The 55,153-nt window shown below is 61.9% G+C and carries 56 protein-coding genes and 1 tRNA gene (2 of these 57 only partly in view); 34 read left to right on the top strand and 23 right to left on the bottom strand.

From position 1 onward, the window contains the following. Positions 1 to 667, top strand: the 3' portion of a protein-coding gene (locus tag NKJ04_RS20655; protein ID WP_352677250.1) for a DsbA family oxidoreductase. The gene continues 14 nt to the left of window position 1, outside the view; the window shows 667 of its 681 coding nt (coding positions 15-681); the start codon falls outside the window, past its left edge; it ends in the stop codon at positions 665 to 667. Positions 668 to 704: 37 nt separating this feature from the next. Here the strand turns inward: NKJ04_RS20655 and NKJ04_RS20650 are convergent, their stop codons facing one another. After that, the gene (locus NKJ04_RS20650) at positions 705 to 1,142 is read right to left on the bottom strand and encodes a hypothetical protein (protein ID WP_352612226.1); all 438 of its coding nucleotides are present in this window, start codon (positions 1,140 to 1,142) and stop codon (positions 705 to 707) included. 598 nt (positions 1,143 to 1,740) lie between these two features. Here NKJ04_RS20650 and NKJ04_RS20645 point away from each other — a divergent pair. Next, positions 1,741 to 3,639 (top strand): ABC transporter ATP-binding protein/permease, encoded by a 1,899-nt coding sequence (locus NKJ04_RS20645; protein ID WP_352677249.1) that lies wholly within the window; start codon positions 1,741 to 1,743, stop codon positions 3,637 to 3,639. Between the two features lie 273 nt (positions 3,640 to 3,912). Next, complete coding sequence (gene mgtE, locus NKJ04_RS20640; RefSeq protein WP_352677248.1) at positions 3,913 to 5,277, top strand: magnesium transporter; 1,365 nt, start codon at positions 3,913 to 3,915, stop codon at positions 5,275 to 5,277. A 60-nt stretch (positions 5,278 to 5,337) separates the two neighbouring features. On the opposite strand, the gene gor is transcribed toward mgtE, so the two are convergent. The 3 genes from gor to rpiA form a co-directional block, all read right to left on the bottom strand. Beyond that, positions 5,338 to 6,729 (bottom strand): glutathione-disulfide reductase, encoded by a 1,392-nt coding sequence (gene gor / locus NKJ04_RS20635; RefSeq protein ID WP_352677247.1) that lies wholly within the window; start codon positions 6,727 to 6,729, stop codon positions 5,338 to 5,340. A 116-nt stretch (positions 6,730 to 6,845) separates the two neighbouring features. Further along, positions 6,846 to 7,448: a DUF2059 domain-containing protein gene (locus tag NKJ04_RS20630; RefSeq protein ID WP_127297192.1), complete on the bottom strand. Its 603-nt coding sequence runs from the start codon at positions 7,446 to 7,448 to the stop codon at positions 6,846 to 6,848. Continuing rightward, positions 7,435 to 8,166 carry a ribose-5-phosphate isomerase RpiA gene (gene rpiA / locus NKJ04_RS20625; protein WP_352677246.1) on the bottom strand — a complete coding sequence of 244 codons (732 nt, stop codon included), beginning with the start codon at positions 8,164 to 8,166 and terminating at the stop codon, positions 7,435 to 7,437. The genes NKJ04_RS20630 and rpiA overlap by 14 nt, the downstream gene beginning before the upstream one ends. 320 nt (positions 8,167 to 8,486) lie before the next feature. Here rpiA and NKJ04_RS20620 point away from each other — a divergent pair, with 320 nt between their 5' ends. Continuing rightward, positions 8,487 to 9,167, top strand: coding sequence for a phosphoglycolate phosphatase (locus NKJ04_RS20620; protein ID WP_023813969.1), 681 nt, complete (start codon positions 8,487 to 8,489; stop codon positions 9,165 to 9,167). A 366-nt stretch (positions 9,168 to 9,533) separates the two neighbouring features. Beyond that, positions 9,534 to 9,608, top strand: a tRNA-Val gene (locus NKJ04_RS20615). 49 nt (positions 9,609 to 9,657) lie between these two features. Here the strand turns inward: NKJ04_RS20615 and NKJ04_RS20610 are convergent. Beyond that, positions 9,658 to 10,011, bottom strand: coding sequence for a hypothetical protein (locus NKJ04_RS20610; RefSeq protein ID WP_128303663.1), 354 nt, complete (start codon positions 10,009 to 10,011; stop codon positions 9,658 to 9,660). Positions 10,012 to 10,682: 671 nt separating this feature from the next. On the opposite strand from NKJ04_RS20610, the gene NKJ04_RS20600 reads away from it, so the two are divergent. Continuing rightward, positions 10,683 to 10,940 (top strand): PepSY domain-containing protein, encoded by a 258-nt coding sequence (locus NKJ04_RS20600; protein ID WP_352442433.1) that lies wholly within the window; start codon positions 10,683 to 10,685, stop codon positions 10,938 to 10,940. A gap of 220 nt (positions 10,941 to 11,160) precedes the next feature. Further along, a complete protein-coding gene (locus tag NKJ04_RS20595) occupies positions 11,161 to 11,646 on the top strand; it encodes a hypothetical protein (RefSeq protein WP_352677244.1) in 486 nt (161 codons plus the stop codon). 153 nt (positions 11,647 to 11,799) lie between these two features. Here the strand turns inward: NKJ04_RS20595 and NKJ04_RS20590 are convergent, their stop codons facing one another. The 3 genes from NKJ04_RS20590 to NKJ04_RS20580 form a co-directional block, all read right to left on the bottom strand. Continuing rightward, positions 11,800 to 12,690, bottom strand: a complete 891-nt coding sequence (locus NKJ04_RS20590) for an arginase family protein (protein ID WP_352677266.1) — start codon at positions 12,688 to 12,690, stop codon at positions 11,800 to 11,802. Between the two features lie 392 nt (positions 12,691 to 13,082). Next, on the bottom strand, positions 13,083 to 14,975 hold the full coding sequence (locus NKJ04_RS20585) for a L,D-transpeptidase family protein (RefSeq protein ID WP_352677243.1): 1,893 nt from the start codon (positions 14,973 to 14,975) through the stop codon (positions 13,083 to 13,085). Positions 14,976 to 15,184: 209 nt separating this feature from the next. Next, the gene (locus NKJ04_RS20580; RefSeq protein ID WP_352442429.1) at positions 15,185 to 15,931 is read right to left on the bottom strand and encodes a 3-oxoacyl-ACP reductase family protein; all 747 of its coding nucleotides are present in this window, start codon (positions 15,929 to 15,931) and stop codon (positions 15,185 to 15,187) included. A 98-nt stretch (positions 15,932 to 16,029) separates the two neighbouring features. Here NKJ04_RS20580 and NKJ04_RS20575 point away from each other — a divergent pair, with 98 nt between their 5' ends. Further along, positions 16,030 to 16,644, top strand: coding sequence for a TetR/AcrR family transcriptional regulator (locus NKJ04_RS20575; RefSeq protein WP_352677242.1), 615 nt, complete (start codon positions 16,030 to 16,032; stop codon positions 16,642 to 16,644). Positions 16,645 to 16,720: 76 nt separating this feature from the next. After that, positions 16,721 to 17,116 carry a rhodanese-like domain-containing protein gene (locus tag NKJ04_RS20570; RefSeq protein ID WP_352677241.1) on the top strand — a complete coding sequence of 132 codons (396 nt, stop codon included), beginning with the start codon at positions 16,721 to 16,723 and terminating at the stop codon, positions 17,114 to 17,116. 13 nt (positions 17,117 to 17,129) lie between these two features. On the opposite strand, the gene NKJ04_RS20565 is transcribed toward NKJ04_RS20570, so the two are convergent. Further along, positions 17,130 to 18,038, bottom strand: coding sequence for an alpha/beta hydrolase (locus NKJ04_RS20565; RefSeq protein WP_352677240.1), 909 nt, complete (start codon positions 18,036 to 18,038; stop codon positions 17,130 to 17,132). A gap of 47 nt (positions 18,039 to 18,085) precedes the next feature. Between NKJ04_RS20565 and NKJ04_RS20560 the strand changes: the two genes are divergently transcribed. Then, positions 18,086 to 18,538: a MarR family winged helix-turn-helix transcriptional regulator gene (locus NKJ04_RS20560; RefSeq protein ID WP_352677239.1), complete on the top strand. Its 453-nt coding sequence runs from the start codon at positions 18,086 to 18,088 to the stop codon at positions 18,536 to 18,538. Between the two features lie 18 nt (positions 18,539 to 18,556). On the opposite strand, the gene NKJ04_RS20555 is transcribed toward NKJ04_RS20560, so the two are convergent. Together NKJ04_RS20555 and NKJ04_RS20550 are read right to left on the bottom strand one after the other, a co-directional pair. Continuing rightward, positions 18,557 to 19,168 (bottom strand): pyridoxamine 5'-phosphate oxidase family protein, encoded by a 612-nt coding sequence (locus NKJ04_RS20555; RefSeq protein WP_352677238.1) that lies wholly within the window; start codon positions 19,166 to 19,168, stop codon positions 18,557 to 18,559. 73 nt (positions 19,169 to 19,241) lie between these two features. Continuing rightward, positions 19,242 to 19,595 carry a gamma-butyrobetaine hydroxylase family protein gene (locus NKJ04_RS20550; protein WP_023813958.1) on the bottom strand — a complete coding sequence of 118 codons (354 nt, stop codon included), beginning with the start codon at positions 19,593 to 19,595 and terminating at the stop codon, positions 19,242 to 19,244. A gap of 196 nt (positions 19,596 to 19,791) precedes the next feature. On the opposite strand from NKJ04_RS20550, the gene moaA reads away from it, so the two are divergent. The 12 genes from moaA (at position 19,792) to NKJ04_RS20490 (ending at position 28,999) form a co-directional block, all read left to right on the top strand. Continuing rightward, positions 19,792 to 20,787 carry a GTP 3',8-cyclase MoaA gene (moaA, locus tag NKJ04_RS20545; protein WP_031213805.1) on the top strand — a complete coding sequence of 332 codons (996 nt, stop codon included), beginning with the start codon at positions 19,792 to 19,794 and terminating at the stop codon, positions 20,785 to 20,787. Between the two features lie 56 nt (positions 20,788 to 20,843). Next, the gene (locus NKJ04_RS20540; RefSeq protein ID WP_352677237.1) at positions 20,844 to 21,317 is read left to right on the top strand and encodes a hypothetical protein; all 474 of its coding nucleotides are present in this window, start codon (positions 20,844 to 20,846) and stop codon (positions 21,315 to 21,317) included. Between the two features lie 120 nt (positions 21,318 to 21,437). Further along, entirely contained in the window at positions 21,438 to 21,797 is a 360-nt protein-coding gene (locus NKJ04_RS20535; RefSeq protein WP_352677236.1) for a hypothetical protein, read from the top strand. Positions 21,798 to 21,918: 121 nt separating this feature from the next. Next, entirely contained in the window at positions 21,919 to 22,839 is a 921-nt protein-coding gene (locus tag NKJ04_RS20530) for a DMT family transporter (protein ID WP_352677235.1), read from the top strand. Between the two features lie 55 nt (positions 22,840 to 22,894). Further along, on the top strand, positions 22,895 to 23,521 hold the full coding sequence (gene mobA, locus NKJ04_RS20525; protein WP_352677234.1) for a molybdenum cofactor guanylyltransferase MobA: 627 nt from the start codon (positions 22,895 to 22,897) through the stop codon (positions 23,519 to 23,521). Next, entirely contained in the window at positions 23,518 to 24,027 is a 510-nt protein-coding gene (gene mobB, locus NKJ04_RS20520) for a molybdopterin-guanine dinucleotide biosynthesis protein B (protein ID WP_023813952.1), read from the top strand. Before mobA ends, mobB begins: the two co-directional genes overlap by 4 nt. Before the next feature lie 157 nt (positions 24,028 to 24,184). After that, complete coding sequence (locus tag NKJ04_RS20515) at positions 24,185 to 24,970, top strand: ABC transporter substrate-binding protein (RefSeq protein ID WP_023813951.1); 786 nt, start codon at positions 24,185 to 24,187, stop codon at positions 24,968 to 24,970. 80 nt (positions 24,971 to 25,050) lie between these two features. Continuing rightward, complete coding sequence (locus tag NKJ04_RS20510) at positions 25,051 to 25,770, top strand: ABC transporter permease (protein ID WP_352552218.1); 720 nt, start codon at positions 25,051 to 25,053, stop codon at positions 25,768 to 25,770. Beyond that, entirely contained in the window at positions 25,767 to 26,588 is an 822-nt protein-coding gene (locus NKJ04_RS20505; protein ID WP_352552220.1) for an ABC transporter permease, read from the top strand. The genes NKJ04_RS20510 and NKJ04_RS20505 overlap by 4 nt, the downstream gene beginning before the upstream one ends. Positions 26,589 to 26,694: 106 nt before the next feature. Further along, entirely contained in the window at positions 26,695 to 27,564 is an 870-nt protein-coding gene (locus NKJ04_RS20500; protein WP_352677233.1) for an NAD(P)-dependent oxidoreductase, read from the top strand. Between the two features lie 9 nt (positions 27,565 to 27,573). Next, positions 27,574 to 28,326: a DNA alkylation repair protein gene (locus NKJ04_RS20495; RefSeq protein WP_352677232.1), complete on the top strand. Its 753-nt coding sequence runs from the start codon at positions 27,574 to 27,576 to the stop codon at positions 28,324 to 28,326. Between the two features lie 103 nt (positions 28,327 to 28,429). Continuing rightward, positions 28,430 to 28,999 carry a DUF3299 domain-containing protein gene (locus NKJ04_RS20490; RefSeq protein WP_352677231.1) on the top strand — a complete coding sequence of 190 codons (570 nt, stop codon included), beginning with the start codon at positions 28,430 to 28,432 and terminating at the stop codon, positions 28,997 to 28,999. Between the two features lie 20 nt (positions 29,000 to 29,019). On the opposite strand, the gene NKJ04_RS20485 is transcribed toward NKJ04_RS20490, so the two are convergent. The 4 genes from NKJ04_RS20485 to NKJ04_RS20470 form a co-directional block, all read right to left on the bottom strand. Beyond that, positions 29,020 to 29,511 carry an Lrp/AsnC family transcriptional regulator gene (locus NKJ04_RS20485; protein ID WP_006205209.1) on the bottom strand — a complete coding sequence of 164 codons (492 nt, stop codon included), beginning with the start codon at positions 29,509 to 29,511 and terminating at the stop codon, positions 29,020 to 29,022. Between the two features lie 109 nt (positions 29,512 to 29,620). Further along, positions 29,621 to 30,301, bottom strand: a complete 681-nt coding sequence (locus tag NKJ04_RS20480) for a uracil-DNA glycosylase family protein (RefSeq protein ID WP_128303649.1) — start codon at positions 30,299 to 30,301, stop codon at positions 29,621 to 29,623. Then, positions 30,241 to 30,852 (bottom strand): glutathione S-transferase, encoded by a 612-nt coding sequence (locus tag NKJ04_RS20475; protein ID WP_352442421.1) that lies wholly within the window; start codon positions 30,850 to 30,852, stop codon positions 30,241 to 30,243. Before NKJ04_RS20475 ends, NKJ04_RS20480 begins: the two co-directional genes overlap by 61 nt. A 43-nt stretch (positions 30,853 to 30,895) precedes the next feature. After that, positions 30,896 to 31,516 (bottom strand): thermonuclease family protein, encoded by a 621-nt coding sequence (locus NKJ04_RS20470; RefSeq protein ID WP_352552225.1) that lies wholly within the window; start codon positions 31,514 to 31,516, stop codon positions 30,896 to 30,898. A 75-nt stretch (positions 31,517 to 31,591) separates the two neighbouring features. Between NKJ04_RS20470 and NKJ04_RS20465 the strand changes: the two genes are divergently transcribed. Further along, on the top strand, positions 31,592 to 33,112 hold the full coding sequence (locus NKJ04_RS20465; RefSeq protein ID WP_352442420.1) for a sensor histidine kinase: 1,521 nt from the start codon (positions 31,592 to 31,594) through the stop codon (positions 33,110 to 33,112). Positions 33,113 to 33,124: 12 nt separating this feature from the next. Here NKJ04_RS20465 and NKJ04_RS20460 read toward each other — a convergent pair whose 3' ends face one another. Beyond that, positions 33,125 to 34,123, bottom strand: coding sequence for a nicotinate-nucleotide--dimethylbenzimidazole phosphoribosyltransferase (locus NKJ04_RS20460; RefSeq protein ID WP_352677230.1), 999 nt, complete (start codon positions 34,121 to 34,123; stop codon positions 33,125 to 33,127). Positions 34,124 to 34,320: 197 nt separating this feature from the next. Between NKJ04_RS20460 and NKJ04_RS20455 the strand changes: the two genes are divergently transcribed. Then, positions 34,321 to 34,554: a DUF1289 domain-containing protein gene (locus NKJ04_RS20455; protein ID WP_164892906.1), complete on the top strand. Its 234-nt coding sequence runs from the start codon at positions 34,321 to 34,323 to the stop codon at positions 34,552 to 34,554. Between the two features lie 7 nt (positions 34,555 to 34,561). After that, on the top strand, positions 34,562 to 35,266 hold the full coding sequence (locus tag NKJ04_RS20450; protein ID WP_128303645.1) for a TIGR02281 family clan AA aspartic protease: 705 nt from the start codon (positions 34,562 to 34,564) through the stop codon (positions 35,264 to 35,266). A gap of 10 nt (positions 35,267 to 35,276) precedes the next feature. Here NKJ04_RS20450 and dusA read toward each other — a convergent pair whose 3' ends face one another. Next, positions 35,277 to 36,272: a tRNA dihydrouridine(20/20a) synthase DusA gene (gene dusA / locus NKJ04_RS20445; protein ID WP_352677229.1), complete on the bottom strand. Its 996-nt coding sequence runs from the start codon at positions 36,270 to 36,272 to the stop codon at positions 35,277 to 35,279. A 128-nt stretch (positions 36,273 to 36,400) separates the two neighbouring features. Here dusA and NKJ04_RS20440 point away from each other — a divergent pair, with 128 nt between their 5' ends. Further along, entirely contained in the window at positions 36,401 to 37,495 is a 1,095-nt protein-coding gene (locus NKJ04_RS20440) for a site-specific integrase (RefSeq protein WP_127259349.1), read from the top strand. 157 nt (positions 37,496 to 37,652) lie between these two features. Here NKJ04_RS20440 and NKJ04_RS20435 read toward each other — a convergent pair whose 3' ends face one another. Then, positions 37,653 to 38,600 (bottom strand): LysR family transcriptional regulator, encoded by a 948-nt coding sequence (locus NKJ04_RS20435; protein WP_352677228.1) that lies wholly within the window; start codon positions 38,598 to 38,600, stop codon positions 37,653 to 37,655. 270 nt (positions 38,601 to 38,870) lie between these two features. Here NKJ04_RS20435 and NKJ04_RS20430 point away from each other — a divergent pair, with 270 nt between their 5' ends. The 4 genes from NKJ04_RS20430 (at position 38,871) to NKJ04_RS20415 (ending at position 42,521) form a co-directional block, all read left to right on the top strand. After that, positions 38,871 to 39,530: an ABC transporter permease gene (locus tag NKJ04_RS20430; protein WP_352677227.1), complete on the top strand. Its 660-nt coding sequence runs from the start codon at positions 38,871 to 38,873 to the stop codon at positions 39,528 to 39,530. 13 nt (positions 39,531 to 39,543) lie between these two features. Next, complete coding sequence (locus NKJ04_RS20425) at positions 39,544 to 40,293, top strand: ABC transporter permease (RefSeq protein ID WP_352677226.1); 750 nt, start codon at positions 39,544 to 39,546, stop codon at positions 40,291 to 40,293. 51 nt (positions 40,294 to 40,344) lie between these two features. After that, on the top strand, positions 40,345 to 41,193 hold the full coding sequence (locus NKJ04_RS20420; RefSeq protein ID WP_352677225.1) for a transporter substrate-binding domain-containing protein: 849 nt from the start codon (positions 40,345 to 40,347) through the stop codon (positions 41,191 to 41,193). Between the two features lie 74 nt (positions 41,194 to 41,267). Continuing rightward, entirely contained in the window at positions 41,268 to 42,521 is a 1,254-nt protein-coding gene (locus NKJ04_RS20415; protein WP_352677224.1) for a CapA family protein, read from the top strand. A gap of 21 nt (positions 42,522 to 42,542) precedes the next feature. Here the strand turns inward: NKJ04_RS20415 and NKJ04_RS20410 are convergent, their stop codons facing one another. Then, the gene (locus tag NKJ04_RS20410) at positions 42,543 to 43,055 is read right to left on the bottom strand and encodes a helix-turn-helix domain-containing protein (RefSeq protein WP_352677223.1); all 513 of its coding nucleotides are present in this window, start codon (positions 43,053 to 43,055) and stop codon (positions 42,543 to 42,545) included. 166 nt (positions 43,056 to 43,221) lie between these two features. Here NKJ04_RS20410 and NKJ04_RS20405 point away from each other — a divergent pair, with 166 nt between their 5' ends. The 4 genes from NKJ04_RS20405 to NKJ04_RS20390 all read left to right on the top strand — a co-directional run bounded on the left by NKJ04_RS20405 (position 43,222) and on the right by NKJ04_RS20390 (position 45,405). Then, positions 43,222 to 43,458, top strand: a complete 237-nt coding sequence (locus tag NKJ04_RS20405) for a helix-turn-helix domain-containing protein (protein WP_352504313.1) — start codon at positions 43,222 to 43,224, stop codon at positions 43,456 to 43,458. A gap of 247 nt (positions 43,459 to 43,705) precedes the next feature. After that, positions 43,706 to 43,945 (top strand): helix-turn-helix transcriptional regulator, encoded by a 240-nt coding sequence (locus NKJ04_RS20400; protein ID WP_352677222.1) that lies wholly within the window; start codon positions 43,706 to 43,708, stop codon positions 43,943 to 43,945. A gap of 35 nt (positions 43,946 to 43,980) precedes the next feature. Beyond that, the gene (locus tag NKJ04_RS20395; protein ID WP_352677221.1) at positions 43,981 to 44,298 is read left to right on the top strand and encodes a hypothetical protein; all 318 of its coding nucleotides are present in this window, start codon (positions 43,981 to 43,983) and stop codon (positions 44,296 to 44,298) included. Positions 44,299 to 44,319: 21 nt separating this feature from the next. Then, positions 44,320 to 45,405: a hypothetical protein gene (locus tag NKJ04_RS20390; protein WP_352677220.1), complete on the top strand. Its 1,086-nt coding sequence runs from the start codon at positions 44,320 to 44,322 to the stop codon at positions 45,403 to 45,405. A gap of 227 nt (positions 45,406 to 45,632) precedes the next feature. Here the strand turns inward: NKJ04_RS20390 and NKJ04_RS20385 are convergent, their stop codons facing one another. The 4 genes in view from NKJ04_RS20385 to NKJ04_RS20370 are tightly spaced (at most 7 nt apart) and all read right to left on the bottom strand, a layout consistent with a single transcriptional unit that may run on beyond the window. Next, positions 45,633 to 51,161 carry a DEAD/DEAH box helicase gene (locus NKJ04_RS20385; protein ID WP_352677219.1) on the bottom strand — a complete coding sequence of 1,843 codons (5,529 nt, stop codon included), beginning with the start codon at positions 51,159 to 51,161 and terminating at the stop codon, positions 45,633 to 45,635. Next, complete coding sequence (druD, locus tag NKJ04_RS20380; protein WP_352677218.1) at positions 51,158 to 52,177, bottom strand: Druantia-type antiviral defence protein DruD; 1,020 nt, start codon at positions 52,175 to 52,177, stop codon at positions 51,158 to 51,160. The genes NKJ04_RS20385 and druD overlap by 4 nt, the downstream gene beginning before the upstream one ends. Positions 52,178 to 52,184: 7 nt before the next feature. Continuing rightward, entirely contained in the window at positions 52,185 to 54,086 is a 1,902-nt protein-coding gene (locus NKJ04_RS20375; RefSeq protein WP_352677217.1) for a hypothetical protein, read from the bottom strand. Beyond that, positions 54,083 to 55,153 carry the 3' portion of a hypothetical protein gene (locus NKJ04_RS20370; RefSeq protein WP_352677216.1) on the bottom strand. It continues 192 nt past the right edge of the window, so the window shows 1,071 of its 1,263 coding nt (coding positions 193-1,263); its start codon lies beyond the right edge, outside the window; the stop codon is at positions 54,083 to 54,085. Before NKJ04_RS20370 ends, NKJ04_RS20375 begins: the two co-directional genes overlap by 4 nt.

Raw genomic sequence — 55,153 nt, 5'->3', positions numbered from 1 at the left:
CGCCATCACCGTCGATGTGGTATCCGATGTCGTCTGCCCCTGGTGCTTCATCGGCCAGAAGCGGCTCGACAGGGCAATCGCCGCCGTCAGCGATGTCGACGTGCATGTCCGCTGGCGGCCGTTCCAGCTCGATCCGACCATTCCGCCTGAAGGCAAGGACCGCCGCGAATACATGCTGGCAAAATTCGGCAGCGACGAGCGCATCCGCGAGATTCACGCCCGCATCGAGCCGCTGGGCGAAGTCGAAGGCATCTCGTTCGCCTTCGACGCCATCAAGGTGGCGCCGAACACGCTGGATGCGCACCGGCTGATCCGCTGGGCAGGTGCCGCCGGCGAAGCCATTCAGAACAGGCTTGTACGCCGGCTGTTCCAACTGAATTTCGAGGAAGGCGCCAACATTGGCGATCATGCCGTCCTGGTCGAGGCGGCACGCGAGGCCGGCATGGATGCATCCGTGGTCGCCACGCTTTTGCCGACCGAGGCCGATGTCGAGGCGGTGCGCACCGAGATCGCCACCGCGTCGCGCATGGGCATTTCTGGCGTACCGTGCTTCCTGCTCGAGGAAAAATACGCGGTCATGGGCGCACAGGATGCCGATACGCTGGCCGATGCCATTCGCCAGGTGGCGGCCGCCAAGGCGCGTGGCGAACTGGAAAAGGCCGGCTGAGGCCGACGCCCTCTCCTCTCCACGACAACAGCAAGCGTTACTTCACCGTCGCCTTGGCCTTGCTGATGAAAAATCCATGGCCGTTCGTGGCCGTGCAGGTCAGTCCCTTGCTTGACGACTGGCACGAGAACGGCCCGGCGCTCCAGCTGTTGCCGTAGCCAAGCTTGTCGACATCGCTGCAGCAGCCCTGCTCGCCTGGGTTCTTGATCAGCGTGGCTGGCCCCTTCGGACCCAGGATAATCGTGACGTAGCTTGGCTCGACGCGCGAGCAGCTCAGCTCCGGGCCACCATCCCTTGGTTCATAGGTGCCGGTGCCGCCTTTGGGCGTGTAGATGCAGCCGATGTTGCCGGACGGCGTGTTGAACTCGATCTGGCCTTCGGCGCTGGCCGGGATGCTCTGCTCGCCGGCATGCGCCAAAGGTACGAGGGGCAGCCAGGCGAAGAGGGACAGGATTGCGGCCGCGCGTGCAAGCATTGGGAGCTTCCTTGTTGGAGAACCGACATGCATGAGTGTCGACGATGCCAGGCAAGGTTCAATCCCAAGCGGATGAATTGTCAAACGCAGTCCCTCAGCCGATCCGACAAGGAAGCGCCGCTCGGCCGATTCTCCGGTCACCTCCTGCCTCCGGCAAGGACGACAACGGCACGCCCGGCGAGGTCGCGAACGGCGAATTTTCGGGTGTTCGGGTCAACCTGCTTCGAGAAAAGCGCTCGGTCCGGACGATTTTGAGTTCACAAAACCGTGTGAAAACCTTCCCTAAGGGAAGCCGCGTTAACGTCACACCCCTATGTATCAGGCATTTGAAATCAAAAGCAATATTCGGATTTTTGCCTATCGTTATCGCTATATTTCAGCATGTAATCTGTTGCCTCACGGCCACGGCTGCCGGCGCAATCCGGTCGGCCCGGTTTTAAATTAATGGAAAATGATCAATTGGTGTTACCATCCGTAACAAAAGAAAAAAGGTTTGGGCGGGATCGTGATTCGGGTCGGTAGACCATCGCAAGAGTCAGTACCGGAAAAGACACCTCGCGATGCCGCAGGGCGATCGCTTCTGACGCCGGTGTCGTCGATGCGCAGCTTCTGGGGCCTGATGCGGGCCTACTGGGTTTCCGACCGCTGGAAGGAAGCCTGGACGCTGACGCTGGTGATCGCACTGCTCACGGCGCTGTCCAGCAAGGCCGGTGTTTGGTTCGCCGAAGCCTCCGGCGAACTGGTCAACTCGATCGCCTTCTTCCATGACGCCGCCAACACCACGCCGCTTCGCTCGCTGCTGGTCAATGCCGGCGTCCTGGTGTTGCTGGTCGTGCTCAAGGACGCCGGCTTCACCGGCATCCGCAGCCTCGTGTCAGCGACATTGCACCGCAAATGGCGCGGCTGGCTGGACAGCCGCTTCAACGAAGCGCTGCTCGACACCAATCATACGCATTTCCACGCCCAGCATGGTTCGTCCGGCAATGCCGCTCCCGACAACATCGATCAGCGCGTCCAGGAATCCATCAAGGACATGACCGGCGGAGCCATCGGCCTCGCCATGGGCGTCCTGGGTGTTGCCACATCGCTTTATTTCGTCGGCCAGAAATTGCTTGAAAACTCGGCGGAAGTGAAAGGGCTGGAATTTCTCGGCAGCTACGGCAGCGCGGTTTTGGCTTTCCTGGCGGTCGCCACCTACGTGCCGCTGAACACTTGGATCGCGGTCAAACTGGGTCGTCTGCTGGAACGGCTCAACGTCAGGATGCAGCAATCCGAAGGCAGCTATCGCGGCGAGTTGACCACTTTTCTGCGTCGCAGCTTCCATGTCGCGGCCTCGCAAGGCGAGGATGTGCAGAAGACGATGCACAATCGACTTTATGTCGACATCGACCGCACTTGGGCGCGGCTGAATATCGTCAACACAGGCTACAATTCGTTCGAGCTGATCTACAATTTCATTGGCGCCCGCATTGTCGCCTATGGACCTGGCCTGGTGCCGTTCATCCACAACGGTTTCGATCTCAAGGGCTACATAACCGGCTCCGAGCTGGTCAATTCGCTGATCAGTCAATGCTCCTGGTTCATCCACGTCATGCCGAACATCGCAACGTTGCGCGCCAACAGCCAGCGCGTCATCGAATTGGCGCAGGCGATCGAGAATGTCCAGCATCCGCAGGAATTCTACAGCCAGACCGGCCGCTCCGATTTCCACTACACCAGCCAGAACCCGGTTTTTGGCCTGACCATCCAGAAGCTCGAACTGGCGCATCAAGGCGAGGATGCGACGCCCTTCCTCAGCGCCGCCAATCTGCGCTTCCGGCGCGGCGAATGGACTTTCCTGAAGGGCGAGTCCGGCTGCGGCAAGACTTCGCTGATCAAGGCGATCAACGGCCTGTGGCCCTATGGCCGCGGCACCATCGTCTTCCCCGAGGGCGTCAAGAGTTTCTATGCCGCCCAGGAGGTCAAGCTGCAGCAGGTGACGCTGAAGCAACTGGTCTGCCTTCCGGGCTCCGAGCGCGACCATGGCGACGCGCAGGTCGCGTCGGCGCTGCACAAGGCGGGGCTCGGCGACTTTATCGAGCATATGGCCGACGAAAGCCGCGAAGGCAAAAGCTGGGACCAGGTGCTGTCGGGCGGCCAGAAACAGAAGCTGGTGGTGGCCCGCATCGTGCTGCAGCAGCCGGGGCTGCTGTTCCTCGACGAGGCGACCGGGGCGCTCGACCCCGACGGCAAGGTCGCCTTCCACCAGGCCATCAAGGACAACTGCCCCGATGTCACGGTGATCAGCGTCATGCACGAGGCGGTTGCGCCAAGATCGATGACGGGCAGCGAATTCTATCACAGCATCGTCGCGATCGCCGACGGCGTCGCCACCAAGAAGCCGCTGGTTCCGACCTTGCCCGTCGAGCTCACCACCATTCTCGTGCAGCCAAGGCCGGCCCCAAGGCCGGTCGAGGACAAGTGGCTGCGCTTCTCGCGCCGGCTGAAGCAGAAATAACGGTTATTCCACCCCGGTCTGCGTAGTCGCACGGCGGCCGGCGATCACAGTCTCGCGATCTCGGCCGCTCGTCGGCATTTTCCCTCCTCACCGCGATTGACACGGCAAGGCGCGCTCCTATGTTGCGCCCGCTTGCAGATAGTAAAAACGCGAACCCGCAAGCGGAAAGGTCACCGCGCCATGCCTGGCGACAGTCACAGTCGAACGCAACAGCCGTCCGCCCTGACGTGACCTCACATGGTTCATGTCCTGCCGGACGGCAAGGAGTGAGCCATGAACGAATTTACCGCCGTAGCCAGCGACGAGGCCGTCGCGATTGCCCGTATCCTAGCCAACGATCACGTCGCCGACATTGTCGAGGCCCTGAACAGGGAGCCTCGAGAGACCGCGACGGAACTGCTCTGTGAAGTGACGTTCGAACGTCTGGTCGAGATCTTCGATCAGCCGGAACTCGACGGCGCGTCCGAACTCATGGAGGCGCTGCCGCGCGCCAAGGCGGGCAAGCTGCTCACCGCGATGTCGGTCGACCGTGCCGCCGACATCCTGCGCGAGCTGGAAGAGCCGGCCCGTTCCGAGCTGCTTGGCGGGCTTGCACCGCCGCTGCGCGCAACGCTGCTCTCCATCCTCGGCTATCCCGAAGGCAGCGCCGCATCGATCATGACGACGGAGTTCGTCAGCGTGCCCTCGGACTGGACCGTCGAGCAAACGCTAGACTACATCCGCAAGGTGGAGCGGACACGCGAGACCGTGTATGCGATCTATATCGTCGATCCGCAAACGCACCTGCTTGTGCGCTCGACGGGCCTGCGCCGGCTGATCACCGGTGAGCCCGGCGATTCGATCATGACGGTGGCGCCGGATCATCTTCCGGTGACGGTCGGACCGCTGACCGATCGCGAAACCCTGGCGCAGACGATCTCCAAATACGATCTGCTCGCCGTTCCGGTCGTCGACCATGGCAAGATCCTCGGCATCGTCACCATCGACGACATCATCGACACGATGATCGCGGAGACGACCGAGGATGTGCACCGTTTCGGCGGCATGGAGGCGCTGGACGAGCCGTACATGAAGATGAGCTTCCTCGCCATGATCAAGAAACGTGGCGGCTGGCTGTGCGCGCTGTTCATCTCGGAGATGCTGACGGCCAACGCGATGCAGAGCTATGAGGGCGAGCTGGAGAAGGCGATCGTGCTGACGCTGTTCATCCCGCTGATCATGAGCTCGGGCGGCAATTCCGGCTCGCAGGCGACCTCGCTGGTCATCCGTGCGCTGGCGCTGCGCGAGATCGGTCTTGGCGACTGGTGGCGGGTGGCGCTGCGCGAGCTGCCCACCGGTCTCGTGCTGGGCGCCATGCTCGGCGTGGTCGGCGTCTGCCGCATTGCGCTGTGGCAATATATGGGCTTCTACGATTATGGCCCGCACTGGCCGCTGATCGCCACGACGGTGGGCGCGGCCCTCGTCGGCATCGTCACCTTCGGTTCGCTGTCGGGCTCGATGCTGCCGTTCGCCTTGAAACGCATCGGCTTCGATCCGGCCAGCGCATCGGCGCCGTTCGTCGCCACGCTGGTCGATGTCACTGGGCTGGTGATCTACTTCTCGGTGGCGCTGGTGATCCTGCGCGGCACGCTGCTGTAGCTACTATCTCCGCCGTGGCATGACCTTGCCGCGGCGGAGTTCCTCAACCCGGCTTTGCCGTCAATCCACCCGCGCGCCGTCCTTCACGCGATAGGTCGGCTTGTACATGGTGACCAGTTCTTCCGCCGCTGTCGGATGCACGGCCATCGTGCGGTCGAAATCGTCCTTGGTCAGGCCTGCCTTCAGCGGGATGCCGAGAAGCTGCGCCATCTCGCCGGCGTCCGGCCCCAATATGTGGGCGCCAAGCACTTTCTTCGACGCGCCGTCGACCACCAGCTTTATCAGCATCTTCTCATCCCGCCCGGACAGGGTGTGCCGCATCGGCCGGAATGTCGCGCGGTAGATCTCGATGTCGGGAAAGCGTTTGACGGCATCGTCCTCAGATAGGCCGACAGTGCCGATCTCCGGCTGTGAAAACACGGCGGTCGCGATCGTCTCGTGATCGGGCGCGGTTGGATTTCCCTTGAAGGCGGTTTCGATGAAACACATCGCCTCGTGGATCGCCACCGGCGTCAACTGCACGCGGTTGGTGACGTCGCCGATTGCCCAGATGCTGTCGATGTTGGTGCGGGAATATTGGTCGACGGCGATGGCGCCGGTCTTGGTCATCTCCAGTCCGATGCCTTCCAGGCCCATATTCTCGGTGTTGGGAATGCGGCCGATGGCCAGCATCACCTGGTCGACGGTCAGCACCTCGCCGCCGCTGACGAGCGCGTCGAGCCGGCCGTCCGGCCGCTTGCGGATCCATTCGGACACGGAATGGCAGAGGATTCTTATCCCCTTCTTTTCCATCGTTTCGTGCAGCATGCGCCGCAGGTCCATGTCGAACCGGCTGAGGATCTCCTTGCCGCGATAGACCAGCGTGGTGTCGACGCCGAGACCGTGAAAAATGTTGGCGAACTCGACAGCAATGTAACCGCCGCCCTCGATCATGATCGCCTTGGGCAGTTTCTCGAGGTCGAAAGCCTCGTTGGAAAAGATGCAATGTTCATGGCCGGGCAGCGCCGGATGCGCTGCGGGTCGGCCGCCGGTGGCAATCAGGATCTGGTCTGCTGTGACGGTGCGATCCTCACCCAGGAGATGCACGACATGCGGGTCGACGATCATGGCGCGCGAGTGGAAGGTCTCGCCGCCGGCGCCCTCGACGTTCCTGACGTAGATCGCCTCCAGCCGGCTGATCTCGCGATCCTTGTTGGCGACCAGCGTCTGCCAGTCGAAACTGGCTTCCGGCACCGTCCAGCCATAGCCGGCGGCGTCGGCAAAGTGCTCGGGAAATTGCGAGGCATAGACATAGAGCTTTTTCGGCACGCAGCCGCGGATGACGCAGGTGCCCCCATAGCGGTATTCCTCGGCGATGCCGACACGCTTGCCGAGAGCCGCGGCGACACGCGCCGCCCTGACCCCGCCCGAACCGCCGCCGATGACGAAAAGATCGTAGTCGTAACCGGCCATGACGCGGCTCCCAAGCTTCAGAAATGTGTCAGACAGGTAGGCCGCAAACCGTCAAAAGAAAAGCCCGGACAGGCCGGGCTTTCGCGGGAGGCCGCAAGGCCATTTGAAATGCGGGATCAGTTGTTGTCCGCGGGGGCCGCGCCATCGGCGGGCGCTGCGCCATCGGCCGGAGCGGCGGCTCCGTCGGCGGGCGCGGCAGGTGCTGCCTGCGCCTTTGCCTTGGCGGCGGCGGCCAGCGTTTCGCCAACCTGCTGGGCGAGATCGCGGCCGAGGCCGTTCTGCCAGATGTCGGCTGCCTTGACCAGTTCGCGGGTCACCGTCGGGCCGCTATCGAGCAGCTTCTTGCCCGAATCGGAATTGTAGAAGGCGGCGATGTCGGCCAGTTCCTTTTCGGAGAACACTTTCGCGTAGGCGAGTGCTGCTTCCTTCTCGAGGTCGGCGCGGCGCGAGGCCAGCGCCAGCGCCTTCTCGCTGATCGTCTTGCCGATCAGTTCCTGCATGTCCGGGTTCTTCTGGATCAGCTGCGATTCGAGCGCCGCGGCTGCCTGCGGCAGGATGTTGTCGAACGGGTCGGTCGCGTGGATCGCAGCGACCGCCGCGCGGGCGGCCTTCAGGTGCGATTCCGTGACATCCTGCGAAAACGCCGGCGAAGAGAAGGCAAAAACGGCCGAGGCCGCCAGAAGGACGGAAAGGCTGCGAACCCGGTTATGCAACGTCATGATCGGTAGAACTCCCTGGTTTTCGGGCGGCATGGACGGTTTGGATACCGTCGCCGCCGGCGATGATGGCCGCTGAAGCCAGCCCGATGAAAAGACCATGCTCGACCACGCCCGGAATGGCGTGGAGAGCATTCGAAAGCGCTCTTGTATCCGGAATGCGGCCAAAAGATGCATCGAGGATAAAATGGCCGCCGTCTGTAACAAAAGCCTGCCCCCCCGTCATCCTCAATGTGACCGGCCCGGAAAGACCGAGCTTTTCAGCCGCTGCGGCAACCGCGATTTCAGTGGCGCGCAGGCCGAACGGATTGACCTCGATCGGCAGCGGAAAACGGCCGAGCGTCTCGACCATCTTGGAGCGGTCGGCGATGACGATCATGCGCTGGGACGCCGCGGCGACGATCTTCTCGCGCAGCAGCGCGCCGCCGCCGCCCTTGACCAAGGTCAGTTCCGGGTCGACTTCGTCGGCGCCGTCGACGGTGAGATCGAGCTCTGGCGTTTCCTCCAGCGTCGACAGCGGCACGCCAAGCTCGCGGCACAGCGAAGCGGTGCGCTCCGAGGTCGGCACGCCGATGACGGTCATGCCGGTGGCAACCTTTTCGGCAAGCAGCCGCACGAACTCTTCGGCCGTGGTGCCGGTGCCGATGCCGAGCCGCATGCCGTCGCTCACATGGGCGAGTGCCGCCCGCGCGGCTTCGACCTTCAACTGCCTTGCATTCATGTCGGTTGTTGCCCCGGAAATTCGCTGCCGGGCTCGTAGCATTTTTGCCGGTTCGATCAAAGCCCTGGACGGCGCTTCTCCAGGTCATGCCTGTATAGGAATTATTTCCTTGACCGGTGAGGGCAGCTATGCTACATTTTTGTCCATGGTGCTGATTTGCGCCACAACCCGCCGTCGAGGCGGGTTTTTTCATATAGGATGGCCCGCCGCGAATGTCCGGCCTGATGGGCAGGCCCCGCCTGAACGAACTGGCCCCGCGCTTGCCTTGACGCGCCGCAGCCGCTATCGCCTGCCCATTGCACACCTGCCCAGGACAGACCATGACCCGACCGATCATCGTGTTCGACCTCGACGGTACGCTGATCGACACAGCGCCGGACCTGCTCGACAGCCTGAACCACAGCCTGGCCGCCAGCGAGATCGCGGCGGTCGACGAAGCCGGCTTCAGGCGTTTTGTCGGTCACGGCGGCCGGGTGATGATCGAGCGGGCGCACGCCGCCCATCAGCGATCGCTCGATGTCGCGGAGCACGACCGGCTGCTGAAACTGTTCCTCGACCACTACACAATCAACATCCCCGGCAAATCGCGCCCCTACCCCGGTGTCGTCGAGGCGATCGCGCGCTTCGAAAAGGCCGGCTATCTCCTGGCCATCTGCACCAACAAATACGAAGCCAACTCGCTGGCGCTGATCGAGGCGCTCGGCCTGTCCAGGCATTTCGCGGCCATCGCCGGACAGGACACGTTCGCCTTCCGCAAGCCCGACCCGCGCCATCTGATCGAGACCATCAAGCTGGCCGGTGGCGACCCGCACTGCGCGCTGATGGTCGGCGATTCGCAAACCGACATCGACACGGCGAAAGCCGCTGGCATCCCGGTGGTGGCGGTCGATTTCGGCTACACCGACCGCCATGTCAGCGAATTCGAGCCCTCGGCGGTGATCTCGCATTTCGACGCCCTGACGCTCGGTCTGGCGCAGAAGCTGATTGCCGCCGCCGGGTAGTGACGGGGAGTGGCGCAGGCAATCGCATATGGGCAAAGGCTTGCGTCCTACGAATACCTCCACCCCTAACCCCTCCCCACAAAGGGGGAGGGAGATTCCGTCGGCGCTGATATCAGCAAATTTCCAACGTTCTCGACGCAAAAGGCGAGAGCGCGGCAGCTTCCCTCTCCCTTGTGGAGAGGGTTAGGGTGGAGGTCCTCTTCGCAAGAATCTATATTCGATAGCCTTGGGAAGCGGCCTGCCCCGCCTCGGCGACAACGCGGAAAGGACAGCAAATCCGATCCTTAGCGGAACGCCAGACAGCGCCTTGACTTCCCGCACCCGCCTCCCTTATATCGCGGCTCGCTTGGCCTTCGGGCAACGAGCGGGCGATTAGCTCAGCGGGAGAGCACACCCTTCACACGGGTGGGGTCGCAGGTTCAATCCCTGCATCGCCCACCAAAGTCCTTACGGCAGTCGGCGATGTCTGGTGGAGATGCACCAGACGCGATCAGCGCTTCATCGAGTGCAGGATGGCCTGCATGTGCTCTTCCAGGTCGAGTTCACCGCGAGCCTCAGCGGTCAACAGGTAATCGGCCTTGGCCCGGCGGTCGCCTCGGCTGATCGCCGGATAGGAGCAGATGGCCAGCAATGCTTCCTGTTCAATCCGGTCTGCCGTCTTGCGTTCGTTGCTGGTGCTGCCCGCTTGATGAACAACCCTGTGAAGCCCGACATAGCTGGCTTCATGGGCTCCGATCAGCGCCCGCAATTCGGGTGAGGCACCTTCCTCTTCGGCAAACGTCGGTTCAATGGCCGAGGCCACGGCGGTGAACGCAAGAAGTGTACGGCGGGTGATTTCGGGCATGCCTCATATCCTGCTCTCTGATCATGCAGGCACACCATAGCACCGGCGCAACGGTTCGAAGAGATGCTCAGGGACGCGACCGCACTGTCTGCTGACAGATGTATTCGCTTCCGTAGCCCGCCCGCCCAGCAGCCGGTGTGGCCTTAAGTCGCAATGATTGACTTCCGAAAAGCAGGGTTTCGGGCTTCATTGACGCTGCGATCAACACCATATGGTGATCCACAGCCCTCCAAAACGAGAGAAGCTCGCTTTGACGCGGTCGCACAGCGGTCGTCAGCCGGCAATGGCTATGAACCAGGAACTTGAAAAACCATGCCTGAAAACATCAGACCGATTTCGAAAGACGTCCCCCTCATTCAGCTAGGCCTCTATCAGTGCCGCTTCCCGGTGAGCGAAGACCGGTCGGTACCCGGCGGCTATCGTTTTTGTGCCGGGCCAACTTCGGCGGATCGCGTCTATTGCGATCACCACCACGGCATCGTGACCGCCGTCGACCCTCGTCGAACCCGTTCAGGTCTCCACCCCGCTCAACGACGCGCTGCGTAAGTTAAGCGGGCGGCGGCCCCATTCGGGCAGCTGCAAACCGGCGGACTGAATCGGCACGCATTCCAGCCGCGGAACAAACCGGCACGCCAGCGAGTTTCTCTCCGACGAAAACTTGAGGGAAAGCCATGTCCAGATTTCTGCTGGCGACCAGCGTCGCCGTTCTTCTCGCCGGCGCGCCGGCCTTGGCCGCGGACGACAAGCCGCTGCCGCCACCCAATGCCAAGAAGCTGTCCGAGATCATCGCCAAGGTCGAGCAGCGCGACGGCTTTCGCTATGTGGACGAGGTCGACTGGGACAGCGGGGCCTACACCGTCACCTATTACACGGGAGACAAGGCGAAGGTTGAAATCACCTATGATCCTGTGACGGCGGAGCCGAAATAGGGTTCGCTCGCAGACATTTCGTTCCCGGCCGTGTCAGCGACCATTCCCGGCGCGGGCGCCTCCCCTTGCGTCAGTCTCACTTTGATGGCTGACTGTGCGCCAGAGCACTTCACCGTTTCACAGAAACGGCGAACCGCTCTAACTCTCTGTTTTGACGCGATTCCGGGCGGAAAACCGTTTCACACTTTTCCTGGAATAGCTCTGGGCGCCGCATTGGGGGATGGGCATGGCGACGGCGAAGCACGTGATGAAGCGCATATTGATGATGTTGGCCGGCTACTTCGTGTCGGTGCTGGTCGGCCTGATCGCCATCGCGGTGATCTATGGCGTGCTCAGTTCCTTGCCCAACGCGCCCAACTATTTCGACGTCATGGGCGTTTCGCCGATTGCGGTGCTGCTGGTGCCGCCGCTCGGCATGTTCGTCTATTTCCTGACCATCGTGGTGACCGCGCTGCAGACGCTGATCTTCGCGTTGATCGCCGAGTTCTTCTCGTTGCGCAATGTCCTGCTGCACATGGTTTTCGGCGCCGGCGCCGCGGTCGGCGGCTTCGCCCTGATCTGGCCGAGCGCACCGGAGGATATGGACCCGGAGCGTTGGGTCGACATCGGCATCATTGCCGCTGCCGGCCTTGTCGCCGGGTTGCTCTATTGGCTGATCGCCGGGCGCGACGCCGGCTTCCGGCGGCCATTGTTCCAGCGCTACTAGCTTGCAGGCTCACAATCGCGAGCCGGGCATATCGGCTCATGCCGAGCCTGAAAGAAACAGATTCCGCCGCATTATGAAAGCCGCCAGTCGGAAAACGATCTCAAATCGGTCGCTCAGTGCGCCTTGCTGCCTGAGAGCAGCCATAGCTCGTCGTCATGGCGCTGCTGTTCCGAGCGCAGCGGCCAGTACGTCGGCGAGGCCGCGTCCGGCGCTGCCGTCCTCATCAAGGCGCGGATTGTAGATGGTGATCTCGAGGCCGACTGCCTTGCCGCTCGCCAAGGCAAGCCGGAGCGCGGCCGTCAGCTCGTCCCACGACAACCCGCCTGGCACGCGAAAATCGACAGCTGGCATGATGACGTCGTCGAGACAGTCGGCGTCGAGATGGATGAAGAAGCCGTCCAATTCCGCTCTCGTCAGGTGATCGACCGCTTCGCGTGCGGCGGCCTCGATGCCCGTGGCGCGAACAGCGGGAAGGTCAAGCACCTTGAGCTCTTCGGGGAGCGGCTGGCTTCCGTACTCCTCCTGATCCTTGTGATCGCGATACGCGAAGGCGACAGCGTCTTCAGGGCGGACCAGAGGACCGCGACCTTCGATGTCGGTCAGGAGCGACGGACCGTAGCCGGTGACGAAGGCGAGGTCCATCGAGGCGCCCTCACCATTGGGTTCCGCCTCTGGCTGGAAGAAATCGGCATTGCCGTCAATGAAGAGCAAGCCGTAGCGGCCGCGTCGTCGAAACGCGAGCGCCGAGCCCAGCACGATCGTGCAATCGCCGCCCAGCACCACTGGAAACTCGCCTGCGTCAAGCACCGCTTCCACGGCGTCGGCGAGCTTGGGCGACCACTGCGCAATTGCCCTGGCGTTCAGGGTGCCGGTCTCGGGATCGGGCGTCGGGTCCTTCGCAGGCACAGCCAGCCGCCCGGCCCGGCGCGCCTGGATGCGCTCCGCAAGGCCAAGGTCCAGGAGCCGGTCAGGCAAGCGCTCCACACCGTCGGTCGCCAGGCCCAGCGTGGAGGGGGCTTCGAGAATCGCATAATGGCTCGACATCGGCGCCTCCGTTAGTGACCATTTCGCGGAGTAGGTCAGGGCCTCTGTTTTGTGGCCGTGTGATCGCGAATGAAGGCCCGAAGTCGTTGGCATCGTATGGTGTCGTGCCAACGGTTGCGCGTCTTCCATCTGAACGCTGAAGCGAAACGTGCCCACTTCCGTAGCCTGGTCCATCTTCGTCGTCAGCCAACGGCAGAATGCCGACGATGGCAAAACAGCGTCGCAGAATCGCTTCGAGCGCTCAACATCGTTCGTCCCTACCGAATCAGGATCACAGTTGCGTTTTGAGCTTGTTCGATAACGGTAGCCGCCGCTCCTCGTTCCCTCTCAGCCGCCTTTCCGCTTTCGGTCATGCCGTATTTATGAGTTAACGGCCTACCGGAAGTCCTGGATCAACTCGAAGGCGAGCGAACCGCCTCCGTAGCGTCCAGAGCCTGCTTCAGGCGCGAATCGCGGTCGTAGACGTCGCCGAAATACTCGACCTTGCCGGACAGATCGGGCCATGCGGTGAAATAGGCGACATAGACCGGGATCGTGCGCGTCACATTCTCGGTCGCATGGCCGTGCTTCAGCTTCTCGGTGATATAGTCCACGGAGGTGCCAAGCACCGCCGCTGCCATGCCGCGCGGGTCCTGCAGCCGCACGCAGCCATGGCTGAGCGCGCGCATATCCCGCTGGAAGAATGATTTCTGCGGGGTGTCGTGCATGTAGATCGCGTGCTTGTTGGGGAACAGGATCTTCAACTCGCCCAGCGCGTTGGCCTCGCTCGGCTGCTGGCGAACGCTGTAGGGGATGTTGGAGCCATAGGCGCCCCAATTGACCGCCGACGAAGGAATGCGCTTGCCGCGCGAATCCGTCACCTCGTAGCCGGCCCGGTCGAGATAGCCCGGATCGTTGCGCAATCTCGGCAGCATCTCGTTGACGATGATCGACTGCGGCACGCCCCAATAGGGATGGAAATCGACCTGCTTGATCTGGTCGTAGAAGAAAGAGGTCTGGTTGGTGGTCCGGCCAACGACGACACGCGTCTTGAGCTTTTCCTCGCCATTGTCGATGTAGCTTGCGGTGAAGGCTGGCTGGTTGATGAAGACGCGCGGACTGCCAAGATCGGAGGGCAGCCAGCGCAGTTCCTCCAGCGCCACTTCCACCTTCAGCAGCTTGTCGGCCTTGGATGTTCCGGCCAGCGTCGCGACGGTGCGCGGGCCGATGACGCCGTCGCCCTTCATGCCTGCCTTCTGCTGCACCGCCTTGATGACCGGGACCAGTTCCGGATCATAGACCTCGCCGGTGGCCAGCCTGGACAGGATCTCGCCATAGGCGCCGCCCATCTCGTCATCGAGATTGCGCGCGATCAGGGTCAGCAGCTTCGGCAGTTCCGGGCTGGTTTCGCCCGGCTTCAACAACAGCTTGGGGTCGACGACGACTTCGTTTTCAGCGCTGGCCTGCAGCGATTCGAGTTCGACGCGCAGCGCCTGGTATTCCGCATTCTGCGGATGCCGCGACTCGAGATAGGTGCGCACTTGCTGGGTATGCGCCAGCGTCCTCAGCACGCCTTGCAAGTCGAGCGGCTTGGCCGGGAAATCATAGTAGCCGGTCATGCGGTTGGGATCGACGCGGCCGTTCTGGGCGTCGTGGGCATAGCGCAGCACACGCGCGGAAAGCGCCATCTCGAAACGGACGAGCTCTTTCAGTTGCGTATTGGCATCGGACGACGATGCGCCGGCAGCGGGCACTTCGACCGTATAGTCGGCGGGCGTGAGACCATAGCTTGAAGCCTCGCCAAGCACCCGCACCGCATCCTGCGCGCGGCTGTTGAGGCTGGTTCCGCTTATCCAGATGAAATCCGGATTGGCCGAGTAATACGCGATCAGCGCCTTGGCGATGTCGGGCTCGGCTAAGAGTTCGTAGTCACCCAAGCTGGCAACCGCATCACGAAACGCGGCGCCCGTTGCCGACGGCACGAAAGCCGCATCCTGTGGCGTCGCCGGCTCTGGCGTCGGGGCCAGCGCCGAGAAGTCGACGCGAACCAGCCGGTCGGCCTTGTAGGTGTAGTAGGATGGGCTGCTGATTCTCGCACCGCCACCGCCACCGCTGGCCGGAGCCTTCGGCTTTGGCTTGTGCTTCGGTGGCGGAGGCGGAAACTCGCCTTTCGGCGCATGCTTGACGCCGCCGCCGAACAGCATGTCGAACAGCCCCTGCGCGCCTGCCTGGGGTACACCGAAAGCCAGCGTTGCCGTGATCGCCATCAGCGGCATCACGGTTGCTTTGTTTCCGAGGAATTTCATGAATCACCCGCTCCGGCCGCAACCGGTTCCCGTTCCGCACGCTAGATCGTCCCGCTCACCGCATGGCGGATGTAAGGCGCGACTATACTGATTCATACCGATTTCGTTAAGCTTTCATAAATTTTGGAAAGCCTGTTGCAGAACGGTTTCACAAGATCGTGACGGCTGGAGCGGAGGGTTGTTCCGCCCCAGCCGGAAATCTCTCGGGATCAGGCGTTGGCGCCGCCATCGATGGTCAGGGCAGCGCCGGTGACGAAGCGGCCTTCAGGGCCTGCAAGCCAGGCGACCATGCCGGCAATGTCATCGGCCTTGCCGAAACGCGGTGTTGCCATCTTCCGGCGCTGATGCTCGGCATGCGGGCCGTCGGCCGGGTTCATGTCGGTGTCGGTCGAACCGGGGTGGACGACGTTGGCGGTGATGCCGCGCGGGCCGAGGTCGCGCGCCAGCGCCTTGGTCAGGCCGACCAGCGCCGCCTTGCTGGCTGAATAGGCCGTGAGGCTGCCGTCGGTCGCCCTCTCGGCAAGGTTGCTGCCGATCGAGATGATCCTGCCGCCCTCACCCATATGCACGGCCGCCGCCTTCGAGGCGATGAATGGAGCCCGGAGATTGACCTCCATGGTCTCGTCGAAATCTGCGAGCGACAGCGTGTCGATGGGGGCGGCCCGCCAGATGCCGGCGCTGTTGACCAGAATGTCAAGCCGGCCAAAAGCGGTCACTGCGTCGTCGACGGCCTTGTCTATGGCCACCGCATCGCGGTTGTCGGCCCTGATCGCGATGGCGCGGCCGCCCTTGGCCTCGATTTCGGCGACAACCGAGCGAGCCTGCTCCTCGCCATGCACATAAGTCAGAGCGACACTGGCGCCGTCGGCCGCGAGCCGTCGCGCAATCGCCGCACCGATGCCGCGACTGCCGCCGGTGACGAGCGCGGCCTTGCCGCCCAGTTGGTTGGATGACATCGATTTCTCCTTTTGTAACGATCGATACATAAATGTCTGCCAGCCTTGCCCGTCGGCGTCAACTTAATTATGTATCGATCAACACAGAAAAGAGCATCATGTCGGAACGAGGCCGTCCCCGCACCTTCGATCGAACCGCAGCCCTGCGCCGCGCTATGCAGGTGTTCTGGGCGCGTGGTTACGAAGGCGCATCGATGAGCGAGCTGACCGCCGCCATGGGCATCAACTCGCCCAGCCTCTATGCCGCCTTCGGCAGCAAGGAGGCGCTGTTCCTGGAGGCGACGGATTTCTATTCGCATACCGAGGGTGCCGACATCTGGCTGGCGCTGGACGAGGCTCCGACCGCGCGGCAGGCGATCGAACAATTCCTGTGCCTGACGGCGAAGGCCTATGCGCAGAGCGATCGCCCGCAGGGCTGCCTGATCACGCTGGGCGCGCTGCATCAGGATTCGAGCCGCGGCGCCATCTGCGCCGATCTGCGCCGTCGGCGCGCCGAAAACCACACCGCCCTGCAAAAACGTCTCGATCGCGGCGTTGCCGAAGGCGAATTGCCGGCGAATTTCGATGCGAGCGCCGCCGCGACTTTCTTCGCCACGGTCCAGCACGGCATGTCGATCCAGGCACGCGACGGTGCCTCGCACGATGCCCTGCTGGCGACGGTTGCCGGGGCCATGGCGGCCTGGAGGACGCTGGCCGGCGGCAACGCGGCGTGACAAACGCCGGCTGGTGTGCTCGAAATTCTGACTTGCCAGCAATGCTAGGGCCGGCAAGGCCGGGAGGGATGAGAGCGTGAAAAAGGGTTATCGCGAGCTGCTGGACGAGGCGAACGCCGTGATCGAGGTGGTTTCGCCGGAGGAAGCGGCCGGGCTGCTCGACGATGAGGACACGATCTTCGTCGATCTGCGCGATCTACGCGAGGTGGAACGCGACGGCAGGATTCCCGGCGCCAAGCATGTCACGCGCGGCATGCTGGAGTTCTGGATCGACCCCGAAAGCCCTTACCACAAGCCGTTCTTCGCCTCAGGAAAGAGCTTCGTGTTCTTCTGCGCCGGCGGCTGGCGCTCGGCCCTGGCCACAAAAACGGCGCAGGACATGGTGCTTTCGCCGGTCAAGCACATCCTTGGCGGCTACACCGCCTGGAAGGCGGCTGGACTGCCGGTCGAACCCGGCGAGAAGAAGAAATAATCTTGATCGCCGCTCAGTGCAGCAGCAATGGCTCGCGATGCGTCACGAAGCCGACCGCGCGTTCGACCACGCCCTTGTCGGCGAGAATACGGCGGTGGCCGAGCCCGTCGGCCCAGTAGAGCCGCACATGGCCGCCGGCGCCGGCATAGCGCCTTGCATGATCGGCCGAGACTTCGCGGTCGTCTTGCGCGTGGATGACCAGGGTCGGCACCGGGGCCTGGGCAAGCTGGCGGTCACCGGTGAATTCATGCAGCGGCCGGCCGGAAAGATGCTTGACCCGGTCCGCCATGGCGGCTTGCGAGCGCGGGCCGACATTCAACATATGACTGAAGTCGGCAAAGATCGCCGGCAGTGAACTTGGCGCCGCGATCAGCACCAGGCGTCCGGCGGTCAGCGGCGGGATGTTCTTGACCGAACCGGCGATGGCATTGGCGGCGACGGCGCCGCCGAAGGAATGGCCGACGGCTGCCACGAAGGGGCCAAACCACTCGCCGGCAACTCGCACCGCATCCACGGCATTGACCATGTTCAGGCGCCGGCCCTGCGACTGGCCGTGGCCGGGCAGGTCAAGCGAAACGACCCTGTAGCCGGCGGCGCGATAGCCTTCGATCAAGGCGCGCATATATTCGGTGCGCGAGCGCCAGCCATGGACGACGAGCACCGTGCCGGCGGCCGCCCTGCCCGGCTCGGGCCGGAACTCGTGCACCATGACGCAGCCGGTCGCGGTCTTCAGCCGGTGATGACGCGCCTCGGTCATGAACTCGGCCGCACGCTCGACAGCGCGGCGCTCGCCATCGCTGAGCGCCTTGACATTCGGGGTGCGGCAGAACAATTCGAACGCCGCGCGTCCGCTAAGCCGCGGCGCGACACGCTCTGCCGCACCGAACACGCCCCGGATGACCTTCAGCCCGAATGATGCCATAGTGAAAATCCATCCATACGTTCAAGCATGAACATAATAGTTCAAAGATGAACAATAAACAAGAGCTGCCTTGGGACAACCCGCGTTTCCGCAACTGGGTCGCGGTGGCGCGCGCATGCCATGTGCTGGAGCGCACGCTCGCGGTGAAGCTTGCACCGCTCGATTTGAAACCGGCGCAGCTCGACGTGCTGATGAACCTCTATCGCCACCCCGGCATGTCGCAGCACGATCTTGCCCGCAAGCTGCTCGTCGGCCGCTCCAACATCACCATGCTTTTGCCGCAGCTGGGAGCGCGTGGCCTGCTGCGCCGCGAAGGCGACGAGAAGGACAAGCGCATCCTGCGGCTCGCGCTCACCGAGGCCGGCGAGGCGCTGCTGATGCAGGCGCTGAAAGTGCATATGGCGCTGATCGAGAAGGCGATGAGCCAGTCGACACCGGAACAGTGCGACATGATCGGCGATCAGATGCGCAAGATCTATGATGTGCTGAAGGAAGCGTGACGGCCTTTCAGCCTGGACCTACCACATCGTCTTCTTCGCCCGTTCCGGCCATTCCTTGTCGTAGGTTTCGCCGTCGATGTTCCTGCGGCTGGTGGTTTCCAGGATCTGTCCGGCCGTCGGCAGCGACTTCGGGTCGACGTGCCTTGCCGCGTTCCAGAGCTCGGAGCGGACGATGGCCCGGGCGCATTGGAAATAGACCGAATCGATGTCGACGACGGTCACCGATCGCGCCGCCTTGCCGTCCACCGTGAATGATGCGCACAGCGCCGTATCCGTGGTGATATGAGCGCGGCCGTTGACACGCAGCGTCGTGCCGGAGCCCGGTACCAGGAACAGCAGGCCGACGCGTGGGTCGCGGATGATGTTTTTCAGCGAATCGGCGCGGTTGTTGCCGCGACGATCCGGCATCATCAGGGTTTTCGGATCATGGATGCGCACAAAGCCGGCGAGATCGCCGCGCGGCGAACAGTCCAGCCCCTCCGGGCCACTGGTCGCCAGCGCGACGAACGGCGAGGCTTCGATGAAGGCGGCATATTCGGGAATGACGTGGTCGAGTTCCTTGACCAGCGAGGCCTCGCCTGGAACGCCATAGAGCGCCTCGAGCTGCTCCACCGTGGTGATGACGGACATGTTTTCGCCTCCAAACTTTTGCCGGCGCTACGCCATATCGATGACGTTTTGACGACAGCGAGGGGAATCAATTTTAGCGGTCCCGGCTCAGGCCCTTTTCCGCAAGCTCCGCGAGATAGGCTTCCCAGCGCGCATCCTTCTCGTGGCCGAGCGTATGCAGGTAATTCCAGGTGAAGATGCCGGTGTCGTGGAAATCGTCGAAGGTGATGCGCACGGCGTAGTTGCCGACTGGCTCGATCTTGAGGATTGCGACATTGCGCTTGCCGGGGACCGTCACCCGCTGATCCGGCGAATGGCCCTGCACTTCGGCCGATGGCGAGGCGACGCGCAGCAGTTCCGCCGGCAGTTCGAACGGCCGATGGTCGGGAAAGGTGACGGACAAAAGTTTGCGGTCCTTGGAGACCCTGAGCTCTTTCGGTGCGGTCATGCTGTTCGATCCCGTCTCATCCGCCCTTCCCTACGCCGCTTCGCCAAACGGGAAAAGACCTGATGAGACCGACCGACATGCGATGTCGGCTGAGGGATGTTACCAAAGATCGAGAGGCGGTATCTTGAATGAATGGCCGGATCGTATCACATAGCGGTATATAACGAAGCCGTTCACGGCCACGGGAAGCGCTTGCATGGACATGATTGATCCTTTCGGCCGCACGATCAGCTATCTCCGCGTGTCGGTCACCGACCGCTGCGATTTCCGCTGCACCTATTGCATGGCCGAGGACATGGCCTTCCTGCCGAAGAAGGACCTGCTGTCGCTGGAAGAGCTCGATCGGCTGTGCACGGTTTTCATCGAAAAGGGCGTCAGGCGGTTGCGCCTGACTGGCGGCGAGCCGCTGGTGCGCAAGAACATCATGCATCTGGTGCGCCAGCTGTCGCGGCATCTCGCCAGCGGCGCGCTGGAAGAACTGACGCTGACCACCAACGGCTCGCAGCTGTCGCGCTTTGCCGCCGAACTCGCCGATTGCGGCGTGAAGCGCATCAACGTGTCGCTCGATACGCTCGATGCCGACAAGTTCCACAAGATCACCCGCTGGGGCCATCTCGACAAGGTCATGCAAGGCATCGATGCCGCGCAGGCGGCGGGGCTGAAGGTCAAGCTCAACGCGGTGGCGCTGAAGGATTTCAACGACGCCGAGCTGCCCGAGATGATGCGCTGGGCGCATGGCCGCGGCATGGACCTGACGGTCATCGAAACCATGCCGATGGGCGAGATCGATGCCGACCGCACCGACCAGTATTTGCCGCTGTCGCTGCTGCGCGCGTCGCTGGAACGCCAGTTCACGCTGACCGACATTCCCTTCAAGACCGGCGGCCCGGCCCGCTACGTCCAGGTCGCCGAGACCGGCGGACGGCTCGGCTTCATCACGCCGATGACGCATAATTTCTGCGAAAGCTGCAACCGCGTCCGGCTGACCTGCACCGGCACCCTCTATATGTGCCTGGGCCAGGAAGATGCCGCTGACCTGCGCGCGCCCTTGCGCGCCTCCGAAGGCAACGAGCTGGTCGCCGAAGCGATAGACGAAGCGATCGGCCGCAAGCCGAAAGGCCATGACTTCATCATCGACCGCCGCACCAGCCGCCCATCGGTATCGCGCCATATGAGCGTCACCGGCGGCTGATCTTCCCGCCGATCTGTGCAAGAATTGCCGTGCGGTCATCGACTTCGGGGCAAGACATGCGGCGGTTCTTTTCATTCGGGACGTTTTTCGCTGCGATCGCGGCGAGCACGGCAATTGCCGCGCCGTTCACCTATGTGAACGAGCGCTTCGGCACCGTCTGCACCTTTCCCGAGGAAATCTTCACCGAGCACCAGCCCGAGCCCGACAATGGCGACGGGCAGCAATGGCTGAGTGCCGATGGTGCCAGCCTGATCTGCTCGGGCATCCTCAACATCGACGACGATACGCCGAAAGGCTTTGTCGCGGCGGAGAAGGCGAGCAACGAGCCGGGCTACAAGGTGACCTACAGCAGGGCCGGAAAGGACTGGGCCGTGCTGTCGGGCTTGAAGGAAGGAAAGATCTTTTACGAGCGGCGCCTGTTTGGTGGAGATGGCGTCATCCGCACGGTATGGGTCGATTACCCTCCGGCCCTGAAGTCGAAATACGACCCGCTGGTCGGCGCCATTGCCGGCAGTCTCAAGGGACCATGAACGTTTCGGACCACACCCCAGAAAAAGTCTTGTTCGCGAACCGCAGCCGGATTTACGGCCAGTCTGTTCCAGCCTAGCCTTTCTCTGGAAGCGGCTCTTCGCTCACAGGGGGAATACATCATGCGCAAACTCATTCTTACTCTGGCCTTGCTCGGTCTCGCGGCCGCGCCCGCCGCGGCGCAGTCGATCGGCGGCACCTATACGGTCGCCGGCACCAACTTCGACGGTTCGGCCTATGGCGGCGAAGCCACCATCACGCTGACCAGCGGGACGACCTGCGCGATCCATTGGGAAACCGGTGGCTCATCTTCCGACGGCATCTGCATGCGCAACGATGACGCCTTCTCCGCCGGCTATGTCATGGGCAAGGATATCGGCCTCGTCGTCTACAAGATGACGGATGACGGCTCGCTGCATGGTCTGTGGACCATCGCCGGCAAGGAAGGCAATGGCACCGAGGTGCTGACGCCGAAGAAGTAAGTTCTGCCGCCATTGCAGGTGATCTTCTGGGCCACAAACAAGGCTGTGGCCCAGCCCTTTGCTGTTGCTGTTTCCTATCCGGCTGTTACAGGCTTGCTGCAAAGTACAACCGGTAGTCGTCTTGCCCCTGTCTCCAAATCTTCGCGGCGCGTTGTTCATGATGGTGGCGATGGCCGGCTTCACCCTCAACGACGCCATCACCAAATACTCGTCACAATCGATGAACATGGCGCAGGTCATGTTGATCCGTGGGGCGTTCGCTTCGCTTTTCGTTGGCTTGCTCGCCTGGCAGCGCGGCGCGCTCGCCCGCCCGGGCTCGATGCTGCAGCCTCTGGTGGCCCTGCGCGTGATCAGCGAGGCCGGTGCCACGGTGAGTTTTCTCGTCGCCCTCGCCCATTTGCCGATCGCCAATGTTTCGGCGGTGCTGCAGGCGCTGCCACTGGCGGTGACGATGGGGGCCGCGCTCGTCTTTGGCGAGGCTGTCGGCTGGCGGCGCTGGCTGGCCATCGCCATCGGATTTGCCGGCGTGCTGATCATCGTGCGGCCTGGCTTCGAAGGGTTCAGCATCTACTCGCTGGCGGCGCTGGCCAGCGTTGCCTGTTGTGCGGTGCGCGATCTCGCCACCAAGCAGATTCCCAAGGCCATTCCGACATTGCTGGTGTCGACGGCAACCGCGCTTGCCATGACCATCGTCGGTGCGGCGCTGTTGCCGGCAATGGGCGGCTGGACGCCGATGACGGGGGACAGCACAGCCCTGCTGGCCCTGGCGGCGGTGCTGGTGCTGATCGGCTACCAGTTCATCATCATGGCGATGCGGGCGGGCGACATCTCCTTCATCGCGCCGTTCCGCTATACGGCCCTGATCTGGTCGATCCTGCTTGGCCTGTTCATCTTCGCCGATATCCCCGATCCGCCGATGATCGTCGGCGCCACCATCATCATCGGCTCGGGCCTCTATGCGCTCTACCGCGAGCGGGTCGCCGGCCGGCGCAAGATCGTCGCCGAAAGCACGGGGCCGAGCATGGTTCCGGACGGAATCTAGCCAGATCATTGAAGGTTCTTGTGATTTCCGACGGCTGGCGTACAGGCTTCGTGGCATGAAGCGAGACATTGCGGGGATCATCCTGGCCGGTGGCCAGTCGAGACGGATGGGCGGCGGCGACAAGAGCCTGTTGCCGCTTGGCGATGGCTGCCTGCTTGACCAGGTCGTGTCGCGCTTCACCCCGCAAATAGAATCGCTGGCGCTCAGCGCCAATGGCGATCCTGCACGATTCCTGCGCTTTGGACTGCCGGTGCTTGCCGACAGCGTGCCCGGCTTTGCCGGGCCGCTCGCCGGAATCCTGACCGGCCTCGAATGGGCCGCGGCCAACCCGGGCTGCAAAGCGATCGTCAGTGCTGCCGGCGACACGCCTTTCCTGCCGTTGAACCTTGTCGAGCGTCTGGCAGCGGCCGCCGATCAAAGTCCCGGTTCGATTGCCGTTGCCTGCTCGGCCGGCAAGCGGCACCCGACCTTCGCGCTCTGGCCGCTCGGCTGCCGCGATGCCTTGCGGCACTTTCTGGTCGACGAGGATATCAGGCGGGTTTCGGCTTTCATCGACCGGCACGGTTTTGTCGAGGTGGAATTCCCTGTTCTGCAATCGGCGGGGGTCGACCCTTTCTTCAACATCAACGATCCGGACGATCTTGTGTCTGCCGAGCGTCTGTTGCAGAGCATCAAGCCATGAACAGACGCGTCTTCGGCATCACCGGCTGGAAGAATTCCGGCAAGACGACTTTGACCGAAAGGCTGGTCACCGAACTTGTCCGGCGCGGCTGGAAAGTCTCGACGGTGAAACACGCCCATCATGATTTCGACATCGACAAACCGGGCGCCGACAGTTTCCGCCACCGGCAGGCTGGCGCCACCGAAGTCGCGATCGTCTCCGGCGTTCGCTGGGCACTGATGCACGAGCTGCGCGGCGAGGACGAGCCGACATTGGAGACTGTCCTGTCGCGGCTTGCCCCTTGCGACCTTGTGCTGGTCGAGGGCTACAAGCGCGAAGCCCATGACAAGATCGAAACCCGCCGGCTGGATGCGAAGGACCGTACGCCGCTTTCGGCGGAGGATCCCAACATCGTCGCTGTCGCCGCCGATTTTGCGATTGAAGGCGAGCTGCTGCCGGTATTCGATCTCGACGATGCAAAATCGATAGCCGACTTCATCGAGCGCACCACTGGGCTCGTTGCTTGAGCGCTGACGCAACGGCAGAATAGCCTTGCCCATTTTTGTGGTTTTGCAGTTGCTTTTTTCTTGGAAAGAATGGGAGTATCGCGCCAGCGGGCGGTCAAAAGCACCGCCCCACAGAGCCGTTCGGAACGACGGCCGGGACCATAAAGAGAGGACTATCATGCGTATTGCACTGCGTATCGCGCTCGCCGCTTCGGCCGCGCTGCTGACGCTCGGCGTAGCTCAGGCCCAGGAAAAGACCCTGAAGATCGGCACCGAAGGCGCCTACCCGCCATTCAACAACCTCACCGCCGATGGCCAGCTCGTCGGCTTCGACATCGACATCGCCAAGGCGCTTTGCGATGAGATGAAGGTCAAGTGCACCTTCGTCGCCCAGGATTGGGACGGCATCATTCCAGCCCTCCAGGCCGGCAAGTTTGACGCCATCGTCGCCTCGATGTCGATCACGCCCGAGCGCAAGGAAAAGGTCGACTTCTCGAACAAATACTACAACACGCCGTCGGCGCTCGCCGTGCCGAAAGACTCGACGTTGAAAGGCGTGACCAAGGAAGATCTCGCCGGCAAGACCATCGGCGTCGCCACCACCACCACGCATTTCAACTATGCCTCGAAGACCTACACCGACAGCACCGTCAAGGGTTATCCGAGCAGCCCCGAGGAGCAGGCCGATCTTGCCAATGGTCGTCTCGACGCCATCCAGGACGATATCGTCGTGCTGCAGCAGTTTCTGGATTCGCCTGATGGCGCCTGCTGCAAGATTCTCGGCCAGCCTTCGCCGCAGCCGGTCGAGATCTTCGGGCCGGGCGCCGGCATTGCCGTGCGCAAGGGCGAGACCGACCTGGTCAACAAGCTCAATTCGGCCATCGACGCCATCCGCGCCAATGGAAAATACAAGGAAATCAACGACAAGTACTTCAAGTTCGACGTCTACGGCGCCGAGTCCTGATAAATACGGTCAAGACGGCGGGGAATTTCCCCGCCGTCTTTCTATTCGTCTTGGGAATGCCGTGGAGATAAGACCGGTCGATGCCAGCCCAGAGCATATGGACACTTCTCAGTTGGGGACCCGAAGGCTGGCTTGACGATATTGCCTATGGCGCACTGATCACCATTGCGCTTGCGCTTGCCACGCTGCCCATCGGCCTGGCGATCGGCTTTTTCATTGCACTCGCCAAGCAGTCCGAAGAACCCTCGTTGCGCCTTGCCGCCAACATTTACACCACCGTCTTTCGCGGCCTGCCGGAGCTGGTGACGCTTTTCCTGTTCTTCTTCGGCATGCCGATCCTGCTGCAGCATCTCGTCAGGTACTTCCGGCCGGACACCACCATCGACGTCAACAGCTTTGTCGCCGGTATGATCGTGCTTGCGCTGATCTTCTCGTCCTATGCCAGCGAGGTTTTCCTGTCGGCCTTCCGGGCCATTCCGAAAGGCCAGTATGAGGGTGGCTATGCCATCGGTCTTTCGAACTGGCTGACCATGCGCAAGGTGATCGTGCCGCAACTGCTGCGCATCGCGTTCCCCGGACTGGAAAACTGCTGGCTCAGCCTGCTCAAGGACACGTCCCTGGTATCGGTCGTCGGCCTGGCCGAGACGCTGCGCAATGCCAGCATTGCCGCCCGCGTCACCAAGCACGCTTTCCTGTTCTTCGGCGTCGCCTCCCTGGTCTTTCTTGCCCTGGCCGTCCTGTCGTCCTTCGCCACCAGCGCGATTCTGCGCTCGCTTGGCCGGCGGGAGGCGCAACGATGAACGCCACGGCCACCATCGTCGAACGGCCCCCGCCCCGGGCGCGCGGCTGGCCGCGCAGGCGTATTGCCGGTTATGCGCTGGTCTGCCTGTGGATTTTGTTCGGCATTGGCATCGTCAGCTATCTCTTCCTTGCCTGGAACCCTGAGTTCTTCGCCAAATATGCGCCAGCCTATTTGCGAGGGCTTGGGGTAACGCTCTCGCTGGTTTCCATATCGATGGTGCTCGGCGCGATCCTGTCGGTGCCCGTCGCTTACGGGCGCATGTCCAAGAACCGGATCCTGTCCGGCCTCGCCTATTGCTACGTCTATTTCTTCCGCGGCACGCCGCTGCTGGTCCAGACTTATCTCGTCTATTACGGATTGGGCTCGTTCAGGGTCGAGCTCCAGTCGATCGGCCTCTGGGACTTTTTCAAGGACGCGTTCAATTGCGGCGTCTTTGCCTTTGCGCTCAACACCGCCGCCTATCAGGCCGAGATTCTGCGCGGCGCCATCGAGAGCGTGCCAAGAGGGCAATGGGAAGGGGCGGCATCGCTTGGTCTGCACAAGTTGCAGACCTTGCGCAAGATCATCCTGCCGCAAGCCTTGATCGTCGCCTTGCGGCCCTATGGCAACGAACTGATCCTGATGGTCAAGGCGTCCGCCATCGTCGCCATCATCACGGTCTATGATCTGATGGGCAATGCAAAGCTCGCCTTCGCCAACTCGTTCGACATCCAGGCCTATATCTGGGTCGCGCTCGTCTATCTGGTGATGGTCGAGATATTGCGCCATGGCGTCGAATGGATCGAGCGCCGGATCACCGTTCACCTGAAACGCTGACTATTTCAATTCAGCTGCACCAGCCGATCCTGCCCTACGCGTCTTGACGAATTGAGCGCAGAGCCTAGAGCTTTCGCAGCAAATTCCGTTTCTGAAGGGCAAGCTCATGGCATCTGTTGCATTTCTCGGTCTTGGCGTGATGGGCTATCCGATGGCCGGGCACTTGAAGAACAAGGGTGGCCATGATGTCACCGTCTACAACCGCACCAAGGCCAAGGCCGAGCAATGGGTTGGCCAGCATGGCGGTAGCCTTGCGGCGACGCCGGCACAGGCCGCCGAGGGCAAGGATTTTGTCTTCTCCTGTGTCGGCAATGACGACGATCTGCGTTCGGTGACGACCGGTCCGGAAGGCGCCTTCAAATCGATGAAGAAGGGTTCGGTCTTCATCGACAACACCACGGCCTCGGCCGAGGTCGCTCGCGAGCTGGCGGCGGCGGCGGAAGCCGGCGGGTTTTCGTTTCTCGATGCGCCTGTCTCGGGCGGCCAGGCCGGCGCCGAGAATGGCGTACTGACCGTCATGGTCGGCGGCGAGCAGAACGCTTTCGACAGAGCGAAGCCTGTTATCGACGCTTTTGCCCGCATGGTCGGCTTGATGGGGTCGGCCGGTGCCGGCCAGCTCACCAAGATGATCAACCAGATCACCATAGCCGGCCTCGTCCAAGGCCTGGCCGAAGGAATCCATTTCGGCAAGAAGGCCGGACTCGACATCGAGAAGGTGATCGAGGTGATTTCCAAGGGTGCCGCCGGCTCCTGGCAGATGGAGAACCGCCATAAGACGATGAACGCCGGCAAATATGATTTCGGCTTCGCCGTCGACTGGATGCGCAAGGATCTCGGCATCTGTCTGGCCGAGGCCGATCGCAATGGCGCCAGACTGCCGGTGACAGCACTTGTCGACCAGTTCTACAAGGATGTGCAGGCGATGGGCGGCAAGCGCTGGGACACGTCCTCGCTGCTGGCGCGCCTGGAGAAGTAGGTTTCCGCCGTGGCAGAGCTCTCACCTCAATCCACAGCCGCGGAAGTCGTCGCCCATCTTCGCGCTATCGGGTCGGAGGAGAACCGCCTCGGCATGTTGCGCTACGGCATCAAGATCGACCGTGCGCTTGGTATCTCGCACGGCATGCAGCGGCAGATCGCCAGGAAGATCAGACGCAACCACGAGCGCGCCTTCGAGCTATGGGACACCGGCATCATGGAGGCGCAGTTCATCGCCTCCGTCACGGCTGACCCGAAACGGTTTTCTGCTGAAGATGCAAGACGATGGGCGGCCAGCTTCGACTCCTGGGACATCGTCGACGGCGTCTCCGACCTCTTTGTCGACACGGACGCCTGGAAAGAACTGATCGCCGAGTTCGCGGCGGACGAGCGGGAATTCGTTCGGCGCACGGCCTTTGCCATGATGGCCTGGTCTGTCGTCCACCGGAAGAAGGAGCCGGAGACGACCTTCCTCGCCTTCCTGCCGATCATCGAAACGCATGCCAACGACAGCCGCAATTTCGTGAAGAAAGCCGTGAACTGGGCGCTTCGGTCGATCGGCAAACGATCAATGGACATGCACGGCGCTGCCCTGGCTGTCGCCGAACGATTGGCGCAGTCGGCAGACAAGACGGCGCGCTGGATCGGCAAGGACGCCGTAAGGGAGCTGTCCAATGCCAAGACGCTCGCGCGGATCGTCGCCAGAAAGGCTGACGGCGCGGAAATCCGCTTTCCGGCATGTCTGGATCTCGCCGACATGTGAAGTGGCTGCCGACATGTGATGCGGCTGCCGACATGTGATGCGGCGGGAGCGTTGACGTCGTTGACAGCGGCGTCTTTACTTGAGCTTCAAAGGGACGCGGCCAATGAGCAATCCTCCCAAATCAATCCTGGCCTTCGCAGCGGTATTGTTTGTGTCCGCGGTCACCGATGCCTCGGCCGAGACCGCGCACATATTCTGGAAGGATCTGCGTCCGGCTACGCAATCCGCCGCCGAAAACGTCGGGCTGCCGATGATCGCGGCAAAATTGCCCGACCATGGCGAGACGCTGTCCCTCAACCTGCAGGACAAAAGCATTCAGCTAGCCGGCTACGCATTGCCGGTCGATCGCGACGGCGATCTTGTCTATCAGTTCCTGCTGGTGCCGTGGACGGGTGCGTGCAGCCACATGCCAACGCCGCCCCCCAACCAGATCGTGCTGGTCACGCCGGCACGTCCCTACAAAATGTCCGAGGCCTATCAGCCGGTCGCGGTCACCGGCGCGCTGAAGCCGGACATGGAGAAGAGCCAGCTGTTCATCCTCGACGGCGTCAGCGTCATCCAGTCTGGCTACAGCGTCCGCAAGGCAGACGTGGTCGCCGTCGGCAGCGTACCGGACACCGTCACCCTGCCGGTCAATTCGCCCTGGAGTTTCCTCAACAAAAAGAAGAACTAAGCAGGACAACCTGCTGCAGCTCAGGCGGCGTTGGCACCCGATTCCTTGTCCAGCACCATGTAGTCGAGCGGGATTTCGGTCGTGTACTTGATCTGCTCCATGGCGAAGGACGACGACACGTCACGGATTTCGATCTTGGCGATCAGCCGCTTGTAGAAGGCGTCATAGGCGGCGATGTCTGGAACCACGACCCGCAGCAGATAATCGACGTCACCGCTCATGCGGTAGAACTCGACCACCTCGGGAAACTCCTGGATGACTTCCGAGAAACGCCGCAGCCATTCATGGCTGTGCGAATTGGTGCGGATCGACACGAAGACGGTGACGCGCACATTGACCTTTTCATGGTCGAGAATGGCAACGCGCCGCTTGATGACGCCTTCCTCCTCGAGCTTCTGGATGCGCCGCCAGCAAGGTGTTGTCGACAGCCCGACTTTCTTGGCGACGTCGGCGACCGCGAGTGTCGCGTCCTCCTGCAAAAGACGGAGAATTTTTCTATCGAGGCGGTCCATATTTTGCTCCCCAGGGGAATAGATTGGCTATACTCCCCCTTATTCCGACCTTTCACAAGAAAGAAATTCTGCCAATTGACGGAAAAGCGAGTGATTTCTTGCTGTAAGGTCAGCCGAGGCGATATCGGATTTCCGAACGCAGAAAAGGCAGCAAATCCATTTCAAACCATGGATTCTTCTTCAGCCAGCCGGTGTTGCGCCACGAGGGATGCGGCAGCGGCAGCACTTTCGGACCGACGGAATTCTCCCAGATGGAGCGCCAATCCATGACCGTTTCGGTCAGGGAGGGCCGGCGCGCCGCACCCATGTGCCAGGACTGCGCATAGATGCCGATCGTCAGCACCAGATCGATCCGTGGCATCGAGGCCATCAAAGGCGCGCGCCAGGCCGCCGCGCATTCGCGCCTCGGCGGCAGATCTCCCCCCTTGGCATCCTGGCCGGGAAAGCAGAAGCCCATCGGGACGATGGCGAATTTTTCGATGTCGTAGAATTCGTCGCTCGTCACGCCAAGCCAACTGCGCAGGCGGTCGCCGGAGGCGTCGGTGAACGGCATGCCAGACAGATGTACCTTGGTGCCGGGCGCCTGGCTGGCGATCAGGATACGGGCGCTGGACGAAGGGCGCAGTACTGGTCGTGGCTCATGCGGCAACGGCTTGCCGGCCGGATTTTCCACGCAGATACGGCAGGCGCGGACCCTGGCGACGAGGTTTTCGAGTTCAACAGTCATTCTCAGGCTGATGCGCTCGGCCGGCTGGAGACGGCCTGATGCCAGCGCAACACATTCGCGCAGTCATCCGGCACCTTGATGCGTGCCGGCTTCATGAAGTCGACGGCGATCAGGCCGGTGATGTCGGCGATCGAATAGCTGTCACCGGCGATGAACTCCCGGCTGCCCAGTTCGCCGTCCAGAAGCCTGAGGAACGCCACGGCCTTCGGCTTATTGGCCTCACCCCATTCGGGGACCTGCGGGATTTCCCATTCCTTCATGGCCGGATGGATGTGCCGGAAAGCCTGCGTGACGCAACTGAGCAAATTGAATTCCATCCGTCGCTGCCACATCTCGACCTGCGCCTTGCCGAGTGCGCCGCGCCCGAACAGGGCCGGTTCGGGATGCAGTTCCTCGAAATAACGGCAGATGGCGACGGATTCCGTGATGACGGTGCCGTCGTCGAGTTCCAGCACCGGCAGGCGTTGCAAGGGATTGCGCGAGCTGACCGCCTGTTGCCTGTGTTCGAGCGCCCCCATGTCGATGGGCACCTGCGGAACCTCGATGCCTTTCTCGGCCAGGAAAACGCGGACCCGCCGTGGATTGGGCGCCCGGCCCCCGTCGAAGAGTTTCATTCCATCCTCCTGTTCGTTCTCGGTTCCAGTTCCAGGACGCGTATCACCAGAAGCGAAAAATCTCGCGCACGGCATCGCCGATCGAGGCCAGTGTGCCGTGCTTCTTCTCGACGACTTCCCCGTGATGGCTGTCTCGCCAGTTCTGCGGCTGATCGAACGTTCCCGCCCAGATGCCGGCCTTTCCCGCCCGGGCGACGGCCTCCTCGCTCTCGAAGTCGCCATAGGCAACCGCCCAGCCGGCCTCGACCTGCGCGCGGTTGAGATTCTTGCCGCCGGCGGTGCAGTCGCCGAGCAGCCGGCCATAACGATCACGCTGCCAGCCGGTACAAGAGACGGGCTTGCCGGCGATCAGGCGAACGAGCGACTGACGCGCAAGCGTGCCGCAGGAATAGTCCGCGCCGTTCTTGCGGCAGGTCTGCGTATATTCTGGAGCATCGATGCCGCGCATGCGGATACGCTCGGTGCCAAGCGTGATCGAATCGCCGTCGTTGATGATTGCCACGCCTTGCGTTTTGCGTGTCTCGACCCGGTCGAGGCGGGCCGCCAGCAGGATCAGCAGTCCGAGGATGATGACGGCAAGCCCGTAATCCACCAGCCGGCGCCACAGGCTTCTGGGGCGCGCAACGTATCGCCGGCGCGGTCTTGGCGACCACGGGCGGCTCATATGGCAAACGGTTGGTTAATCATTCGAACGTAGCTTAACACTTGGAAACCGCTGCTCGCATAAATTGAAGTTTTGATGCCCTTGCAACGCTCGAACACAGCGGACAAGTTCATTGTGGACCGCAGGAAACCTCATCGCAACAGCGATGTGGCGCGCGCGGTGCGCAAGACGCGTGACCGTCTTTCGCAGCAGGCCGGCAATCCCGATTTCGATCGCGAACTGTTGAAGCTGCATGCCCGCGCGATGACCAGCGGCGCCATCGCCATCCCGCTTCTTGTCCTGTCGATCGCGGCGGCCGGCCGGCTGGCCGGAATCGGCAACGAGATCGGGCTCTGGGCGCTGTTCGCCCTGACCTGCTACACCATCGTTGCCTTCATGGCGCGGCGCATCGAGCGCACGGAAGCTTCCGACCTCAACCCTTCGCAAGCACGACGGGAATTCCTGATCGGCCATTTCCTTTGCGGTCTCGGCTGGGCATGGTTTGTGTGGCTTGGCTGCAGCGTCTGCGAGGTCGATCCGTTCCACATCGTCAAGGCCGTGGTGCTGTTGTTCGCCATGGCGGCGACCGCGGTGATGACCTCGTCTCTGCGCGGGGCGCTGTTGGCCACCTTTGCCGTTCCCGTGGCGCTCTACGCTTATGCCGGCGCCAAGCTATGGATGCCGGTCGAGGCGATCATGGCCGCGCTGCTGGTCATGTCGCTGCCGTTCTTCGCCTATGTGGCCCGGCATCTCAACCACTCGTCCCTGATGATGTTGTCGTTCCGCTCCGAAAAGGATGCGCTGATCGCCGAACTGGAGACGGCGAAATCGATGTCGGACGAGGCGCGGCGGCGGGCCGAAGACGCCAATCTGGCGAAATCGCGGTTCCTCGCTTCGATGAGCCACGAATTGCGCACACCGCTCAACGCCATTCTCGGTTTTTCCGAGGTGATGTCGAACGAGGTGCTGGGGCCGATGAGCAATCCCACCTATCGCGACTACGCCCATGACGTGCACGAATCCGGCCAGCATCTGCTCGACCTGATCAACGAGATCCTCGACCTCTCGCGCATCGAGGCCGGCCGCTACCAGCTCAACGAAGAGCCGGTGATGCTGCTTGGTATCGTCGAGGACTGCTGTCACATGATGGAGTTGAGGGCGCGCAACAAGGATATCCGGGTCGTCCAGGATTTCGAGCACGAACTGCCGCGCCTTTTCGCTGATGAGCGTGCGGTGCGACAGATCACGCTCAACCTTCTGTCGAATGCGATAAAATTCACCGCTACCGGCGGTGAAATCCGTGTCCGCGTTGGTTGGACGGCGGGCGGCGGACAATACATTTCGATCAAGGACAACGGTCCGGGCATACCGGAAGACGAGATCCCGATCGTGCTTTCCGCCTTCGGCCAGGGCTCGATCGCGATCAAGAGCGCCGAGCAAGGCACCGGGCTTGGCCTGCCGATCGTGCAAGGGCTGCTCGCCATGCATGGCGGCGAGTTCGAGCTTCATTCCAAGCTGCGCGAAGGCACCGAGGCGATCGCCATCTTCCCGCTGAGCCGGGTGATGGAGGAACTGCCCGCGCTGCCGACGGCGGCGGTGGCGGCTCGACGACGGTAATCCGGCAAGACTCTAGCCGCGTACCGCAGCTGCCATGCCCGAACTGGTCAGCGCGGCGGCCTTGACCAGACCCGCGGCAAGGGCGGCCCCTGCCCCTTCGCCATGGCTGATGCCCAGATCAAGCAACGGGCGCAGGCCGAGCCTTTGGGCGGCGCGTGCATGCGCGGTCTCTGGCGACAGGCTGGCCAGAAGGCAATGATCGAGCGCGGCGGGATTGACGCCATGCAGTACCGCTGCGGCTGCCGTGGCGGCCAATCCGTCGAGCAGCAGCGGGATCTTCTGCATGCGCGCGGCAAGGATGGCGCCGGCGATCGCCGCGAATTCACGGCCGCCGACCCGGCGCAGCGCCTCGAGCGGGTCGCCGAGATGGCCGCTATGAAAAGCCAGCGCCGCATCGACCACGTCGGCCTTGCGTGCCTGCATCGCCGCATCGGCGCCCGACCCCGCGCCGACCCAGTCGAAGCCCCTGCCCCCGAACAGCGCCGTAAACAGGGCGGCAGCGACGGTGGAGTTGCCGACGCCGAGATCGCCCAGGCACAAAAGATCGGTCCCGCCGGCGATCGCTTCCATGCCGAAGGCCATGGTGGCGGCACAGCCGCGCTCGTCGAGCGCGGCATCCTCGGTGATGTCGGCGGTCGGGATGTGCAGGGCGAGATCGAAGACCTTCAGTCCGAGGTCGTTGGCGATGCAGATCTGGTTGATCGCGGCACCTCCGGCGGCGCAAAGCTCGACCGCATTGGCGGTCGCCGCCACCGGCCGTGGCGAAATGCCGTGGCGCGTGACGCCGTGATTGCCGGCAAAGACCGCCATCAGCGGTCTTGTCACCGCGGGCGGGGCCCGCCCGCTCCAGGCTGCCAGCCAGGCGGCGATGTCCTCGATACGGCCAAGCGAATTGCCTGGTTTGTCGGCCTTGGCAAACAGCATGCGCACGCGGGTCTCGGCTGCCGTGTCGGCCGCCGGCAGATTGGCCAACAGGTTGCGAAAATCGTCGAAGGGCAGTGCGCTGGTCATCTTGTTGTCGATCATTCCCTGGAGTTGGTGAGCGGCATAGCCGCCTTGCGAGGTTGGCACAACCTCTGGGATGATGGGCCTGCATTTGACGCAAAGCCGGCCCCGAAGGGCGCAATCGCGAGGGCTTGCATTGGCTTTGCCGTTGCACCATGTGGAGGTGGAACAAGGGATTCCGGATGGAAGCCCAAGAGAAAGTCATGACGGCCATCGAATCCCCGTGCATCCTGGTCTGTTCGATCGACATGAAAACCGGCTTCTGTTTCGGCTGCGGCCGCACGCGCGAGGAGATCGGCACCTGGATCGGGATGACGACGGAAACGCGCCGCAGCGTCATGGCGCAATTGCCGGCCCGGCTGGAAACGGTCGAGCGCCGGCCGCGCCGGGAAACGCGCCGCACCCGCATGGCGCGCGAACGCGACGCGCTATCGTGAGGTGCGGATGAGCCGGTTGTTCTGGATATTGATGGCCGCGATCGGGGTGGGAGCAGTCCTGCTCATGCTCAACGATTCCGCCGGCAGCACGCTCGGCGTGGAGAACAACGATTTCAGCCGACTGATCTGGCTCGGCGCCTTTGGCGCCCTTGTCGGCGCCGGCCTGCTTCGCTCGGGCCGGCCCCTGGGCGCCATGGCCCGCAACCTCGGCGCCTGGGCGGCGATCGCACTCGCGCTGATCGCTGGCTACCAGTATCGCTATGAGTTGCAGGATGTCGCCAGCCGGGTGACCGCGGGCCTTGTTCCCGGCAGCCCGCTTGCACTTGGCGTCGAGGACGGCCACGCCACGGTGACGCTCGACAAGGCCGACAACGGCCATTTCGAAGCGCGCATCCTGATCAATGGCAACCCGGTCCGGGCCGTGGTGGATACGGGTGCAACCAGCACCGTGCTGACGTCGCAGGATGCGCAGGCCGCCGGTTTCAATCCGGCGGCGCTCAACTACACCATACCGGTTTCGACCGCCAACGGCATGGCGCGCGCCGCGGCCGTGAAAACCGATCAGATTGCGATCGGCGGCATCACGCGCAAGGATATGTCGGTGATGATCGCCGCACCCGGCATGCTCAGCCAGAGCCTGCTCGGCATGAACTTCATCGGTTCATTGTCGGGTTTTGACGTGCGCGGCGACCGCATGATCCTCAGGGATTGATCCCCGAAGCTCAAGCCGCTTCGGCTGCTGCTCCACCGAACTCGACGGCCGCGAAAGCCGTCTTCAGAACGTCGGGGCCGGCGCCGGGTTTTGTCGCGTCGGTGGAGAGGATCTGCCGGTAGCGGCGCGCGCCGGGCAGGCCATGGAACAGTCCGACCATATGGCGAGTGACATGGCCAAGCCGGCCACCCTGCTCGATATGGCGTGCCGCATAGTGCGCCATCGTATCGATCAGCGCGGCAAAATCGAACGGCTCGGACTGAACGCCGTAGAAAGCGGCATCGACGCCGGCCAGAATGCCGGGCGTGTGGTAGGCGGCGCGGCCAAGCATGGCGCCGTCGACGTGACCGAGATGCGCCCGGGCCTCTTCAATCGACTGAATTCCACCATTTATGCCTATGAATTTGTTGTTCTTTTTTGCCTTCAGTCGATAGACTCTGCTGTAATCGAGCGGCGGGATGTCTCGGTTTTCCTTGGGACTCAGCCCTTCCAGCCACGCCTTGCGTGCATGCACCCACAACGCGTCGGCGCCGGCATCGAAAACCCCATCCGCCAGCGCATCGAGGGCTGGTTCCGGGTCCTGCTCGTCGACGCCTATGCGGCATTTGACCGTCACGGGGATCTTCACCGCCGCTTTCATCGCCGCAACGCAGCCGGCGACGAGGTCCGGCACCTTCATCAGGCAGGCGCCGAACGTGCCCGACTGAACGCGGTCCGACGGACAGCCGACATTGAGGTTGATCTCGTCATAGCCAAAAGCCTCGCCGATGCGGGCAGCCTCGGCGAGCTTTTCACGATCAGAGCCGCCGAGCTGCAGCGCGACCGGATGTTCCGTCGCATCGAAGCCGAGCAGCCGCTCGCGCGTGCCGTGAATGACCGCGTCGGCCACCACCATCTCGGTGTAAAGCAGCGCATGGCTCGTCAACTGGCGGTGGAAGAACCGGCAATGCCGGTCCGTCCAATCCATCATAGGCGCAACGGAAATCCTATGGGCTTGATTTATCACGCTTTTTCTCGTATTTTCAGGGCCTTAAAACGTGCACACGTTCGCCGTTTGTACGACACGATATCCGTCAGTTTTCGCATTTTGTACCCCTCCCTGTGCACACAGCGTGCACGAAAAAGAGACCACCCATGGCATCCATCAACAAGTTGGCTTCCGGCAAGTGGCGTGTGCAGGTTCGCTGCAAGGGCCACTACCTCAGCACCAGCTTCTCGCTCCGCAAGGACGCCGAGATGTGGGCGCGCCGAATTGAGCGAGAAATCGACCTGGGTCAGAAGCCTGCTCCCAAGCACAAGGACGGGATCAAAACGGTCTCCGACCTGATCGACCTGCATATCGCCGATATGACGGAAGTTGGCAAGTTGATCGGGCGTTCGAAGGCATTCAGCCTGGACCTGCTACGAGCCAGGCTCGGAAGGCTCAACATCGCGGATCTCAGTCGCGAACAGGTCATAAAGTTCGGCAAGGAACGAGCCGAGGAAGGCGCCGGACCTGTCACCGTTGGAATAGACATCGGATACATCCGGACATTGCTGGTGCACGGCGCGGCTGTGCATGGACTGCCTTATTCAGCGGAGCCGGTGGAACTTGGTCGTGTCGCCCTCGCCCGCTTGGGTCTTGTTGGCAAGGGCAACGAACGCGATCGGCGGCCGACACTTGGCGAGATTGAGGCCCTGATCCGGTACTTCAGAGAAAACAACTTCCAGATTATCCCCGTCGACAAGATCATCCGCTTTGCGATCGCCACCGCCATGCGGCTCGGGGAAATCTGCAACGCCACGTGGGAGGACCTGAACGACCGCAACAACACCCTGCTGATACGAGATCGCAAGGACCCACGCCACAAAAAGGGCAATCACATGCGTATCCCGCTCCTCGATGTGAGTGGTTACGACGCCCGCGCGATCCTCGAAGAGCAGCGTTTCTCCACTGAGGGAAAGGGACGCATCTTCCCCTACAATGGGAAGTCGGCCGGAACCGCCTTCCGACGTGCCTGTCATGAACTTAAGGTCGAGGACCTGCACTTCCACGACCTGCGTCACGAAGGCACAAGCCGCCTGTTTGAAGCTGGCTTCACCATCGAGCAGGTCGCCATGGTCACCGGGCACAAGGATTGGAAGATGCTCCGCCGCTATACCCACTTGAGGCCGGAGCAACTTCATGTGATCGCGGCGAGGCTTCAACAGACACCGCCACATACGGAGTTGCGGCAAGCAATCGGCTAATACCACTTTGCCAGACATCCGCCGTTGCTGGGAGGACAACGACGAATCCAGGATGGATTGAGCGATGTTGTCACGGGTCGCAAGGATTGGAAGATGTTGCGTTGATATACACATCTCAGCCGGAAACCCTGCACACGATCCGAACTGCGAGGGCAGCCTAGCCGACCGCCAATAAATTGGCGCTTCCTAAGGAAACCGCAGGCGGCTCCGTGGAAAACGCGGCGATGATCGCCTCGAGCGAGACATTCAATGCGCTGGAAAAGGTCCGGCCCTTCTGCCAAATCGCAACGTAGTGGTAGAGCGCGGACGGCTCCACTGGCCTTATTCCCAAGTGAAACGCAGCGTACTCACGCGCGATGATCTCGTTGGTTATCGAAATGCCTAGGCCAGCCGAAACGTATCCGGCTTCGTGACCGTTGCAGTCGAATTCCACCAGTATGTCTGGCTCGACGCCGGCGAAGCGCAACGCATTGAAGTTCATTTGGTGGGCGGCGAACTGGGGATCGATATCGACGATCGTTTCGCCTGCCAGGTCGTGAGCCTCGATACAGGTCTGTTTTGAAAAGCGATGGTCGGGATGAAAGATGCATACGTTTCGTGCCGACCCAAGCGGCGCCCACTCAAACAGGCGTGGATCCAGGGGCAATCTTGAGATTCCGAGATCCGCCCGCCCGGCCAGGATGTGCTCGCCGATCTGCTCGTAGCTTCCAGAAATCGAGCGGACATTCGAAGCGGTCTTTGAGTGGATGATCGCCACAACCTTGGGCAAGGTCACGAAACCGAAAACAGAAGGCGCGGCAATCCCAATCCGTTGCTTTTCCTCGTTCTTTATAGCGAAGATCGACGCTTCAAGCCGATCCAGGGACGTCAGGGCAAGTTCCACGTTTCGCAGGAGTTCCCAGGCTTCCTGCAAGGGAACGATGCGGTTGGCTGATCTCTTGAAGAGTGTGATGCCGAGCGTGGTCTCGAGTTGCTTCACATGTTGACTGACGGCCGGCTGGCTTATCCCGAGCGCAACCGCTGCTCGCCGTGTCGAACCGGCCCGCAACACTTCTCGGAAGACCTTCAACTGACGGAGCTTCAGGTCGCTCTGCAGCAACTCCATTCCCTGCGCGCCTTTCCCTGATAACCACCCGGGAAGCAGAAATCGCCATCCTGAGGAGCACCGAACCACCTCAGTATATAACGGCGCGTTATAGATAAAATAATAAAAATTATAGATTGAGTGTGTAATTTCATGCGCTAGAATTAGCGAATATGTCAAATTAACTCCAAATTACAAATATAACAATTCACAACCTTGGGTTATACGGCTTGGTCTGAGTGACAAAGGCCGGCGTATCCTTCGGTAATTGCGAGTCGAGGAAAGCGCCCCATGGGTGGTTTTACTACTCAGTTTGTTGTCGCACTCAGCGTGACCATCAGCCTGGCCCTTGTCAGCGGCTGCCTTGGTACGGCATTTGGGTTGTTTTTGGCGATTTCGAAGGGTACGGCAAAACCGCGCCTCAACGCGGTCGTGACCGCCTACACCACAGTCGTCCGTGGTGTACCAGAACTTCTCGTTATCCTGCTCATCTACTTCGGCGGAACCACGCTCGCCAGCAAGATCGCCGGCCGGTATGTCGAGGTGAACGCATTCACCGCAGGCGTTATCGCGCTCTCGGTCGTCTTCAGCGGTTATGCGACAGAAGTGTTTCGCGGCGCGATTGCGGCGGTGCCAGCGGGTCAAACCGAAGCGGCAAAGTCGCTTGGGCTGAACGCCTGGCAGCGCTGGATGTTCGTCATCGGACCGCAGATGCTGCGGCTTGCGCTGCCTGCCTATGGCAATCTCTGGATTTCGCTTTTCAAGGATACCGCGCTGGTTTCGATCGTCGGCCTGACCGACATCATGCGCGTTGCGTATGTGGGGGCCGGGTCCTTGCGCGCACCCTTAACTTTCTACCTTTCGGCCTCCGTTCTCTATCTCTCGCTGACCACCGTCACGCTGCTGTCGATCCGGCTGGCTGAGCGGCGCTATCCGGCACTCGGCCGGTAGGAGGGAGCGACCCATGAACCTCGGCTTGATGTTTGACGCAATATTGGTCCTGCCTTCGGGCGTTGGTCTCACATTGACCCTGACGGTCTTGTCGCTGACGGCCGGATTTCTTCTGTCCGTGCCGCTGGCCTTCATGCGCGCGTTTGGACGTCCTGGCCTCTCGCTCGCGGTACTCGCATACACCTATGTGATCCGCGGGACGCCGATGCTCGTTCAGCTCTTCCTGCTCTATTACGGCCTCGCTCAGATCGAGGCGGTGCGGGCCAGCATCTTCTGGGTGATCCTGCGCGACCCCTTCTGGTGCGCCCTTCTGACATTTTCGCTGAACAGCGCGGCACACACCACCGAGATCCTGTGCCGCGGTCTCCTGTCCGTGCCTAAGGGTGTCACCGAGGCGGCCACGTCTCTCGGCTTGAAACGCTTCCAGATCGCTCGCCTGGTCACCTTCCCGATCGCTTTCAGGATATCGCTCCCGGCCTACGGCAACGAGATCGTCGGGATGATCAAGGGCTCTTCGCTCGCGAGCACCGTGACGCTGCTCGAGATCACCGGCATGGCGAGACAGATGGTGTCGACCACGTTCGCGCCGTACGAGATCTTCATCGTCGCCGGAGCGATCTACCTATCGCTCACCTCGATCGCGGTGAAAGCGATCCAGTTGCTGGAGCGATGGCTTTCGACCGACGGCCATCCGGTGCGTCGACGAAAGGCGCGAGTGCGCTCCGCCCTACCTGACCCAGAGATCACGACGCCCCTGCCCTGACGCGCAGGTTCTGGGCTCTCCTTTCCATCCAAACCAACGAAGAGGTGCATCATGCGCATACCCCTGGCTATTGCTGTTTCTATCGCCTCCCTGATGTCGGCATTCCCCGCCGGCGCCGAAAGCGGGCGCGTCATATCGATTGCCACTGAAGGTGCCTCGCCGCCCTGGGACAGCACCGACGCGAACGGTCAACTCTACGGCTACGATATCGATGTTGGGCAGGAGCTGTGCCGTCGCATCGAGATCAAATGTACCTTCGTTCCGCAGGATTGGGACGGGATCATCCCGGCGCTGCTTGTCGGCAAGTTCGACGTCATCATGTCCGGGATGGCGATCACGGAAAAACGCAAGCAGTCGATCGCGTTCTCGATCCCTTATGCCACCGGCTTCAACCAGTTCGTCGTGCGCAAGGACCTGGGTCTCGACGCCGGCGACACCAAGGAAAAGGTCAACCTTTCGACCATCGGCGACAAGGAAAAGGCAACCATTGAACGCCTCAGATCGACACTCGCCGGCAAGGCGATCGGGGCCCTGCGCTCGTCGAATTCGGAAGCCGTCGTGATGGAAATCCTGGGCGATGTCGTGACCATTCGCAGTTATGACAGCCTGGACAATCTGAAGCTCGATCTTGCCGCGGGTCGCATCGACGGCGGCCTCGCCGACTATTTCACCTGGCGGGATTTTCTGGAGACGCCTTCCGGCTCGGACGTGGTGTTTTTCGGGCCGGAACTGAAGGGCGGGCTCTGGGGGCCGGGCGTCGGCGCCGGCATGCGCATGGATGATACCGAGTTGCTCGCCAAGTTCAACGCGGCCATCGACGCGGCTACCAAGGATGGGACGATCAAGGCGCTGAGCCTGAAATGGTTCAAGAGCGATATCTCGCCGGCCATCTCGCAATAGGCGGCAACCGACTTCGACATTGACGTGGCACCAGCGTGAACGCCGGCGCCCTCCCCTCCTTCAAGGCGAGCTCCATGAAAGACCAGTTCTGCGCGGTCGTTACCGGCCAATCCCTGATCAAGCACGACATCCGTGACGTCAAAGACGAACGCTTCATCGCGGTTACGGACTTCCTGCGCCAAGGCGACGTCGTCTTCACCAACTTCGAGTCGACGATCCTGGGCAAGCACGGCGGGTGGCCGACCAAGGGCAAATACTTTGGATATTCCAGTGCTGAAGTGCTCGACGCACTGCAGGCCATCGGTTTCAACGCGCTTGCGCTCGCGAACAACCACGCCTTCGATCTCGGAGCTGGCGGCATCCTTTCGACGCTGGAGGAGGTGGAAGCGCGGGGTTTCCTCCATGCCGGCATCGGGGCCGACGAGACGGAAGCGAGGAAACCGGGCCGCCACCGGCTGGGCGCGCGCGAGGTCGCGCTTCTTGCGATGGATGCAGGCCCCGGCCCGACCAACATGTATGCCGAGGACCGCACCGCCTTCCGGCCGGCTCGGCCCGGCGTCAATCATCTGAACACCGTTCGCAAGATGGGGGTGCCGGACGGCCATTTCCGCAGATTGGCAAGGCTGGGCACTCATTTGCAAAGCTCCCCCTTTGAACTGGCGAACTATGCGCAACCGGAGGACCCGGTAGAGGTGATGGCCGGCAAGGAGATCAATTTCTACGGCACCGTATTCGCGCAGGCCGCCGATTTTGGCCGCCTCATCGAAGTCGATCAGCGGAGTGCGAGTGTCCATCTGGCCGCCATCCGGCACGCCGCGGCTCAAGGTGATTTCGTCATTGCCTATCTGCACCACCATCATTGGGAACCAGGTTGGCAGGATGTGCCGCGCTGGGTGCAAGCCTTTGCCAGGATGTGCATCGACGCCGGCGCGAGCCTGTTCGTCAGCCACGGCGCGCCGGTGCTGCAGGCCGTGGAGATCTACAACGGCTCGCCGATCTTCTATGGCCTCGGAAACTTCCTCTTCCACGTCCACCCAGACGAAAACGAATGGGATCCTCCGGAAGTCTGGCAAAGCATCGTCGCCGCGTGCCGCTATGATGCGGGCGGACACCTCGCAAAAATAGACCTCCTGCCCGTCGTGATCGTCGCGGACCCTCCGTCTCTTCGATCAGCAACAGGCGGAGTGGTTCCCGTCGGCGCGACAGGAAGTGCGGCGCGAGACATCCTCGAGGGATTTGCCACCCGATCGCGGGCGTTCGGCGTCGAAATCGAAGTGTCCTCGACTTGCGGCCGCATCGCCCTGCCCGCTGCACGAAAATTCGGCTGACGCTGACGGCCCCACCGGCCGTCAGACGGTCTTGCATTCGGCCGGCGGGGATTCGCCGGCCGTCTCGCTATCCGCCTTTGTGTCTAGGAGGGTCAGTTCTTCTCCTAACGCTGCGATCAGGGACGAGACGCGACCGCGCACACGCGGCGGAAGATTCACTAGCCCCTCGATCAGACGCCGCCCCTCTGCGCTGGCGATGAAATCCAGGCGCTCATCGACCGGCAGGGGCCGCGCCTCGACGCGGGTCTCATCGTTTCCCGGCAGGCCTTCGAAGAAGCGGCCGACAGGAACGTCGAGCGAGTTGGCGATCTCGTAGAGCATCGACGCGCTCACGCGGTTCCTCGCGTTCTCGTATTTCTGAAGTTGCTGGAAACTGATGCCTATGGATCGGGCAAGCTGGGCTTGCGAGACGTCCGATTGGACGCGAACCATTGCAATCTGCCTGCCGACATGCTGATCGGCGGGATGAGGGTCACTGTCGATCTTTGGCTTCGGCCCCGTCCGAAGGAGGACGGTGCGTTGCGGTTTCAACAAGGCCTTTCGAACCTCCACTAGTCAGCCGGATGGAGAGTCTCTCGCGTACGCTCAGGGCCCTTCGCGCCGATGTCATCTGCAGGTCGATTCGCCATTTAATATACCTTATAGGGTGCAAAATGACCCTATAGGTGGCGAAGAAAATCTGCCTGCCGATTGTGGACTCATGGTCAGTCCACGACAGATTCGAGCCGCACGGGCTTTGCTTGGTTGGTCGCAGCAGGAGCTTGCTGACAAGGCAATTGTGTCGCTGAATGCGCTGACCCGGTTGGAAAACGGCAAGGTAGATTCCCGTATCAGCACTTTGCAGGCCATTGAGGCGGCTCTCACAAAAGCAGGTGTCGAATTTCTGTCCGCTGGTCAAAAGGGTGAGGGTGTACGGCTCTTAGATCCTCATGCTTGAATGCCCCGTTGGCTGAAAGCCAGGTTCTCGCAATTGCAATTGCCACAAGTGCCCTCCTGCGGGTGACGAGAGACAAAGTCATGGTATTGTCGAATCACCCATGGATTCGAGCTCGCTTAAACTTGGTCGTGGCTAGGGTGGGCGCATGCTGCACTATCCGCCCATCAACTAGGTCGCAAATTGTCTAACGTTGGACATTTAAGCTGACATTCGACCCATAGTCAAACAAAAAGACTGATTTTAGCTAATGAGCCAAATTTCGGTGGAGCAATGCAGAGGCGCCAGAGCGATGCTCGGCTGGAGCCAAGCCGAACTGGCGGAAGCTGCAAGTGTTTCGCGCGCTACGGTTGTGGATTTCGAACGAGGCTTGCGCGTCCCACATCGCAACAACCTCGGTGCCATTCGTGATGCACTCGAAGCTGCCGGTATAGAATTTATTCCGGAGAACGGCGGTGGTGCTGGCGTGCGCTTGGTCAAACGGCGTTAGCGGCGCCGAAAGCACAGCTTCAGGCGCGCCTGAGAATGAAGCTGCGCGTGAAGCCAAATCACTGTATGAAATTTGGAATAGAGACAGGGAACCTCATCATGGCCTCTGCGACAGCGTCGGAATTCAAGAACGAAAGCGATCTCGTTTTCAGCGATATCTCCAGCGAAGCGTGGCGGGAATACCATTTTGAATCGGGTGCAAAGGTCCGGATCGATAGTCCGCAGAGGCTCAACGTCAGCGACAGCGGCGGCCATCGCATCTTCGACAGTAACGGCTTATCCCACTACATTCCTAAGGGTTGGATCCACCTTATTTGGGAAACGAAGCCGGGCCAGCCCAATTTCGTGCGTTAGTCAGGCCAAAAGGCGGGCTCTATGATCGTGTTCCTGTCTTCGTCGGCCCGAGCCCGCTATGCTGATGATATTATCCGCATGCTGGCGCTTCCACGTGGCGGCCAGATGCAGTTCCGCTACGACGGTAAGTGGCTTGCTGGCGATGTTCGTAGCAGAGTCCCCCGCGAGCAACTCGCCGACGAGTACGCCTTGGTGTGTTTTGTAGCCGGCAGCAGTGATCCAATCCCCTATGAACTCATACCCATTCGCATTGCTCGCGTTATTCGGGCTGAGAGCGTCGGAACGTCTTACATTTTTACTCTTGCTGCCGATGCTTATGTCAGTGAAGCGACAACTGGTGAATTGCGCGCAGCAATCAGTCCTGCCTGTCGCGAGCGCTTGCCTAGCGCAGCCCAAGGGCCGAGTGAGATCTATTGCTTCTCCCTCGACTTTGAGTTGCGACCGCACCAGCGTTTGACATTCGAAGCCTTTGAGGAGACTGCAAAGCAGTTGAGCCGTCATAAATCGTTCGCGGCCGAGCAAAGCGCGTTCTTCGCTGTACGTCAGATCAGCAAGATCTCGGGCCGAAGCTGGTTTGGAACTTGGCCTCGGTCGAGTGCTGTCGAGCAGGGCGCGTTTCGAGTTTCGACTGGCAAGCGCTACGAATGCGAGGTGTACTGCCTTAGGTTGTTCGAGCACCCCATCGACGCAGATGGTGCCCGGTCGACGCCAAAGGAACTTGCCTTGGTCGCCGAGGCAAATGACGATTCGATCCAGTTTGCATCCGCCAAACGCAGCGTCATCGATTCACGTTATGACTTGAAGCGCTACGTTTTTGCAGCCGAACCGGAGGTGATGAGGCGCGTTAGCGGTATCAGATTATTCCTTTCGGCAGAGGGCGACGGAGAAGATCGTGTACGCCAAGACATCTCTCTCCAGATGATCTTCGGTGGCTCGCTTGTCCTAGCTTCTATTCGTGCTGTTGCGATCGGTATCGCGACTGCCGGCCCAGGAATGATTGCCGCAAATGCCGCCGGGAAGCTTAGCTCCGGAGCCGCGGTCCTGATGATCGCGCTGGGCGCTCTTGCTGGCATATCCGCAATTTTTCCCTCCTTTCGAAAGCCCTGATCGAAAGTCTTGGTGTTGGGGCCTTAGACGAAAATGGCGCTGGCTCCCTCAGGGAACCCAGATCCGTCGAGATGCCGTAGTCAAACGGCGTGCACCATCGGCCCGATGCCCTGCCAGGACGTTCGGCCACGTGCACGTCCCGAGTTCCGCGGGCTCGAAGGGCTGCAGAGACGGCAATCGCCTTCCTCCGACCAACTTCCAGCCGCCCGCGAGCTCAGCGATCACTTCTATTTCTCATAGAGGACTGTGTTGCGCACCATCTGATGTTCATCTGGCAGATTACGGCCCAGGACGAATTCGTTCAGCACGACTGAGGCCGTTGTTGGGGGTAGATTACTGAATGAGTGCCCTTGCCATTCCGGCGTAAGCAAAGCAGGGCGAAGCCCAACAGCGACTTGCTGGTTGGAGCTTGCAACGCCAAGTGGGACAGTGACTCCTTGTATTTCGACAGGCCCCGTACACGCAAAACCCTCCAGTTCGAGCAGCCGTTGGAGATTTCGCAGCAAATTGGCCTGCGCGGCGGGTGACTTCTCCTTGGGCAGCGTGCCATCGAGCGCATAGCGGAGCAGCTCGGCTCCGAGGTTTCGGTCAAGACGTTCCTTGAGGTACTGGTTATGATAGTGCCGCAGGCAACTCTCGCATGACTGCTCGCAGTGGGCGGGGCATTCCTCCAATAGCTTGAGGGTCTGCTGGAGGATTTCCTCGATGTTCCGCGCCGCGAGATCGGCGTAGCCGGCCCCACCGGACAAAGTATCGTATAGGTAGACGTCGAGCAGCAGCGTGTCGTCTTCCGGGTTCGGGACGACACGGAACCCGGCACCGAACTCAGAAGGATCGAGGTCGATTTGTGGATGCCGGCTGGCTGCCAGGCGCAACCCTTCGGCAACCGAGTACAGGGAGTCTTCGAGTATCCTCAATTGCAAGGGGTCGCCCGTCTCGGTGACAAGCGGCTGCCTTAGGTTGATACGCAACAACAGCAAATCGGTGGAGAAGACGTGGCCTAGGAACACGTTTTCATAGGTACCAGGACACTGATGCCCCGGCCTCGGCTTCCGGTACGAGAACTCAATCTTGTAGGGTCGGCTGTGGGACACCTGTGGCTGCTCGTCGACCGAGGCGCGTCCGCACTGGTTGCAGATCCAGAATCCGCTGCGACCGTCCGACGTCTCCTGTCCCTTGTTGACGGTCACCAACTGGCGGTCGGTGGTGACCACGTACATGAGGTTGCGGCCGACGGGTCGCAGGCTGGGCAGATCATCCTTGCCCACTGGGACGGGAAACTGCGCGGCCGTCGCGTAGGTAATGTCCTGATCGCGATCATCGTCCTTGAGCGCCCTGCCTTCCTCCGGCAGGAAGACTTGCGGCGCCACCATGTGCGTGTGTTTCAGGTCGCTTTCGCACACCGGGCAACGCGCGCCGCCCTGTGTCACGTCATTCAAATCCGCGACAAAGCTGCAGTTCTCGCAGTGCACCAACGTGTGGCGTTCCTCAAAGATCGCCTCTGCGCGATTCTCGACGTCGGGCAATGTGTTCGCGACCACCCCGCCGGAGCGATAGGTTTCCTTGTTGATGACAATCAGACGGCCGGGCGCATATTCGCTCAGTGCCTTGCCAATGGACTGCTGCGGCCGTTCGACGACCTCCATCTTCCACTCGTTGTTGCGCTGAACCAGGCGCTCCACAAGGAAACTCGATAGGTCCGTGGGGAAAGCATAGCTGGGCAGCAAACCCTTGGCGAATAGGAACTCCAGCAGCTCTTGATCAGCGATGGCCTCGCGCTCGGAACGCCGATCCTCCTCCTCCTCGCCGCCTGCGGCAACCTCACCTTCGCCTGCGGCGGTTGCTGCTACCAGTTCAGCCCGGAAACGGGCGAGAGTCGCCAGCAAGGCTTCGGCCTCATCGCCGATCCAGGCGTCGATCGTCCGGGGGGCGACGCGGAGGTTGTCCGGCAGCCAGTTGCGAATGAGAGGGCGCAGATGGCCGGTTGGCGTAAGAAGCTCCTTTCGCACCCACATGTCGAAGCTTGCAATATCGAGCCCCGACATGGGCTCACCGAGGAAAAAGTCCGTAGCCTTGCCAAGTGCCCGGAACAGCGCAGACGATCCCGCCCCGACAGACACATCGTGATGGTCCATGTGGTTGTGGAAAAACGTTTGGAAGAGGTAGGCGACGATGTGGCGCCGCGCGATCTTTGGGTTGTCGACCTTAACGTCGGGGTTGCGGGGATCGCCCGCGACGATCTGTTCTGGGTTGTTGTAGTAGTAGCCGTCGTGAGGGCCATTCTGCGCGTAGGTCAGCACAGTTGAAAGCGACGAGCCGCGGCGTCCCGCCCGGCCGGCTCGCTGCTGGTAGTTCTCCCGCTGCGGCGGCACGTTCCGCAGGCCTACCGCAACAAGGGAGCCGATATCGACACCCACTTCCATGGTCGTGGTGCAGCTCAGCACGTCAATAGGCTTGTCGGACTTCGCGATACGGACATCCTTGAAACGCAGTTCAAATTGTTCAGTGGTCGCGTGCACCCGTGCATTGTCGCGGTTTGACAACTGGGCGGTATGTTCCTCGACCGAAATGCTGCGTAGTTGCGCACCGCCGGTCAGCACACGTTCCACCGGGGCACGCCAAAAGCCCTTGCGCGCCCTGATATACTCGCTCTGGGAAGGCGTGACCGACTCCAAGGATCCTGAACCACAAGCCGCGCAATGACCATGAACGGTCATCGGCAATAGCGCGGTACAGTCGTCGCAGTGATGCCAAGTCATGTCCAGGTCGATGTGAACGATGACCTTGGCGGGATCGATGAAGATCGCGCCGGTGGAGTCAGCCAGCCCCAGTTCGTTCGCGAGTTCCTTCTCGACCAAACCGAGGGTAGTCAGGTCGATCTGCAGGGCGGCGGCCAGCGCGGGCCGGATTGCCTTCGGAAAATTGCCGTTGCTGCCCCACGCGTTCCTCCAGCGGCCTGCCGCCGACCCACGGACGTTGCCTTCGATGGTATGGTCAAAGGCGTAGCCGTCCGCCACATGCATCAGCCACGCGGCGGCCAGGCCGGCCATGTCTGCGGCGGGAAGCGCCGGCATCAAAGGGGCGGCCACACTAACAAGCTTGGCCAGCGCGCGCCGGGCCGGAAAGAGGCAACCGACAGTCGTGCCGGCCAGCGAGTAATATCGGCCGCACAGTTGCCTGAGGAGAGCCATCCTGTAGCGGCTGGGCGGCGGTCCGGGGTCGAAATCGGCCAGCAATTCCTCGATAGGTTGGTCTGCATGGTCCTTTTGGAGGCGCCTCACCTGGTCCTCGATTGTTTGCGCGTCCTCCCGGTCAAAGATTGGCAAATTGCTGTCGCTCAGAACCTTGAGCACCGCGATGTAAAGACTACGGTCAGGCCGCGGTTCGCGACCCGCCTGGAGCAGCGCCCGTGTGGCCAGCGACAACACTTGCCGGAAAATGTCTTGCTCTACCTCCCGCGGAATATCGCGAGCCAACCGGGCCGCCTTCTGCCGGCCGTCCGAAAAGAGAAGGACCTTGCGACCACCGTTGGGGTACTCTCGGGTTTCGGTCCGCGAAGCCGGTTGGCTGTCCAATTGCGTCTTCACTAAGTTGGCGAACGGCGCTTCGCCCTTGGTGGCGTGGTCCATGATCGTGGATGTCTCACTGCGCAGAGTTGGTTCGCCGCAGACACAGCAATTGCCAAACCTTACGCCGTTCTTGACCCAGTCTTGGTTCTGGGTGGGCAGATAGACGCGGGTAAAGCCTTCTGCCGGCCGCTCGGCGCTGTAATTAAGACGGCCGCTCCGGATGTCGAGCCAGGCGGAAACGCAGTCGAGAAAGCTCGGGTTGGGCGGTTCCATCAGCACTTCCACTTCAACCAGCGGCGGCTGGCGGCCTTCACGGAACGGCCCGGACGGTGTGCTCCAAAGGAAATCAGGTTGCGGTCCATCGGCGTAACCCCGCAAGTAGGCGGTACCGCACTCACGGTGCGTAAGGAGTTCGAAGACCCGCCCGCCGCACTGGCACTGCCGGCGGTGGTGGGTATGGAGCCTGCCGAGAATCCGGCCAGGTCCCTGATGGCGTGCATGGGCACAGTTCGGATCGACGCAGGCGAATAGCCCCGGCAGGCCGCGAAAGAACATGTGCAGGCGGGTAGGCAACAGTACGCGGTCGTCCGCTTTGCGGCGCGCAAAGGGGGCCAGCGCAAGCAAGGCCGCTAGAGCGCGAGTACCATCGGGATGGCGCTCAAACAGTTGCTCCTGCAGGGCGTCCAGCGCCAGAGCCTTGCCGGATACAAGCTCGATGAGCCTTTCGAGCACAGGAAAGCCAGTAAGGTTGGCAAACACGTAGTCGGGCAGGTCTTCGGCTGACGTCGGTTCTGACCAGCCCATCCCAGCAGCCAATGCGGCCACCGCGTCTCGCGCAGTCTCTGGATGGGTGGCGTATTGTTCGAAAGCTGCCAAATCAAAAACCGCGAGCACATCGGTCACGCGGTCGCTAGGCGGGCCGCTGCCGTGGCGCTGTTCACGCGTACCCGTGATAACCGCGAACCCACGCCGGGATTGGCGCGGTAATCCAGTGAGATTGCGCGCGAACTCGTCGATCGCTGCCTCGGCGGCTGTACCCTGCCCCAAGCTGGCGCTGGTCAGAATGAACCGCACGCGTTCACGCGGCACGTCAAGACGTGCGAGCAGGCGTCTGATCAGCAGAGCAACCTCCGCACCACCAGCGCCCCGATACATGTGCGCCTCGTCGAGCACCAGAATCAGCTCATTGGCGCTGTCGGCGTGCAGCCACTCCTTCGTCTGCTGGAAGATGGACCGCTCGATTGGCCGCATCAGCATGTATTCAAGCATAGAGTAGTTGGTGATAAGGATATCCGGGCATGCCCGCTGGGTTTCATCGCGAGTCATCATCTCGCGGTCGCCAGGCTGGGTGATGAGGCGGCGGTCCCAATGACGATAGCGCCGTGGTGCACCGCCTTTTGGATTGGGCTTCAGTTCCTCGTGTTGCTTGCCATAGAACGCGGTCAGGTCCTTTGAAGGCCATTGCCCAATCTTGGTAAGGCCTGACACTGTCTCGGGTGTTGCCATCAAGGGCAGGTAAAAGCTCTCGAACAGCGGCTCGATACGCTCGCCGTCGCGCTTGGCCGAGCGGAGTCCTGGATAGGGCGATCGGCCGGTATAACTGCCAAAGCGCACCGGCCGGGCGCGACCCGCCGAAACAATGGCCGATGCAACCTCGTCGCCGAACAGGCGGCGAATGCGGCCCAGTTGATCATTGACCAGAGCGTTCATCGGATAGAGCAGCAAGGCACGGCAGCCCGGTAGCGCCGCCGTGGCTGGCCGGTCGCGTGCCTCTTGGGTCAGTTGGCCGATGATCGGCATCAGGAAGCTCTCGGTCTTTCCCGAGCCGGTACCCGTGGCAACGATCAGATCGGAGCCCGCAAAATACCTCTCAAGGGCTTGTGCCTGATGGACGTAGGGCCGGGGAAACAAGCCGACTTTTGCCGCTGAAAGCTCCGCCAACACCCTTGCCACCGCTGGGGGCAGATCAAGTTGGTCATAGGGAGCCCCTAGTTCATAGACCGGAGTAGACTCAACAAATGGAGCCTGCGCGACCGCGCCGTCCTCCTGCAGTAGCAGCCGCCGCTCTTGGATGAGTGCCTGGTTGCGCACGTGGTACTGCGCCTCAATGTAGCCGCGCAGGCTTGAGCCCAGCCGCCCAACCGTGGCGTGTACGCCGTGCTCGCTCTGCTCAACCCCGTTGCTCACAGCGCTCCCCCTCTCAGTTTTATCCCAAGCCGCCCAAGCGCGTGTGTCACGAACGGCATGGCGCGAACCGGGAAGGCCATGGAACGGACTGACCGGGGAGTTGTGTCGTCATATTCCCAGCCAATCGCGAGAACGCGGGCCTCCTCCATGGGCAGATCCTTGGCCAGCGTAACCTGCACCAGATCATTGTCCCGCCTCACATTTAATGTGCGTGTAGCGCGAAGCGCGTCGTCGTAGGCAAAGCGGAACCGACGCGCGTGTCCATGGTCGACCGTTGCTGCACGCCGCAGTAGTAGCCCATTGGCTGTAGGCTCGAACTCTCCGAGATAGTACGGTCGGTTGTAGAGTGACGTTGGCTTTGCCTGCGCGCGGCACAGCCGCAAAGAGACACCGGTGAGTTCAACCTCACGGGCATTTATCCAGCGTGATCGCGACTGCTGCACAGCTTGGTCCGGAGCGTATACTTCGAGGTGGTCGGCTGGCATTGTCGCCTGCTGGAGACGTGGGCGATAGATCTTAAGCGCCTTGCCCATCCAGATGCCGATGGGTTCGGTGCGACCGAGCCAATCATCAAAGCTCTGCACGACCATCTGCGTGACGCCGGCATTCGCATAGCGCATGACCCCTGCCGCGACAAAGCCGCCTGGCGGGAGAGCGCCAAGCAAGAAGGACACGCTATCCGATAGTGCAACTGAGCGCGGAGGCGTTGACTTCCAGTAGCCTCCAGGTGACCGCCAAAGATCGCCCGTTTCCTCGAGCGCCTCCAGCACCTTGTTAGCCAGCGGACGCGCCTCGGCAGGCGCGAGCAAGCCTCCAAGATTTTTTTCGATCATGTCGGTTAGGCGCCCTGTGAACACGCCGTGACCATCCCGCGCTCCGTCTGCATCGCACGCAGCGTGCAGATGCGCAGCAATCAACGCGCGCCGAACCGCATCCGGGGGGCCTTGGACCGACAAGCCGACCGTCACGCTCGCCAGCGCCTCGGAGGCGGAAAGGACACGCAGTGACAGGGCCATCTCGGTGCTACTCCCTCCTGATACCAGCTAGGTCGAGCAGGAGTTGGAGCCGTGTGTCTACATGGTCCTCGCTATCGATCCGCCCGCCATCGAGTTCGTCCTCGATGTCCTCCGGTGCCAAGCCCGTCATGCGCCAAAACGGCCACAACCAGCCATAGGAGGTGGATTGGAGCGAGGTAGGCGCATTTGAAGTACGGAAACTCTCAAGCGTGGACATGAAGGCTGTTGCAGTCCGCTCGATGCGCGGGTTGCGCAACGAACGATCCTTCCGCAAAAGCCTCAGCAATTCTTCCGTTTGGGCTTTGCCTTTGGAGAGTTGCATCGATAAGGCCTTGGGATCGAGCGACGCCAGTGCCCCTGCCGAGACAACGGCGTTTGCCTTGGGGAAAATGCTCCAGTCCAGCACATCCGCGTCGAACACCGGTCCCAGTTGGAGATAGAGCGGCTGCTCTGGAAACGTCGAAACTCCGTCTGCCAGTGTTGCCACAACCACGACGCTTGCGTCCCGGACCAGATCCGCGATCGCATCGGCCAGCAGCTCGAACGGCGCATTGTTGACCCGCTCGAGCACCACCGCCCCGATCATGCCATCCCGGTTGCCAAATGCCGCCACCACATCGGTGTCGAGCGTCGCTGCATCGACAAAACCGACCGGCACTCGCGCCCGCACCAGATGCTTTCCGGCGAGCGCCATTGCCGTCGCACGGGCCAGCTCTGTCGAGAATGATCCCTTGAGAAACAGCACCCTGCCAGTGACCACAGCGGCGAGCACTTCCTCGGCAAAGACTGCGGCGCCCGGAGACTTGAGGCCAAGCGCAGCGTAGTTCGATGTCAGCAGGGCCGCAGCCTCTGTACCCGTCGCCAGGGCCTTGATCGGATCCGGTCGTTGCTCCAGGGGCACAACCCGTAGCGATGGGGTGGAGGCCACGGATGGTGCCTCGGTCTGCACCGGAGCCGGGCTGGCGTTCTGCCCCAGTTGCCCAACCCTCTCGGCGATGTCGGCAAGCTGTTCTTGCAGTTCCGCGGTGTGCTTTCCTGCCTGGTCCTCGGTGTCGCTCCAGAGCGCCTCGAGATCGGTCACGCTACGTTCAACGGCCTTCAGGCGCCCGTCTGCCGCGTCGCTGACGCACGCAACGGCCTGACCATGGGTTTCGAACTCCTTCCGCACAGCCGCCAGTTCGGCAATCACGGTTTCTAGTGCGCGCGTAGAGGCGCCCTCTTCGACCACCGGGGCTGGCCGGGCCGCGAGACCGGTCACGGTCTCCGCCAATCGCGCTACCTCGCCTGCCAACCCCTCAACGTCGCCCTGCAGGCTTTTCAACAGTTCCTCATAGCCTTGCATACGCTTCGGAAGAATGGACAACTCCCGGTCTCTCTCTACCGCCATCAGCGGTTTGGCGCTGCTTGCCAGCCGCTCAAGCGTATCGGTGGTTTCGAAGGGGCTAAATTGGAGAAGCCGAGTGATTGTCTCTGCAGCACAATTGTTGAGAAAGGACTGTCCATGCAGACTGCGGAACAGCGTTTCTATCTCCGCTTGCGGCTGGTCCGCGACCACCTGCGGATGGTCTTTTGCTGTTGCATTCTCGATCGCGTCGAGCAACGCGGCGAGACCCTCGACATCCTTCAGGTGCTGTGCCGCCCACGCCCGCCACAGATAGTAGTAGGCGTTGTCTGCACGCTCCTTGGCCTTGGGAGCGCCGCCCTTCTTGAGAAAGTGATGGAGAAGCGCCTGCTTGCGCTTCGGAAGGCTAGCGGCACTATCCTTGCGAAAGCCGTCAACACTAGGCAGCACACTCATCAGTTCCCGGCTGGTCTTGCTGGTTATTTCGTTGATGAAGGCCAGCAGTTCGCGATCACCAAGCGCGCGTAGCCGCTTGACAGCCTGCGGTGTGGGCGACGGCTGGGTCATGTTGCGTCCCTGTTTCCGCGAATACGGGTCAAGGCAAGACGGTGGTGAGCCTCAAGCCAACGCGGCGCAATCATGGCGCGCAATGCGGTCGAAAGTGCCTCGTCGGATTGCGACCTTGAAGCAATGCCCGCCTGCCCAGCGGCGGCGAGAAGCCAACGGGCATGCGCACGCGTGGCTGGTGGCAGGTGCCGGGTCGGCCCAGCCGTGGCCACCCGCATATCGAACCACCACGCGCCGAACGGACCCAAGTCCAATACCACGTCGCGTTTGGTGTCACGCAGGGCGTCTTGGAGTTCAGCGAGGGCTTCCGTCGTCACTGTCTCGGCTGCCGAATGGAGATCTGCGGCGGTGGTCGCGAAGACGTGCTGGGCCCAATCGACAGCCCCCGCCGACCGTGACCGAAGGCTTGGAACAAGTCCGCGGGGAACATTGAGGCCAGAAAGGTCGAGCGAGCCGGCCCGCACCTGCTCAAGTAGGGGCCGTGCATCGGCCGAGCTCGCCGAAACTGAGCGTGAACCAAAGGTCAGAAGAGCTCCCCTTGCAGCTCGCACAACAGGTCTGACCAGTACCTCTGGCAATAGCCACCCCTCTGCCTCCAGAACAGGCGGCTCGGCCGCCGGAAAGCCACTGATTCGTATGAATTGCCATTGTCCCCGTGCAAGGGGTACGGACGCGCTGTCATCACCGCTGCGTGCGAGGAGGCTTGCCTCACCGTGGCCATCGCCTGGATGGATCGCCAAGGTGAGTTCGCCCCTGGTGTCCAGGACAAGGCGGGCCGATGTGTCGATGAAGTGCATGGGCGGTGACACGACGCCCCACCGACGTTTGGCCTGCTGCACCGCCAAACCGGTAGCCCGCCTGATCCACTCTGCCAGCCCTTCGTCGGCCACCTGCGGAAGCGTGACCAGCAGGCAGCTCCACTGCTTCAGGTCGGCCAGACGGGTGACTGCGAGTTGCGGCGGCACACTCGTAACAAGCTCGGCACGCTGCACGAAATAATAGGTAGCGCCCGAGTCCAGGCCGCTTGCCAACGCCTGTCGGCTGCCTCTGCCGGCCGAAAAGACTGT

The sequence above is a fragment of the Mesorhizobium sp. M0618 genome (genome assembly GCF_040320765.1).
Taxonomy (GTDB): domain Bacteria; phylum Pseudomonadota; class Alphaproteobacteria; order Rhizobiales; family Rhizobiaceae; genus Mesorhizobium.
This window is presented reverse-complemented; position numbering and strand designations above follow the sequence as displayed.

What these genes read in the sequence shown, in the direction of transcription:
- NKJ04_RS20600 (WP_352442433.1), top strand. Translation starts at nt 10,683, where the DNA reads ATGTCCAGATTTCTGCTGGCGACCAGCGTCGCCGTTCTTCTCGCCGGC.
- NKJ04_RS20475 (WP_352442421.1), bottom strand. Translation starts at nt 30,852, where the DNA reads ATGAAACTCTTCGACGGGGGCCGGGCGCCCAATCCACGGCGGGTCCGC.
- NKJ04_RS20560 (WP_352677239.1), top strand. Translation starts at nt 18,086, where the DNA reads ATGAACAATAAACAAGAGCTGCCTTGGGACAACCCGCGTTTCCGCAAC.
- NKJ04_RS20375 (WP_352677217.1), bottom strand. Translation starts at nt 54,086, where the DNA reads ATGACCCAGCCGTCGCCCACACCGCAGGCTGTCAAGCGGCTACGCGCG.
- NKJ04_RS20490 (WP_352677231.1), top strand. Translation starts at nt 28,430, where the DNA reads ATGAGCAATCCTCCCAAATCAATCCTGGCCTTCGCAGCGGTATTGTTT.
- NKJ04_RS20470 (WP_352552225.1), bottom strand. Translation starts at nt 31,516, where the DNA reads ATGAGCCGCCCGTGGTCGCCAAGACCGCGCCGGCGATACGTTGCGCGC.
- NKJ04_RS20405 (WP_352504313.1), top strand. Translation starts at nt 43,222, where the DNA reads ATGGTCAGTCCACGACAGATTCGAGCCGCACGGGCTTTGCTTGGTTGG.
- NKJ04_RS20590 (WP_352677266.1), bottom strand. Translation starts at nt 12,690, where the DNA reads ATGTCGAGCCATTATGCGATTCTCGAAGCCCCCTCCACGCTGGGCCTG.
- NKJ04_RS20485 (WP_006205209.1), bottom strand. Translation starts at nt 29,511, where the DNA reads ATGGACCGCCTCGATAGAAAAATTCTCCGTCTTTTGCAGGAGGACGCG.
- NKJ04_RS20610 (WP_128303663.1), bottom strand. Translation starts at nt 10,011, where the DNA reads ATGCCCGAAATCACCCGCCGTACACTTCTTGCGTTCACCGCCGTGGCC.
- NKJ04_RS20645 (WP_352677249.1), top strand. Translation starts at nt 1,741, where the DNA reads ATGCGCAGCTTCTGGGGCCTGATGCGGGCCTACTGGGTTTCCGACCGC.
- NKJ04_RS20575 (WP_352677242.1), top strand. Translation starts at nt 16,030, where the DNA reads ATGTCGGAACGAGGCCGTCCCCGCACCTTCGATCGAACCGCAGCCCTG.
- NKJ04_RS20515 (WP_023813951.1), top strand. Translation starts at nt 24,185, where the DNA reads ATGCGTATTGCACTGCGTATCGCGCTCGCCGCTTCGGCCGCGCTGCTG.
- mobA (WP_352677234.1), top strand. Translation starts at nt 22,895, where the DNA reads ATGAAGCGAGACATTGCGGGGATCATCCTGGCCGGTGGCCAGTCGAGA.
- NKJ04_RS20535 (WP_352677236.1), top strand. Translation starts at nt 21,438, where the DNA reads ATGCGCAAACTCATTCTTACTCTGGCCTTGCTCGGTCTCGCGGCCGCG.
- NKJ04_RS20540 (WP_352677237.1), top strand. Translation starts at nt 20,844, where the DNA reads ATGCGGCGGTTCTTTTCATTCGGGACGTTTTTCGCTGCGATCGCGGCG.
- NKJ04_RS20400 (WP_352677222.1), top strand. Translation starts at nt 43,706, where the DNA reads ATGAGCCAAATTTCGGTGGAGCAATGCAGAGGCGCCAGAGCGATGCTC.
- mgtE (WP_352677248.1), top strand. Translation starts at nt 3,913, where the DNA reads ATGAACGAATTTACCGCCGTAGCCAGCGACGAGGCCGTCGCGATTGCC.
- NKJ04_RS20455 (WP_164892906.1), top strand. Translation starts at nt 34,321, where the DNA reads ATGACGGCCATCGAATCCCCGTGCATCCTGGTCTGTTCGATCGACATG.
- NKJ04_RS20465 (WP_352442420.1), top strand. Translation starts at nt 31,592, where the DNA reads ATGCCCTTGCAACGCTCGAACACAGCGGACAAGTTCATTGTGGACCGC.
- NKJ04_RS20580 (WP_352442429.1), bottom strand. Translation starts at nt 15,931, where the DNA reads ATGTCATCCAACCAACTGGGCGGCAAGGCCGCGCTCGTCACCGGCGGC.
- NKJ04_RS20415 (WP_352677224.1), top strand. Translation starts at nt 41,268, where the DNA reads ATGAAAGACCAGTTCTGCGCGGTCGTTACCGGCCAATCCCTGATCAAG.
- NKJ04_RS20620 (WP_023813969.1), top strand. Translation starts at nt 8,487, where the DNA reads ATGACCCGACCGATCATCGTGTTCGACCTCGACGGTACGCTGATCGAC.
- NKJ04_RS20425 (WP_352677226.1), top strand. Translation starts at nt 39,544, where the DNA reads ATGAACCTCGGCTTGATGTTTGACGCAATATTGGTCCTGCCTTCGGGC.
- NKJ04_RS20395 (WP_352677221.1), top strand. Translation starts at nt 43,981, where the DNA reads ATGAAGCTGCGCGTGAAGCCAAATCACTGTATGAAATTTGGAATAGAG.
- NKJ04_RS20585 (WP_352677243.1), bottom strand. Translation starts at nt 14,975, where the DNA reads ATGAAATTCCTCGGAAACAAAGCAACCGTGATGCCGCTGATGGCGATC.
- NKJ04_RS20505 (WP_352552220.1), top strand. Translation starts at nt 25,767, where the DNA reads ATGAACGCCACGGCCACCATCGTCGAACGGCCCCCGCCCCGGGCGCGC.
- NKJ04_RS20650 (WP_352612226.1), bottom strand. Translation starts at nt 1,142, where the DNA reads ATGCTTGCACGCGCGGCCGCAATCCTGTCCCTCTTCGCCTGGCTGCCC.
- NKJ04_RS20555 (WP_352677238.1), bottom strand. Translation starts at nt 19,168, where the DNA reads ATGTCCGTCATCACCACGGTGGAGCAGCTCGAGGCGCTCTATGGCGTT.
- NKJ04_RS20420 (WP_352677225.1), top strand. Translation starts at nt 40,345, where the DNA reads ATGCGCATACCCCTGGCTATTGCTGTTTCTATCGCCTCCCTGATGTCG.
- rpiA (WP_352677246.1), bottom strand. Translation starts at nt 8,166, where the DNA reads ATGAATGCAAGGCAGTTGAAGGTCGAAGCCGCGCGGGCGGCACTCGCC.
- gor (WP_352677247.1), bottom strand. Translation starts at nt 6,729, where the DNA reads ATGGCCGGTTACGACTACGATCTTTTCGTCATCGGCGGCGGTTCGGGC.
- NKJ04_RS20565 (WP_352677240.1), bottom strand. Translation starts at nt 18,038, where the DNA reads ATGGCATCATTCGGGCTGAAGGTCATCCGGGGCGTGTTCGGTGCGGCA.
- NKJ04_RS20510 (WP_352552218.1), top strand. Translation starts at nt 25,051, where the DNA reads ATGCCAGCCCAGAGCATATGGACACTTCTCAGTTGGGGACCCGAAGGC.
- mobB (WP_023813952.1), top strand. Translation starts at nt 23,518, where the DNA reads ATGAACAGACGCGTCTTCGGCATCACCGGCTGGAAGAATTCCGGCAAG.
- NKJ04_RS20440 (WP_127259349.1), top strand. Translation starts at nt 36,401, where the DNA reads ATGGCATCCATCAACAAGTTGGCTTCCGGCAAGTGGCGTGTGCAGGTT.
- moaA (WP_031213805.1), top strand. Translation starts at nt 19,792, where the DNA reads ATGGACATGATTGATCCTTTCGGCCGCACGATCAGCTATCTCCGCGTG.
- NKJ04_RS20390 (WP_352677220.1), top strand. Translation starts at nt 44,320, where the DNA reads ATGATCGTGTTCCTGTCTTCGTCGGCCCGAGCCCGCTATGCTGATGAT.
- NKJ04_RS20550 (WP_023813958.1), bottom strand. Translation starts at nt 19,595, where the DNA reads ATGACCGCACCGAAAGAGCTCAGGGTCTCCAAGGACCGCAAACTTTTG.
- NKJ04_RS20450 (WP_128303645.1), top strand. Translation starts at nt 34,562, where the DNA reads ATGAGCCGGTTGTTCTGGATATTGATGGCCGCGATCGGGGTGGGAGCA.
- NKJ04_RS20435 (WP_352677228.1), bottom strand. Translation starts at nt 38,600, where the DNA reads ATGGAGTTGCTGCAGAGCGACCTGAAGCTCCGTCAGTTGAAGGTCTTC.
- NKJ04_RS20595 (WP_352677244.1), top strand. Translation starts at nt 11,161, where the DNA reads ATGGGCATGGCGACGGCGAAGCACGTGATGAAGCGCATATTGATGATG.
- druD (WP_352677218.1), bottom strand. Translation starts at nt 52,177, where the DNA reads ATGGCCCTGTCACTGCGTGTCCTTTCCGCCTCCGAGGCGCTGGCGAGC.
- NKJ04_RS20430 (WP_352677227.1), top strand. Translation starts at nt 38,871, where the DNA reads ATGGGTGGTTTTACTACTCAGTTTGTTGTCGCACTCAGCGTGACCATC.
- NKJ04_RS20460 (WP_352677230.1), bottom strand. Translation starts at nt 34,123, where the DNA reads ATGACCAGCGCACTGCCCTTCGACGATTTTCGCAACCTGTTGGCCAAT.
- NKJ04_RS20630 (WP_127297192.1), bottom strand. Translation starts at nt 7,448, where the DNA reads ATGACGTTGCATAACCGGGTTCGCAGCCTTTCCGTCCTTCTGGCGGCC.
- NKJ04_RS20500 (WP_352677233.1), top strand. Translation starts at nt 26,695, where the DNA reads ATGGCATCTGTTGCATTTCTCGGTCTTGGCGTGATGGGCTATCCGATG.